Origin of the sequence: Extensimonas perlucida, from assembly GCF_007655255.1 — a bacterium.
In the GTDB taxonomy this organism is placed as follows: domain Bacteria; phylum Pseudomonadota; class Gammaproteobacteria; order Burkholderiales; family Burkholderiaceae_C; genus Extensimonas; species Extensimonas perlucida.
On sequence record NZ_VMYE01000006.1, the window covers coordinates 112,347 to 167,343 of the forward strand.

The following is a 54,997-nucleotide window of genomic DNA, read 5'->3' on the forward strand; positions in this document are numbered from 1 at the left end:
CCCCAGCCTGCCCTTCGGCACGCGCGTATGCGTGTTGAGCCGCGACACCGGGCGCAGCGTGGTCGTACGCATCAACGACCGCAGCGCCTACTCGTCCCGCCGCGTGATCGATCTGAGCAAAGGCGCCGCAAGCGCCCTGGGAATCGTCGGCCTGGGCCTCAAACCCGTGGAACTCTCCGTGCTCGCGCCGGGCCACACGGAATGCGCGCCTTGAGCAAGATAGGCGAAAAGATCCGCCTCACATCCCCCATTTCACGCCTGCACCAGCAACTGGTGCGCCGCGTGCCCATCCTGCGCGAGCAATTGGCTCAGTTGCGGCAATGCCGCCTGCAAAGCGGGCTTGAGCGTGTAGGGTGGGTTGATGATGAACATGCCGCTCGCGGGCAGGCCGGGGCGGCGCGATGCGCCCAGCAGGGGCGCGCCGAGTTTGGCCGACTTCACCGTGAGCGTCGCGTGCAGCCAGGGTTTGCCGGCCTTGGTCGCGAGGGTCTTGAGGCGGCGCGGCAGCTCGTGCGCCTCGGGGCGGCCGATGATGGGGTGCCAAATGGCGTAGGTGCCCGTGGCAAAACGCCTGAGCGCGTCCGCCACCAAGTCCTGCACGCGCCCATAATCGCTCTTTAATTCGTAGCTAGGATCGCACAGCAAAAAGGCGCGGCGCGACGGTGGCGGCAAGAATTTTTTATAGCCCTCGAAACCATCCTCGTGCAGAACGGCCACCTGGCGCCCTGCCTCGAGTTGCGCCACGTTGCGCGTGAGCGCGCGCAGGTCGCTCGGGTGCAGCTCGAACAGCTTGAGCTTGTCCTGCGCGCGCAGCAGGTGCTGGATGATGAAAGGCGAGCCTGGATAGACCTTGACGCCAGTGCCCGCGTTGAAGGCACGCACCAACTCCAGATACGCCTGCAAGGCCGGTGCCAGCGCCGCAGCGTCCGCCTGCGCCAGGCGCAAAACGCCATCGGCCGCCTCGCCGCTCGTGCGCGCATAGTCGCCATCGAGCCGGTACAGGCCCGCGCCTGCATGGGTGTCCAGCACCGTGAGCGCAGCGTCCTTTTGTACGAGGTGCTGCAACATGGCAATCAACACGGTGTGCTTGAGCACGTCCGCATGGTTGCCCGCATGGAAGGCGTGGCGGTAACTGAACATGGCGCAATGGTAACGAGTGCGTGGCCGCCTGCACAAAAAATCCCCAAAAACGGCGCCAATTTCATATAATCGCCGGTTTCGCAGCGCAAGGCAGGTCCCGCGGCGAAAATAAAAATGCGACTTACGCAAATCGGGGTGAGGCAAGGCGTGCGCCGCATGGCAAAGCACCGCGCTGCATCCCTGTTTGCGTAAGTCCAGCAAAGAGTGCAGCAGGGCAACCCCAAGCACCCTTTACCCCCCCACCTAAGAGGCTTTCACCAGAAAAGCACCGACCGTGGAAAAGGACCGCCCAAACCACTTCTTTTCAAAGAGAAAACCATGACCACCACGTACAGCGCCAAACCCGCTGAGGTGACGCATGAGTGGTTTGTGATTGACGCCACCGACAAGGTGCTAGGCAGGGTAGCCAGCGAAGTTGCCCATCGCCTGCGCGGCAAGCACAAAGCCATTTATACGCCCCACATCGACACCGGGGATTACATCGTCGTCATCAACGCTGCCCAGCTCAAAGTCACGGGCAACAAGCAGCTCGACAAAATGTACTACCGCCACACCGGCTACCCCGGCGGCATCAAAGCCACCAACTTCCGCGATCTGCAGGCCAAGCACCCCGGCCGCGCGCTCGAGAAGGCCGTCAAGGGCATGCTGCCCAAGGGCCCGCTCGGCTACGCCATGATCAAAAAGCTCAAGGTGTACGGCGGCGCAGAGCATCCGCACACCGCCCAGCAGCCCAAAGTGCTGGAAATCTAAGGAGCCATTGCAATGATTGGTGAATGGAACAATGGCACCGGCCGCCGCAAGTCCAGCGTGGCCCGCGTCTTCATGAAAAAAGGCTCCGGCAAGATCACGATCAACGGCAAGGACATCCAGTCCTACTTCGGCCGTGAAACCTCGATCATGATCGCCAAGCAGCCGCTCGCACTGACCAACCATCTCGAAACCTTCGACATTCAGGTCAACGTGCAAGGCGGCGGCGAATCCGGCCAGGCCGGCGCCACACGCCACGGCATCACCCGCGCGCTGATCGACTACGACGCCACGCTCAAGCCCGCTTTGAGCCAAGCCGGCTTCGTCACACGCGACGCCCGTGAGGTCGAACGTAAAAAGGTCGGCCTGCACTCTGCACGCCGCGCCAAGCAGTTCTCCAAGCGCTGAGCTGGTCTGCTTTACCCACAAAAAAACCGCCTTCTGGCGGTTTTTTTGTCTTCCTGAGTCAACCAGTATTATTTTTTCGTCATCTGCAAAATCCGGCTGACAAGCAATGTTTGCATGTCCCTGCGCGTATCACAGACGATATGGATGTAAAGCACCTCATCGCCGACTTCGTAAATGATGCGGTTCATGCCAGAGATCACTTGACGGTACTGACCGAGGCCCAGATCGACAAATTCCTCTGGAACGGAGCCTGCCAACGGAAATGTTTGGAGGCCGCGCACAGAGGTCTTTATTTTCCCGTAGGCGTCACTCCAGGTGCCTTTCCCGAAGCGCTTGATGAGATAGCGGCGCAGCTCCTTCAGGTCTTCTTCCGCACCCGACAGAAAAACCGCCTTCACGCGCTGTCTTCCTGGTCTAGCTCAGCAAATACCTCCTCCACATCGCGAAAGCGTCCTTGTGCGATGTCGCTTTTGCCCAGCGCAAGCAACTTCAGCAGTGCGAAGGCTTCCTGCTGCTGCTCGTAGGAGTGCACGTCCATCACCACCAGCTTGGCTTCGCCATTCTGGGTGATCAGCACGGACTCGCGCGATTCGGAAACATCTTTCACGATCTGCGCGGCGTGGCTCTTGAGATAGCTGATGGGCTTGACCTGGGTGGATAGCTTCATGACGGACTGGAGGCCTGGTTCAACCCAAATTGTCCATTAGTCGGTGCTGCGCACCTACGCGGGCGCTGGCGGACGGCTGACGGTCATTTTGGCCGCTGCTTCGGCGTCCATGGCACCTGCTATGGACATCTCACCGGCGGCCAAACTGCCGCGCCAGCCGCCTCGCCATCATCCCACGTCCTAATGAACAATCTGGGTTCAAAGGGACAAAATATAGTCTAAATTCGGTCCACCTTGTGGAATGCCTCAGTGCATCGCCATCGGCTGCCCTTCAAACAGATGCTCGAACTGCGCGAGCCAGGGCTCGGCCAACAGGCGGATCTGGGCGTCGTTGCGCAGGATGCGGCGCATGATCTCGGACTTGAGCTTGCGCTGCTCTGGCAGCAGCGCCTCGTGCCGGGCCTGGTAGCGCAACTGCTCGATCAGCACGGCGCAAGTACCCTCGTAGCGCGCCACGCCCTCCCAGTCTTGCAGCTGCGCAGCTTGCAGCATTTTTTGGCTGCTGTCTTCGAGGGCTTTGTAGTAGTCGATCAAGCGACTTGAACCAAAGTTTTGGCTCGGGCTGGCGTTTGACATGGCTCAGTTCCTCGATGCCGACGGCGGCATCAATGAAAGCAAAGGCTCGAGCCGCTCGCTCCAAGGCTCCATGAGACTGCGCACCTGGGCATCGTTGCGCAGAATGCGCAGCAAAATGCCGGACTTCTCGCGGCGCTGCGGTGCGGGCAAGGACTCCTCGCTGGCACGGCGCTGCAAATGGGCGATCTGCTGCGCGCACACGTCCTCCCAGCGCGCCACACCCTCCCGATCTTGGGCCTGGGCAGCTTGCAACATGCGCTGGCTGCTTTGCTCTATGTTTTTGTAATGGTCTATCAACATGACAATGCAATGCAATTCTCAGGCGGATTCAGGCGACAGCGGCGTAGGCGGAAAGGCGCGCGGCATAGGAATTGCGCGGCGCCTGCGCTGTGGCGATCTTCGCCTGGGCTGGTAAAGCAGGCTCTGCCTGCGCTGCCTGCGTGCTGACACCGTCCGCCCCGCCCTGAGCCGGTGCCTGCGGTCCGATCTGCTTCCATGCTTCGGCCACGGGCGCGATCAGGCGCTGCACCTCCTCGATTGCAGCGGCGTCGTTGTGCAGGTTGGCGTGCGTGAGACGTTGTGTGCAATAGTCGTAGAGCGCGCGCAGATTGCGTGCGACCTCACCGCCGCGCTCCATGTCCAGCCCCGCCTTCAGTCCCTCCTCAAGCAAGCGCACGGCGCGCGTGATCTGTTTGCCTTTTGCCTCAGCTTCGTTGCTCTGCATGGCCTGGCGCGCTGCATTCAGAGCCTGCTGCAGGCTGTCGAACAAGAGCACGATCAACTGGTGCGGGCTGGCACCCATGACGCTCGTTTCCACGCCGGTATTCTGATAGGCCGAAGCCGCGCGAGAGAAAGCTGGGTTCATCATGATGGCATCTCGAAAAAGCAAATTCTGGATGCTTTTTGTATCGGCATAAATGCCTAAAACTCAAGCCCAAAAGCCTTCGGTAGCGGTAGCGGGCCTCAATTGTTGTTGTTGCTCGTCTTGTTCCACTGTGTGATCTGCTGCGCCACGTAGTTGTTGAGCGCCGTCATCTTGGCCATGGTGGCGTCGAGCGCCGTGTATTGCTTGCGAAGGTTCGCTTCCCAGGTATTGATGCGCGCGGTGATGCGGTCCTCCTGGTCGGTGATCGATTGTTTTTGGGTTTGCAAGGACTGCGACTTGGTCGCAAAAGCGCCTTGTGCGCCCAGCACGCCCCTGGTGAAGTCGCTCAGCTTGAGCGCGAGCCCCCTGGTGTCGGCATTGCCCGTATCGGCCGTGAAGAAATTTTTGATTTTGTCCGCGTCGGCCGCGAAGGCCGCCGAGAGCTTGGCAGTGTCTATCTGCAAGTCGGTGCTCGTGATTTTGCCGCTGGTGCTTTTGGGCATGCTGATGCCTATGTCTGCCAGGCTGCCAAAAGCACCGCCAGCGCCCGCCACCGAACCGACGATGTTGCGCAACTGTCTTTGCAGCATCAGCACCGTGGAGTCGCCCTGCAGCAGCGAGCCGCCTTGGCCCGTGGGCGCGCTGCCGTCGAACGACGTGAGGTTGGTGACCATCTGGTTGAGCGCGTTGTAGGCCGAGACGAAGTCCTGCACGGCTTTTTGCATGGACGTGGTGTCGTTGCCCACATTGATCTGCACGGGCGCGCCCGCTGCGGTTTGCTGGCTCAGCGTGAAGCTCATTCCAGGTACAGCGTCGGTCAGCGTGTTGCTGGCCGACTGCACGGCGATGCCATTGATGCTGGCCTGGGCGTCTTGGGCGTACTGCATGCTCGGCGAGCTTTGGTCGAGCGCGAGCGTATCCAGCCCTACCTGGTCGGCAGCGGGCGCGGCAGTGCTCGCGGTACTCATTTGAAAGCCCTGCGCCGCGCCCGTGTTTTTGGAACGCAGCAACAGTTGCGCACCGTTGGTGCCGCTGACCACCGTGGCGCTCACGCCCGCGTTGGCCTGGTTGATCTGCGCGGCCACGCCCGCAAGGCTGCTGCCCGCCGCGACGTTGATCGTCACGGGCGCGCCGCTGCCTGCGGTGAAAGCTTTGCCGCCGTTGCCGTCATCGGCCCAGGTGCCCAACTGCAGCGTGAGCGTACCTTCGCCAAGCGTTTTGCCTGTGGGCACGGCGGTGCTCGTGGCGACCTGCGCCTGCGCGAGCTGGCTCACCGCGACCGAGAGCGTGGTCACGGCCGCCGCACTGCTGGCCGTGGCGCTGACGGCGCTGGCGTTGGATGAAGTAACCGTGCGCGCGTTCCAGGTAGAAGACTGTGCGAGCTTTGCCGCAGCATCGCCGAGCGAGGCAAACAGCGACTGGATCTGCCCGAACGCCGAAATTTTGGTGTCCAGCAGCGTGGCCTTGGTCTGCAAGGTGGTGAGCGGCTTTTCTTCAATGGTGCGCAGCTGCGAAATGATGCTGTTCACGTCCAGGCCGCTGCCCAGACCGATAGAGGAAATCGCCATGGTGAAACTCCTTCGCGAAGACTGCAAAACGACAGCGAGGCATCATGCCAGCAAAACTGCCCCCTGAAAGCGCAAAAAGCGACCACCGGACCCGCCGGTTGCCACTTCTTGCTACCTTCTCGCATTGTTGCTCTGCCCCCCGCCTTGGCCTTCACGGCCAAGGCGGGGAAGCGCCCGTTCAACGCAGCAGAGACAGCACGCCTTGCGGCAGCTGGTTGGCCTGCGCCACCATGGCCGTGCCTGCCTGCTGCAGCACCTGGGCACGCGAGAGGTTCGCCGTTTCTGCGGCGAAGTCGGCATCCTGGATGCGGCTGCGCGCTGCGGTCAGGTTTTCCGACGTCGAGGCGATGTTCGCCGTGACGGCGCCAAAGCGGTTCTGGATCGCACCCTGGTCGGCACGGGCACTGTTCACGGTGGACAGGGCGTTGTCGATCGCCGTCAGCGCGGCCGTGGCGCCGTCCGCCGTGCCCAGGTCTATGGTGTCCAGCGCCTGGCCGCTGCGGCCTGCGCCGTAGGTACCCACGTTGAGGCCCAGGCTGTCCTTGAGCACGGCACCCGTCGTGGTACCACGCTCTATGGTGAAGGCGCTGACCGAAGAGAGCGTGACGCTGCCGAGGAAGGTGCCCGCGTTGTTCTCAGCAGCAGTGGCAGTGGCACCGGCCTGTGCAACCACCAAAGCGCTGTTCAAGCCCGTGGATGCAGCCGTCAAGGTGCCTGCAGAGTTTTGCGTCACCGTGATATTGCGCCCATCGGCAGCCACCAGCTGCACGCCCTTGGTGTTGTCATTGGTGTTGACGGCCACGACGCCGGTCTGGGCAGAGATTTTGTTGATCGCATCGACCACTGCCTGGCGATCGTCTGCAGCCGAAGTGCCGGCTGTAGCGATCGTCCCCGTGGTCACGCCGTTGATGGTCAAGGTTCCAGTGGTCGCGGCAGCGGTCATCGCCGCACCCGCCACCTCGGTGGCATTAGCCGTAGCCGTCACGCCGGTCTTGGAGGAAATCGTGTTGATCGCCGCTGCCTTGGCGATGGCGCTGCTGCTCTTGGCGTTGAACGAAGCCGTGTCGCTGCTGGCAAGCGAATCACCCACCAAGGTGCCGTTGATGGAAAAGTCACCGGCTTTGATCGCTGTGGTGGTCGATACACCCAAAGCCGACGTCAGCGGCACGCCCGAGGCATACGCAGTCTGCGCGCTGAAAGTGCCTGCGCGCAGGCCCGAGTTCTTGATGTCGCCGGCAGTGCTGCTGGCAATGGTGATGTCTTTATCGGACACCAGGGTGTAGGAGCCGGTGTAGGTGGCGGCTGCAGCCAGACCGGTAGAAGCAGCCGTAACGGTGCTGAATGCCACAGTCACGTTGCGCCCATCGGCAGCCACGAGCTTGACGCCGCCGCTGTCCAGCCCCGTATCGATGGCGGTCACGCCCGTTTCCTGGGCTTTGGCGTTGATGGCCGCCACTACCGAGGCGCGCGAGGCTGCGGCGTCCGTGGTCGTGCTGACATTGATGCTGACGCCATTGATGGTGACGGCGCCGCTGGTGGCTGCGGCAGTCATGGCGCTGCCGCCCACTTCAGTGGCGTTGACCTGCGCGGTAACGCCAGTTTGTGCCGACTTGGCGTTGATGGCCGCGGCTTTGGCAATGGCGCTGTAGTCCTTGCCAGTCGAAGAGGCCGTGTCTGCACTCGCCACCGAGGCGCCTATGGCCACGCCGTTGATGAACAGATCGCCTTCTTTCAGGGCAGTGCTGGAGGCATTTTGCGCCGAGGTGATGGCTGCGGTGGCAGCGCTGCCCAGCGACTTTGTGTCCATCTTGCCCACCGACACGGTGATGGTGTCGCCCACATTTGCGCCCACCTGAAAGCTGACGTTTTTGAACGATCCGTCGAGCAGCTTCTTGCCGTTGAAGGTGGTGGTGGTGGCCACGCGGTTGATTTCGGAAAGCAGCTGTTTGGCCTCGGCGTTGAGGGAGGCGCGGTCCACCCCCTGGTTGGTGCCGTTGGCCGATTGCACCGCAAGCTCGCGCAGGCGCTGCAGGCTGTCGGTGACCGAGCCCAGCGCGCCTTCAGCCGTCTGCGACAGCGAGATGCCGTCGTTGGCGTTGCGCGCGGCCACAGCCAGGCCGCGCACTTGCGCCGTCATGCGATCAGAAATGGCCATTCCCGCGGCGTCGTCCTTGGCGCCGTTGATGCGCAGGCCCGAGGACAGGCGCTGCATGGACGTAGCCAGCGAGTTTTGGGAAGTGGCCAGATTGCGCTGCGCGTTGAGCGACTGCAAGTTGGTGTTGATGATCGATGCCATGGTGGTAGCTCCTCAAGAAAAACCGAATGTGCGGCATTGCTGCCTTGGTGGCACCCCAGGGCACCACACCCTGCGCTGCCGCTTCGCACAAGGCACGCTGGCCTTGATGGATGGGTTTTCGGTCAGGCGCGGCGAAAACTTGAGGGGTGATGTAACTCTTTGTGCAAATTTTTTACGCGTGCGCCGGAACGGCGCGGGCCCGTTCCATAAAAAGCGCCTTGCAGGGCCGACTTTTTGGTCCGTGCAGGGGCTGAAGCGGCCGCGATGGAGCGAGGCTTTGGGGCGAGGAATGTGCCGCTGTGTTGTTTCTTGTGTTCTATATCAAATTAGTAGTGGTAGTAGAGGGGCTTGGTTTGCGTGGACAAGTGCTTTTTTTGCTGATTTGACGCGCACTTGGGTGCAGGCAAACGCTGTGCGCACGGGACGCGCCGGCTTGTGCGCCCAAGCGAATAATTTGGCCGGCCCGGCCCGGCCTGTGGACAAGTGGTGGTTTGTGCGCTTTTTGTGCACAGCTTTGCGCACAGCGCCGGGCTGGAGAAATCGGGGTCAGAGAAATCGGGGTCAGATTCCAATAGCTGTCGGCGCAACGGCAAAACGGCGCAAAAAAGCCCGGCCCCATGGAGTTGGGCCGGGCAAGGCGGAGGAAAGCGGGGGAAAAGTGGAGGTTCAGCGTGCGGGCCCTGGGCCGCTGCGCATGCCGGCGCGGCCGGGGTGTTTGTCGTGCGGGTCCATCATGCCTTGGCGCGGCATGAATTGCGCGTCGAAAGTTTTTTGCTGCTGCGGGCTGAGCTTGGCGTAAAAGGCCTTGATGGCTTCGGCGCGCTGGTCCATCTCGGCGATGTGTTGGGTGCGCAGGGCGCGCATGCGGTCCAGGCGCTCGGGGGTGCTGAGCTTGGCGAACTCGTCGGGGTTCATGTCGAGGCGCGCATGCTGCGGTTTGTGCTGCATGGCGTTCATGAAGTCTTGCCACGCGGGTTCCTGCTCGGGTGTGAGTTTGAGCGCTTCTTTGAGCGCGGCGGCGCGCTGGGCAAAGTGCTGCTCGCGGCGCTCTTGCCGGTCGTGCATTCTTTGTGCGCGCGGCGTGTCGGCGCCGGGGCCTGCAGCGGGTGCGGCGGGCTGGGCGAATACGGGCAGCGCGAGCGTGCCGAGCAGCGCAGCGCCCGCCAGACAGCGACGCAAGCGCTGCGGGCCTTGGAATCCTTGAAAGTGGGTCATGGTGTCGTCCTTTCTTGCAAAAGCATTGCTGTGACGCGATGCAGTGTGCGCCGGCTCTGTGTCGCTTGCGTGATCCGCGGTTGAGCCTGTGTAAAGTGGCGCCCTCGGCTGGCGCATGGGGTTCAGGGCCGAATTGGCCGTTAGCCCTTTATTGGTGTGCATAAGCAGCTATTTATTTGATACTCATTTTGTCGTTACAAAGGTTGTCCATGTTCAAGAACATGATCGTTTACCGCATCGCGCAGCCCTGGAACCTGCCGCTCGATGCGGTGGATGCGGCGCTGGCGCGCATGCCGTTTGCGCCCTGCGGCGCCACGCAGGAGCTTGCACTCGGCTGGGTGCCGCCGCGCGGCGAGGCGCACGGGGCGCTGGCCGAATCGGTGGGCGGGCAATGGATTTTGCGGCTCGTGCGCGAGGCCAAGCTGCTGCCCGCCCCCGTGCTGGCGCGCAAGGCGCAGGAAAAGGCTGCGCAGATCGAGGCCACGACGGGCCGCAAGCCCGGCAAGAAAGAACTGCGCGAACTCAAGGAGGAAGCCAAGCTGGACCTGCTGCCCATGGCGTTCACGCGGCAGGCGGCGGTGTGGGTGTGGCTAGACCCCGAGGCCGGCTGGTTGGTGCTCGACACCGCGAGCCAGGCACGCGCCGACGAGGTCACGAGCTTGCTCGTGGAGCTGCTGCCGGGCCTGTCGCTGCGCCTGCTGCAGACGCAAACCGCGCCCGCGACGGCGATGGCGCATTGGCTCGCCACCCAGGAGCCGCCCGTGGGCTTCTCGCTGGAGCGCGAGTGCGAGCTCAAAAGCCCCGACGAGTCGCAGGCCGTGGTGCGCTACGCGCGCCACCCGCTCGACATCGCAGAGGTGCAGGCGCACATCGCCGCGGGCAAGCGCCCCACGCGCCTTGCGCTCGCGTGGGAGGGGCGCGTGTCTTTCGTGCTTACCGAGGGGCTGCAGCTCAAAAAGGTGACTTTGCTCGACACTGCGCTGGCCGAGCAGACGAATGATGAGGGTGGGTTCGATGCCGACGTGGCGCTGGCGACGGGCGAGCTGGGCCGGCTGCTGCCGGATTTGGTGGCGGCGCTGGACGGCGAGGCGGACTTGGCGATTCCGGCGGGGGCGGAGCGTGGTGCGGCACAGGGTGCGGCCGAAGCGGTGGGTGGCGCCGCGGCATTCGGGGGAGTCGGTGCCGATGCAGCTGGGCAAGAGGCAGCAGAAGATGTCGTGGCAGAGGAGCCGCCGTTTTGAGGCTGATGCAGAGAAAATCCTTTCCTCTTTTCCCCGGAGCCTGCCCATGAACCCCCCTTTGATCCAAGACGAACTCGAACTTTTGCAGCAGCTCGTCGATCTGCCAAGCCACCCGCGCATCATCGAGCTGGGCTGCGGCGCGGCGCAGCTGGCGCGCAGGCTGCTGCAGCGCTGGCCGCAGTGCACGGTGGTGGGGCTGGAGGTCGATGCGCGCCAGCACGCGAAGAACCTGCAAAACCCCGCCGAGCGCCTGCAGTTCGTACAGGCCGGGGCGCAGGCGATTCCGTTTGCGGCGCAAAACTTCGACCTCGCGCTGATGCTCAAGTCTTTGCACCACGTGCCGCTCGATGCGATGGACCAGGCGCTGGCCGAGGTGCACCGCGTGCTGCGCGCGCAGGGGCTGCTCTATGTGTCGGAGCCCGTGTACGCAGGCGCGCTCAACGAGATCGTGCGGCTGTTCAACGACGAGGGCGAGGTGCGCGCGGCGGCCTTGGCGGCGGTGCAGCGCGCCGTGGCCTCGGGCGCGTGGGAGCAGCTCAGCGAGACGTTTTTCGACATGCCCGTGCACTACGACGACTTCGAGGACTTCGAGCGCCGCATGATCAACGTGACGTTTGCCGAGCGCCACCTCGATGCGGCTACGCGAGAGGCGGTGCGGGCGCGCTTTCTGCCGCACCTGACGGCGCAGGGCGCCGACTTCGTGCGGCCTATGCGTGTGAACCTGCTGCGCAAGGTGGGGTGAGGCCACCCGCGGCCATATCCGCGGCCATGCAGCCGTGCAGCAGCGCTACGCTCCAGCAGCGCAGCGGCGCGCAGGGACCCACGACTTACGCAAATCGGGGTTAGGCCAGGCGTTCGCCCCATGGCAAAACACCTCGCTGCATCCTTGTTTGCGTAATTCCAGGGACCGAAATCAGCGCGCCTGGAAGCTCGGCCTTTGGCGCGCGTAAAAGGCTTCGACGCCGGCGCGGAAGTCCTCGGTGCCCATGCAGCGCACGAAGGATTGCTTTTCGGCGTCGAGCTGTTCGGCAAAACTGTGTTCGCAGGATTGGCGCATGAGCCGCCGCAAGGCGCCGTAGGCCAGCGTGGGGCCTGATGCGAGGCGCTGCGCGAGCTCCTGCGTGGCGGCTTCGAGCTGGTCGGCGGGCAACACGCGGTTGATGAGGCCCATTTGCAGCGCTTCGGCGGTGCCAAAGGGCTCGCCGAGCATGGTGATCTCGAGCGCGCGGCGCAGGCCCACGATGCGCGGCAGGCTCCAGGACATGCCCATGTCGCAGCAGGTGCCCAGGTGGATGTAGGCCGGGGCAAAGCGCGTGCCCTCGGCCACGAGGATGAAGTCGGCGAGCAGCATCAGGCTCAGCCCCGCGCCCGCGGCCACGCCGTGCACCTGCGCGATCAGCGGCGCGTCCATGGTCGCGAGCAGCGGCAGCGCCTCGTTGAGCAGCGTGAGGATGTCCGACGCGCCCTGCACGGGATTGGCGCGCAGCGTGGCCAGGTCGCCGCCGGCCACGAAGCCCTTGCCCGCGCCGCGCAGCACCACGGCGCGCACGCTCGCGTCGGCGCTGATGTCTTTAACGGCGCGGTAAAACGCTTCGGCCAGCGTGTAATCAAAAGCGTTGAGCGCGGCGGGGCGGTTCAGGCACAGCGTGACGATGGCGCCTTGGCGTTCGACGAGCAGCGGGGCTTCGGTGGTTGGGGTCATGAAAATTCCTTGGCGGTGGGGATGGTTGGTTTTGGAATTGGCAATCAGGGTTTTCGCGCTTGCGCAGGGGCGCTTGTCCGGGGAGCATGGGTTTTCTACGGGTTTTTCACAACAGGGTTTGTCCTATGTCCGCTTTGACACCGCTGCAGCGCCACGATGCGCATCCTTTCATGGGCATGGACGTGCCCGGGCTGCTCGAGCAGCGTGCGCACGCGCGGCGCGACCATCCGTTCATCGTCTGGGAGCCGTTCGAGGGCCTGCCGGAAGTCATCAGCTACGGCATGTTTTACGAGCGCGTGCGGCGCATCGCGGGTGGCCTGCAGCAGCGCGGCGTGCGCGCGGGCGACTGCGTGCTGATCCACCTCGAAAACTGCCCCGAAACCATTCTGGCCTGGTACGCCTGCGCGTGGCTGGGCGCGATTGCCGTGACCACGAACGCGCGCGCCTCGGACGACGAGCTGCAGTATTACGCCGAGCACTGCGGCGCCGTGGGCGGCATCACGCAGCCCAAGTTTGCCGCGCGTGTGGCGGCCTCGTGCAAGGGCCTGCGCTGGCTGGCCGTGACGGCCACCGACAGCGGCCACGCGCCGCAGCAGGGCGCGCCCGACGCGGCGAGCAGCTTTGCCGCGCTGGACGCCGCGCCCGCGCCGCGCCGCCCGGCCGACCCGCTGGCGCCGTGCAGCGTGCAATACACCTCGGGCACGACCTCGCGCCCCAAGGCCGTGCTGTGGACGCATGCCAACGCGCTGTGGGGCGCACGCATCAACGCCGCGCACGAGGACTTGCGCGCCGAGGACGTGCACCTGGTGCACCTGCCGCTGTTTCACACCAACGCGCAGGCGTATTCGGTGCTCGCGTGCCTGTGGGTGGGCGCCACGGCGGTGGTGCTGCCGCGCTTTTCAGCGAGCCGTTTCTGGCCCGTGTCGATCGCGCGGCGCGTGACCTGGACTTCGATGATTCCGTTTTGCATCCAGGCCCTGCTCGCGCACGAGGTGCCGGCTGAGCACTATTACCGCCTGTGGGGCGCGGGCGCCTGCGCTTTGCCCACGGACGCGCACTTTCGCGTGCAGACCATAGGCTGGTGGGGCATGACCGAGACCATCACGCACGGCATCGTGAGCGACCGCCACCTGCCGAGCCCGAGCATGAGCATAGGCCGCCCCGCGGCCGAATACCGCATCGCCATCGTCGAGGACGACAGCGTGCCCGTGCGCGAGGCGCGGCATGTGGGGCCGGGCGGGTCGGGGCAATTGCTGATCCAGGGTGTGCGCGGCCTGTCGCTGTTTCAGGAATACCTGGGCAACGCCAAGGCCACGGCCGAGAGCTTCGACCCCGACGGCTGGTTTCGCACGGGTGATCGGGTGGACTTGCTCGAAGAAGGCTCGATCCGCTTCGGCGACCGCACCAAGGACATGCTCAAGGTGGGCGGCGAGAACGTCGCGGCCTCGGAGATCGAGCGCGTGATCCAGACCGTGCCCGGCGTGGCCGAAGGCGCCGTGGTGGGGCGCGCGCACCCCATGCTCGACGAAGTGCCTGTGGCTTTCGTGATCGCCGCGCCGAATGCGCCGGCAGACCTGGCCGAGCGCATCCTGGCCGCGTGCCGTCAGCAGCTCGCGGACTTCAAGTGCCCGCACGAGGTGCGCATCGTGCCCGAGCTGCCGCGCGCCACGCTCGAAAAAGTCGCCAAGGCGCAGCTGCGCCAGATGCTGGCGCAGGAGGGCGCTTGAGGGCGTCATGGAGAGGGCCGGCGGCCCATGGCAATCGCAGCAATCGCCAGGGCCGCCATAGCGGCGCCTGTATGCGCAGTCGCAGACGCGACGGAATCGCCGCGCCCCTGCGGGGCTCGCCGTGACGGGTTTTGCTGCAGCGGCCTTGCCGCGGCCGCTGGCGTATGGCTTTCTGGCGTTGTCGATGGTGTTGGTAGGCAGTTACGTGGCGCTGTCCAAGCCGCTTGCGGCGGCGCTGCCGGTGGCTTTGCTCGCCTGGCTGCGCTTTGGCATCGCCGCGCTGGCCATGGCGCACTGGCTGCGGCGTCCGCCCGACGAGCCGCCGCTGACGCGGCAGACGCGTTGGCTGTTGTTTCTGGAGTCGTTTCTGGGCAATTTCCTGTTCACGCTGTGCATGGTGTCGGGCGTGCAGCGCAGCTCGGCGGTGTCCGCCGGGGTCATCATGGCGGCGATTCCGGCGGCGGTGGCGGTGTTTTCGTGGCTGTTTTTGCGCGAACGAGTGGCGCTGCGTGTGTGGGCGGGGGTGGCCTGCGCGGTGCTGGGCATTGCTTTGCTTTCGCTATCTAAAAATGAGCTTCAAGCGCTTGATACGTCTGCATTAGATGCCAAAAACACCCAAAATTCTGCGTGGCTGGGCCATCTGCTGTTGATAGGGGCCGTGCTGTGCGAGGCCAGCTATGCGGTGATCGGTAAAAAGCTCACGGGCGCTTTGAGCCCGCGCCGCATCACGGCGCTCATCAATCTGTGGGGCTGGCTGCTGAGCACGCCCATGGGTTTGTGGCTGGCCTGGCGTTTCGACTTTGGCGCGGTGGGCGTTGGCACCTGGGCCTTGCTGCTGTTCTATGCGCTGGCCGCGAGCGTGTGGACGGTGTGGCTGTGGATGACGGGGCTGCGCAGCGTGCCGGCGGCGCAGGCGGGCGTGTTCACCGTGCTGCTGCCCATCAGCGCTGCGCTGGTCGGCGTGCTGGTGTTGGGCGAGCGGCTAACCGGGGTGCAGTGGCTGGCTTTGGCCGTGGCGCTGGCTGGCGTGCTGCTCGCGACCGTGCCTGGGCGAGCCAAAGCAGACACCAGAGCGCAGCGGTGACTTTGGGGCGCAAGCATGGCTGCCTTTGCAGCCGATTCTTGTGCGTTGCTCACTGGTCGGCAGGCACGACGGTGTAGCCCTCTTCGCTGATGGCTGCGGCCAGGGCTTCGCGCGGGGCGCTGCTTTGTACCTCGACCTTGCCTTGCGCGCGGTCTATTTGCACGCTGGCTTGCGGATCGACCTGCTGCAGCGCCTGTGTCACGGCGCGCTCGCAATGCGCGCAGGTCATGCCCTGGACTTGAAACGTGTATTGCATGGCGGACTTCCTCTTGCTGAAAAAATAAGATGATGCCTCTTTGCAAACTCTATGGGGCATCGTATGGACACTCCTGATACCGCTTCGGGCGATATTTGCGAGCTGGACCTGGGTATAGGCGGCATGACCTGCGCGAGCTGCGTGAGCCGCGTGGAGCGTGCGCTGCGCAAGGTGCCGGGCGTGCAGCAGGCCGCGGTGAACCTGGCGACCGAATCGGCGCGCGTGCGCTACGCCGCGGCGCCGGGGCAGGATGCGCAGGCCGTCGAAGGCTTGCTGCGCCGCGCCGTGCGCAATGCCGGCTACGAGCCGCGCAGCGCCGAGGCGCAGCTGCAGGCCGAAGAGGCCTCGCCCTGGGCGGGCTTCGGGCCGGTGGCGCTGGGGCTGCTGCTGTCGGCGCCGCTCGTGCTGCCCATGTTCGCGGAACTGGCGGGTCGGCACTGGATGCTGCCGGCCTGGCTGCAGTTCGTGCTCGCGACGCCGGTGCAGTTCGTGCTCGGGGCGCGGTTTTACAAGGCGGGCTGGCATGCGCTCAAGGCGCGCGCGGGCAACATGGACTTGCTTGTGGCGCTGGGCACGAGCGCGAGCTGGGGCCTGTCGCTGTGGCTGTGGCTGACGGCGCCGCCCGAGCAGATGCCGCACCTGTATTTCGAGGCGTCGGCGGTGGTGATCACGTTGGTGCTGCTGGGCAAGTGGCTGGAAGCGCGCGCCAAGCGCCAGACCACGGCGGCGATCCGCGCGCTGCATGCGCTGCGCCCCGATGTGGCGCACCTGCTCGGGCCGCACGGCGAGGCGGATGTGCCCGTGGCCGAGGTGCTGGTGGGCGACCGCCTCGTGGTGCGCCCGGGCGAGCGCATCCCCGTCGATGGCCGGGTGCTCGAAGGGCAGACGCAGGTCGATGAGTCCATGCTCACGGGCGAGCCGCTGCCGGTGGCGCGCGGGCCAGGCGACGCGCTCACGGGCGGCGCGATCAACGGCGACGGGCGTATCGTGATGCAGGTGACGGCCGTGGGCGCGCAGACGGTGCTCGCGCAGATCATCCGCCTGGTCGAAGACGCGCAGGCGGCCAAGGCGCCGATCCAGCGCCTGGTCGATCGCGTGGCCGCGGTGTTCGTGCCCGTGGTGCTCGCCATTGCGCTGCTCACGCTGCTCGCCTGGCTTGCCACGGGTGCAGGGCTGGAGGCGAGCCTGATCCACGCCGTGGCGGTGCTGGTGATCGCCTGCCCGTGCGCGCTCGGGCTCGCTACGCCCGCAGCCATCATGGTGGGCACGGGCGTGGCGGCGAAAAATGGCATTCTCATCAAGGACGCACAGGCGCTGGAGCTGGCGCACAAGGTCGATACCGTGGCCTTCGACAAAACCGGCACGCTGACCGTGGGCCAGCCGCGCCTCACGGCGTTCGAGCCGCTTGCCGAGCGCGACGCGGCGGCATTGCTGCACGCCGCCGCAGGTCTGCAAAGCGCCAGCACGCACCCGCTCGCGCGTGCCGTGCTGCAGGCAGCGCAGGAGCGCGGTGTGCAGCCCGGCGCCGCAACGGCGGTGCAGGCCGTGCCGGGGCGCGGCATGGAGGGTGAGATCGATGGCCGCAGCTACCTGCTGGGCAGCCTGCGCTGGTTGCAGGAGCTGGGCGCCGACTTGGGGGCGCTGGCCGCGCGCGCGCAAGCATTGCAGCAGCAAGGGGCCACGGTGTCGGCGCTGGCCGAACGCAGCGCGCAGGGCATCGTCATCTGCGCGCTGCTGGCCTTTGGCGACGCGCCCAAGCCCGGCGCGTGCGCGGCGCTCGCAGCGCTCAAGGCGCGCGGCCTGCGCACGGTGATGCTCTCGGGCGACAACCGCGGCGCGGCCGAGGCCATGGCGCGCCAGCTCGGCCTCGACCCCGACGCGGGCGAAGTCATCGCCGAAGTGCTGCCCGGCGACAAGGCAGCGCACGTGCGCGCGCTGCAGACGGGCGGGCATGTGGTGGCGATGGTGGGCGACGGCGTGAACGACGCCCCGGCGCTGGCCGCGGCCGACGTGGGCCTGGCCATGGGCAACGGCACCGACGTGGCCATGCACGCGGCGGGCATCACGCTGATGCGCGGCGACCCGCTGCTCGTGGTGGCGGCGCTCGACATCTCGCGCCGCACGGTGCGCAAGATCCGCGAAAACCTGTTCTGGGCCTTTGCCTACAACGTGGCCGGCATTCCGCTCGCGGCGCTGGGCTACCTGAGCCCGGTAGTTGCCGGCGCGGCCATGGCGTTGAGCTCGGTGAGCGTGATGACGAACGCCCTGTTGCTCAAACGCTGGCGCATGCCTGGGAGCCTGAAAGGCTCCTCAGCACCGCTTCATGATCATTCTGGCTTGCCCGATGGCAGTCCCGCCAGCGAAGAGTTAGGCATCGCTTCGCCTGCTGAGGCTATGCAGCTTGAAGCAAGAACTCGACCTTGACGGCTTCGTACGGGAAGACGATTCCTCCCCCTTCCGCCCGGTCAAGCACGCCCGCGCGCAGGAGAGCCGTCACGTCGCTGTGCACAGCCTTGACGTCTCGATCGACGCGACGCGCTGCTTCCCGGATGGAAACAGGCCCAGCTCCGCAAAGTGCCTTCAACAGTTCCCAGCGCTTGGCGGTGAGAACTTTCCAGAGAAGTTCGGGAGAGGCAAAACTGATCCGAGCCGACCTCTGCGGCTTGCCAGTGCGCCAGGCACTCGCGAAGTCGGCCATCGACTCTTTGGGGGCGCGAACATCAAGAGTGACTGTTTTCATGGTTCCACCTCGCTATGTCTCGCTCGAAGGCAGCGAGAAGTGCCTCGGGCGTGGTGAAGGAGTGGTCGGACTCCTTCTCGCCGTAGTGACGATGATCTCCTTTGCCAACCTCGTTGTCGTAACGAACCACGCAAACGCCGTCAACGACGTAGGCGAGGCGGTACTTGAACTCGTGTGATGACCCGACGACTGGAGCGGGCACCTTCCACAGAACCAGTTCAGCGAACGCATTCTCTGCGTAGACAATGCGCGTTCGCGCGACGAGGGTCGCTTTCATGTTGGCGATGATGTCAACACAAGTGAGTGTTGTCAACTATGCCAACAAATGCGATGGGTGAGATTCCTAACATCCTCTCGCCAGCCGCCTCGCCATCATCCCGCGTCCTAATGAACAATTTTGGTTGAACGCTGGCGCATGCCCGAGTAGGGCACTCTGCGTTGTAGAAAAGGCGGGATTGTCTGGCACACTGCAACATCTTGTTGCACGTGCTGGGTGCGCAAGCAGCTTTTTCGGACACTGAGGTAGGCAAGCCATGAATTTCTTGTTTTGGACGATGCGCCAGTTCACGATCCGTCTGCGCATGCTCGGCGCCATTGCTGTGGTGCTGTTGCTGCTGGCCCTGGTGGGTGGCGCGGGGATGTACGGCATGCTGCGCATCTATTCCTTGAGCGAAAACTTTTTGGCGCAGTCTTACGCCGACGTGGAGCGGCTGGCGCAGCTGCGTTACGCCGTGGGCGCGATGCGTGGGCAGGAAAAAGACATGGCTGGCATGCCCGAGAGCGCGCAGCCCGCGCAAAGTGCATGGCGCGCCGCACTGGAGCAGGCGCAAAAGCAGGCGGCTTTGCTGGCAGATGCTACGGATGGCCCGAAAAAGGCGCTCGCGCAGCGCATCCAGCAACAGCTGGAGAGCTACCGTGCGCAGGCTGGTGGCATGCAGGCGAGTGGCGCGCAGGGCGGCGTCGAGCCCGGGGGGGCGAGTGCCTCCCCCGTATCGCAGGCGCTGGATGCATCGCTACAGGAAATGGCGCAATTGCTGCGCACCAAGGCCGATGCCGCGGTGCAGCAGCAGCATGAGGTCGCCGACCAGACGCGCTTGCTGTTCATCGTGGCGCTGGTGATCGCGGTGCTGGTGGTGGTGCCGCTCACGCTGCTCAACATGGAGTCGATCTGCCGCCCGCTCGCGCAGGCGCGGCGTGTGGCGCAGGCGATTGCCGGCGGGGACTTGGCGCAGACCATCACGGCGCAGGAGCGCGATGAAGCCGCCGACCTGCTGCGCGCCCTGGCCGAAATGCAGCGCGGTCTGGGCACGCTCGTGGCGCAGGTGCGTGACACCAGCGGCGCGATTGCCCTGGCGAGCCAGGAGATCGCGAGCGGAAATGAAGACCTGTCGGCACGCACCGAACAGACGGCCAACCACACGCAGGAGGTGGCGGGCTCGATCGCGCAGCTCACCGGCGTGGTGGAGCATACGGCCTCGGCGTCGCAGCAGGCGCGCCAGATCGTGGGTGCGGCGGCGGACACGGCCACGCAGGGCGGGGCTGTGGTGCAGCAGGCCGTGGCGGGCATGCACGAGATCGCCGCCTCGAGCCGCAAGATCGGCGACATCATCGGCCTGATCGATTCCATTGCTTTCCAGACCAATATCCTCGCGCTCAATGCGGCCGTGGAAGCGGCGCGCGCCGGGGAGCAGGGCCGGGGCTTTGCCGTGGTGGCGAGCGAGGTGCGCAACCTGGCGCAGCGCTCGGCGGCAGCGGCGCGCGACATCAAGGGGCTGATAGACAGCAGCGTGGCGGCAGTGCAAGGCGGCGTGCGCCACGTGGAGGATGCGGGCCGCGCCATGCAGGACATCGTGGCCGGCGTGCAGCGCGTGCGCGACATCATCGGTGAGATTTCCGCGGGCGCCACCGAGCAGTCCGCGGGCATTGCCAAGGTGAGCCAGGCGGCAGGCGAGATCGACCACATGACGCAGCAGAACGCCGCGCTCGTGGAGCAGTCCGCCGCGGCTGCGCAGTCGCTGCACGCGCAGGCCGAACGCCTGTCGCAGGTGGTGCAGCAGTTCCGCCTGGCCGCCGGCAGCGATGTGCCGGCGCTGCGTTGAGTGCTACCACATCGATAGCTTGCAGTGCTTGCCTATTCTGCGCTGCAAGCCATTTTTGCTTGTAATTTGCGGATCGATGTGGCTCAAGCCAGCGTCGGGTAGTCGGTGTAGCCCTTTGCGCCGCCGCCATAGAAGGTGCTTTGGTCGGGCGTGTTCAAAGGGGCGTTGCGGCGCAGGCGTGCCACGAGGTCGGGGTTGGCGATGAAGGGGCGGCCAAAGGCCACGAGGTCGGCCGCGCCCGATGCCACTGCGGCCTCGGCCGCGGCTTTGTCATAGCCGTTGTTGAGCATCCACGCGCCTTTGCCGCCGGCCTGCCGATAGGCGGTCTTGAAGGCCGCGTAGTCGAAGGGGCGCTCGGGGCGTTCGCGCGGGCCGCCCGTGGCGCCCTCGATCACATGCACGTAGGCCAGTCCCAGCGGCGCCAAATGCTTGGCCACGTACTCGTACAGCGGCTGCGGATGCGGCTCGTCGATGTCGTTGGCGGGCGTGACGGGCGAGAGGCGGATGCCCGTGCGCCCGCCGCCGATTTCATCGACGATGGCGCGCGTCACCTCGAGCAGCAAGCGCGCGCGGTTCGGGATGCTGCCGCCGTAGTCGTCCTTGCGGTGGTTGCTGCTGCTCTTGAGGAACTGCTCGAGCAGGTAGCCGTTGGCGGCGTGGATTTCGACCGCGTCAAAGCCGCTCGCGATGGCGTTGCGTGCGGCGTGGCGGTAGTCCTGCACGATGCCGGGCAGCTCGCTGACGTCGAGCGCGCGTGGTTCGGAGGTGTCCGCGAACACGGGCTGGCCATCTTTCAGCAGCACGGTCTTGGTGTGCGCGCGGATCGCCGAGGGTGCGACGGGGGCCTGAAAGTCGGGCTGCAGCTCGACGTGCGAGACGCGGCCCACGTGCCACAGCTGCACCGCGATCTTGCCGCCGGCATCGTGCACGGCCTGCGTCACGCGCCGCCAGCCGTCGAGCTGCTCGGTGCTGTAGAGGCCAGGCACGTCGGCATAGCCCTGTGCCTGCGGCGTGATCGCGGTGGCTTCGCTGATGATCAGGCCGGCGCTTGCGCGCTGGCGGTAATACTCGGCCATGAGCGGCGTGGGCACGGCGCCGGGCGCACGGTTGCGCGTGAGCGGCGCCATGACAATGCGGTTGGCCAGGTGCAGCTCACCGGCTTGCACGGGGTCGAACAAGGTGGGCATGGTGCGGTTTCTCCTTTGGGGATGACAAGTCGTGGAATGAAGCAGGGCCCGATGCTAATGCGGATGGATTGCGTCGTGTTTGCGGTCGGGCATTGCATTTTTTGCACGTGACAATCCACTGCCATGGGTACGGCTGCAGGCGTGCGCGATTTTGCGCATGATGGCGCCCATGCAGACTGAGAACCTTTCTTTTCGCACCGCGCTGTGGCTGGCCGTGGCCTTGTCGCTGGGCGCGGCGGTGTCGCTGGGCATCACGCGCTTTGCCTATGCGCTGATGCTGCCGCCCATGCGCGCCGACCTCGGCTGGTCTTACACGCTCGCAGGGGCCATGAACACTGCGAATGCGCTGGGTTACCTGCTGGGCGCGCTGGCCACGCCGCTTTTGCTGCGGCGCCTCGCGCCGGGCACGCTGCTGCTCGCGGGCAGCGTGCTGGCCACGCTGTTCATGGCGCTCAGCGGTTTTTTCGTCACGCCCGCGCCTTTGCTCGCGCAGCGCCTGCTCGCAGGGGTGGCGAGTGCGCTGGTGTTCGTGACGGGCGGGCTGCTGGCGGCGCGGCTGGGCAGCTTGCATGCGCGGCGCAGCGGTTTGCTGCTGGGGCTTTACTACGGCGGTGCGGGCTGGGGCATCAGCGCGTCGGCCTTGCTCGTGCCCGCAGTGCTGGCGCGCGCGCCAGGGCCGCATGCGTGGGCCTGGGCCTGGTGGGCGCTCGCGGGTGTGTGCGCGCTCGCCACGGCGCTGCTGCGCTGGCCTGCGCGCGTGCTGCGCGGCCTGGACGCAGCACCCGCGGCGGCCACTGGGGCCAGCGCGCCGCAGCCGCAGCAGATGCCTGCAGGCGCGCACGAACCGGCGTCCGCCGCGTCCGCCAGCCCGCAAGAACCGGTGTCCGCTGCGGCCGCCAGCCCGCAAGAACCGGCGTCCGCTACGGCCGCCGGGGGCGCGTCGGACGCGGCGCCGCTGCGCTGGCGGGCATTGGCGCCGGCGCTCGCGGGCTACACCTTGTTCGGCGTGGGCTACATAGGCTACATGACCTTCGTCGTCGCGCTGCTGCGCGAGCAGGGGGCGAGCGGGGCGGCGGTGACTGTGTTCTACGCTTTGCTCGGGCTCGCGGTGCTGCTGTCTTCGCGCATCTGGGCGGGCCTGCTCGACCGTGCCAAGGGCGGCGGGGCGCTTGCGCTGCTCAACGCGCTGCTGGGTGTGGCCACGGTGCTGCCGGCGCTCACGGCGTGGTGGCCCGTGGTGCTGGCTTCGGGCCTGCTGTTTGGCGGGGTGTTTTTGTCGGTCGTGGCTTCGACCACGGCGCTGGTGCGGCACAACCTGCCGCCAACGCGCTGGGCGCTGGGCATCAGCGCCTTCACGATCGTGTTTGCGGCGGGGCAGATCGTCGGGCCCACGGTGGTCGGCTGGATTGCCGACGGGCCCGGCGGCTTGGCGCGCGGCCTGGTGTTTTCGGCCTGCGCGCTGTGGCTTGGCGCGCTGCTCGCGGCACGCCAAAAGCCACTGGGGCAAGTGCCTGCCTGAAGCAGCTTACTTCAGCAGCCCCTCGGCCTTGAGCGCGGCCTGCACGGCGGGGCGTGCGCCTACGCGGGCCTGGTAGGCCTGCAGGTTGGCGAAGCCGGAAATGTCGAACTTGACGAAGCCCGTCCAGCTCAACACGGTGAACAGGTAGCAGTCGGCCACGCTGAACTGCGCGCCGAGCAGGTAGTCCTTGCCCGCGAGTTCGCCGTTGACCCAGGCGAGGCGCTTTTGCAGCTGCTCGCGCACTTGCGCGCGGTATTCGTCGGGCACACCGGGTTTGAACAGCGGGCCGAAGCTCTTGTGCAGCTCGCTCGAGATGAAGGACAGCCACTCTTGCAGACGGTAGCGCGGCATGGTGCCGTTGGCCGGCGCGAGGTTTTTGCCGGGCACCTGGTCGGCGATGTATTGCACGATGACGCCGACTTCGCGCAGGCGCTCGCCGTTGTCGAGCTCAAGCACGGGCACGTAGCCCAGCGGGTTGATGGTGTAGAAGTCGGTGCCGTCCTGCAGTTTGTGGCTTTGCAGGCTGGTGAGCATGGGCGTGAACGGCAGGCCGGCCTCTTGCAGTGCGATGTGCGGGCATAGCGAGCAGGCGCCGGGGCTGTAGTAAAGCTTCATGAAGGGACTCCTTGATTGTGTGATTGAGGGGCTGCGATGTTATGCGGTTGGGCGAAACTCTGCTGGCGCGAGGTGTATGCACGGGGCAGCGTAGGCGCGCTGCGCAGTTTAATGAGAAATTGGGCTTTAGCGCTTATGTAGCAAGCGCTAGCAGCTACTATTTCAATAGTATTTCAGGCGCCGGCCTCACATGCTGAAAATTTTGCCGGGGTTCATGATGTTCTTCGGGTCGAGCGCGCGCTTGATGCTGCGCATGACCTCCACCGCGCCGGCGCCGGCCTCGTCGAGCAAAAAGCCCATTTTGTGCAGGCCCACGCCGTGTTCGCCCGAGCAGGTACCGCCCATGCGCAGCGTGCGCGCGACGAGCTTGTGGTTCAGGTCTTCGGCGATCACGCGCTCCTGCGGGACCTTGGGGTCGATCAGAAAGCCGACGTGGAAGTTGCCGTCGCCCACGTGGCCGACCAAAAAGTAGGGGATGCCGCTGGCTTCGACCTCGGCAATGGTTTCGAGGATGCAGTCCGCGAGCCGGCTGATGGGCACGCAGGTGTCGGTGTTGATGGGGCGCGCGCCGGGGCGCGACTGCAAGGCCGCAAACAGGGCGTTGTGGCGCGCCGACCACAGGCGCGTGCGCTCCTCGGGCGTGACGGCCCATTCGAAGTCCTGTCCGCCGAATTCGTGCGCGATGCCCTGCACGGTCTGCGCCTGCTCTTGGACGCTCGCGGGCGTGCCGTGGAATTCCATCAGCAGCAAGGGTTCTTCACGCAAAGTGAGCTTGCTGTAGCGGTTCAGGCAGGCGACGGATTGGGCGTCTATCAGTTCCACGCGCGCGATCGGCACGCCCAGCTGAATGGTCTGGATCACCGTGCGCACGGCGGCCTCCACGCTGGGGAAGGAGCAGATCGCGGCGGAAATGGCCTCGGGCAATGGGTACAGGCGCAGCGTGACTTCGGTGATCACGCCCAGCGTGCCTTCGCTGCCCACGTACAGGCGCGTGAGGTCGTAGCCGGCGCTGCTCTTTTTGGCGCGCGTGCCGGTGCGTATGACTTCGCCACTCGGCGTGACGACCTGCAGCGCGAGCACGTTTTCGCGCATGGTGCCGTAGCGCACGGCGTTGGTGCCGCTTGCGCGCGTGGAGCACATGCCGCCTATGCTCGCATCGGCGCCGGGGTCTATGGGAAAGAACAGGCCCGTGTGCTTGACGGCTTCGTTGAGCGTCTTGCGCGAGATGCCCGGCTGCACCGTCACGGTGAGATCGTCGGCATCGATCGAAAGCACCTGGTTCATGCGGCTCACGTCCAGGCTGATGCCGCCTTGCACGGCAAGCAGGTGGCCTTCGAGCGAGGAGCCCGCGCCGTAAGGGATCACAGGCACTTCGTGTTCGCTCGCGAGGCGCACGGTGTCGGCCACGTCCTGCGTGCTTTGCGCAAAGAGCACGGCGGCGGGCGGGGGGACGTCGAAGGCGGATTCATCGCGCCCGTGCTGCTCGCGCACGGCCAGCGCGGTGGAGAGCTGCTCGGGGCCAAAGCGCGCGGCCAGCGCTTCGAGAAAGGCCGCAGGCACGGGGCGCTGGTGCACTTCGGGCAAGAGGTGGGCGATGGAGTTCGGGGCGTTCATGGCGTGTCTCCTTTTCGGGGTTGATGACGGCAAGCGCACAGATTACATCAGTGGCGCGGGGCGTGTTGGATGGGTTTTTGGCGGCGCATACAGCATGCGTTTCACGTGAAACCAAGGCCAATCCCCACGCTACGACCATGCAAAGGTGGGAAAATCGCGGCCCGGTTGCGAAAGCGGCATTTGCACCCATTTACCGCCGCTGTCTCGCTTCCTTCTCAAGAATTGACGGGCCGCTTTTCATTTTGCTTTGGCCTCGGAGTGTTTGCATGTTGTACCCCCAGGAATTTGATGTGATCGTCGTCGGCGGTGGCCACGCGGGCACCGAGGCCGCGCTGGCCGCGGCGCGCATGGGCTGCCAGACGCTGCTGCTCACGCACAACATCGAGACGCTCGGGCAGATGAGCTGCAACCCCAGCATAGGCGGCATAGGCAAGGGCCATCTCGTGAAAGAGGTCGATGCGCTCGGCGGCGCGATGGCCCTGGCCACTGACGAGGCGGGCATACAGTTTCGCATCCTCAATGCGAGCAAGGGGCCGGCCGTGCGTGCCACGCGCGCGCAGGCCGACCGCGTGCTCTACAAGGCAGCGATACGCCGCCGTCTCGAAAACCAGCCGAACCTTTGGCTGTTCCAGCAGGCCGTCGATGACCTGATGCTCGAAGGCGATCGCGTGGTCGGCGCGGTGACGCAGGTGGGCATACGCTTTCGCGGGCGCACCGTGGTGCTCACGGCGGGCACCTTTCTCGACGGGCGCATCCACGTGGGGCTGGACAACTACCCCGCGGGCCGCGCGGGCGATCCGCCTGCGCTGCGGCTGTCGGCGCGGCTCAAGGAGCTGCAGCTGCCGCAAGGGCGCCTCAAAACCGGCACGCCGCCGCGCATCGACGGGCGCACGATAGACTTTTCGCAGTGCGAGGAGCAGCCCGGCGACGGCATGCCAGGCGGCGTTGGCGAGGACAAGCCCGTGCCGGTGTTCAGCTTCATGGGCCGGCCCGAGATGCACCCGCGCCAGTTGCCGTGCTGGATCACGCGCACCACGGCGCGCACGCACGAGATCATCCGCAGCGGCTTCGATCGCAGCCCCATGTTCATGGGCAAGATCGAGGGCGTGGGCCCGCGCTACTGTCCGAGCGTGGAGGACAAGATCAACCGCTTTGCAGACAAGGAAAGCCACCAGATCTTCCTCGAGCCCGAGGGCCTGAGCACGCACGAGTTTTACCCCAACGGCATCAGCACCAGCCTGCCGTTCGACATCCAGCTCGCGATGGTGCGCAGCATGCCGGGGCTGGAAAACGCGCACATTTTGCGCCCCGGCTACGCGATCGAGTACGACTACTTCGACCCGCGCGCACTGCAGAGCAACTTCGAGACGCGCCAGATCCGCGGGCTGTTCTTCGCGGGGCAGATCAACGGCACCACGGGCTACGAAGAAGCGGCCGCGCAAGGGCTGTTTGCGGGCATCAATGCGGCCCTGCAGGTCCAGGGCGCGGCGCCTTGGCTGCCGGGGCGCGATGAGGCCTACCTGGGCGTGCTCGTCGATGACCTGATCACCAAGGGCGTGACCGAGCCCTACCGCATGTTCACGAGCCGCGCGGAGTTTCGCCTGCAGCTGCGTGAAGACAACGCCGACATGCGCCTGACCGAAGCAGGCCGGCGCATGGGCCTGGTCGATGACGCGCGCTGGGACGCGTTTTGCCGCAAGCGCGACGCCGTGGCACGTGAAACGGAACGCCTGAAATCCACCTGGGTCAACCCGCGCGTGCTGCCGGCCGAAGAATCGGAGCGCGTGCTCGGCAAGGCGATAGAGCGCGAATACAACCTGTTCGAGCTGCTGCGCCGCCCGAACGTGGGCTACGAGGCCCTGATGTCGCTCGATGGCGGCAAGTACGCGAGCAGCGAGGTTTCACGTGAAACGCTGGGCGAGCTGAGCGCGCCCGTGATCGAGCAGGTCGAAATCGCCGCGAAGTACGCAGGCTACATCGACCGGCAAAAAACCGAAGTCGAGCGTGCCGCGTACTTCGAGAAGCTGCGCCTGCCCGCCGACATCGACTACATGCAGGTCAGCGCGCTGAGCTTCGAGGCGCGTCAGGCGCTGATGCGCCACCGGCCCGAGACCCTGGGCATGGCTTCGCGTATCACGGGCATCACACCCGCGGCGATTTCGCTGCTGCTCGTGCATCTCAAAAAAGGCGGGTTCAAAGGCTTTGCTGCCGAGGCGCGCGCGACTGGGGACGAAGCAGAAACCGCATCGAACGGGCAGGCCGCATGAGCGCGCCGGCGCGCGCGGACCTGCGCGAAGCGCTGCTGGCGGGCGCGGCAACTTTGCAGCTTGATCTCGGCGCGGCGCAAGTCGATCAGCTGCTGGCCTACCTCGATCTGCTGCAAAAGTGGAACAAGGTTTATAACCTCACCGCGGTGCGCGATCCGGCAGAGATGCTCACGCACCACCTGCTCGACAGCTTGGCCGTGATCCGGCCGCTGCGCCAGCACACGCAAGGCCGCGCCGCGCGCTTGCTCGACGTGGGCTCGGGCGGCGGTCTGCCGGGCGTGGTCGTGGCGATCTGTTGCCCCGAAATCGACGTGACTTGCGTGGATACCGTGGCGAAAAAAGCCGCGTTCGTCCAGCAGGTGGCGGTGAGCCTGCGGCTTGCGAACCTGCACGGCCTGCACGCGCGCGTGGAATCCCTGCAGGCAGAGCAGGGCGGCGGCTACGACGTGGTGTGCGCGCGCGCCTTTGCGAGCCTGGCCGACTTCGTGCAGTGGTCGCGCGCGGCGCTGGGGCCAGGCAGTGTGTGGCTGGCCATGAAGGGCAAGCACCCGGCAGACGAAATCGCCACGCTGCCACCCTGGGCTGAGGTGTTTCACGTGGAACCGCTGCAGGTGCCGGGGTTGCATGCCGAGCGCTGCATCGTCTGGCTGCGCGAGCGTGCGCAGGTCGCGGGCATAAACCCGGCTTGTTAGACTTCAGCCCCCGCAAGCATTTCCAGCCGCAGACCGACGCCATGGCCCACATTTTTTGCATCGCAAACCAGAAAGGCGGGGTGGGCAAGACCACCACCACCGTGAACCTGGCCGCCGGCCTGGCCCAGATCGGCCAACGCGTGCTCCTGGTCGATCTGGACCCGCAGGGCAACGCCACCATGGGCTCGGGCGTGGACAAGCGCGGCCTCAAGCTGTCGGTCTATGAGGTGCTGCTCGAATCCGCCGGCGTGCGCGAGGCGGTGCAGCGCGCCCCTGCGGCGGGCTACGACGTGCTCGGCGCGAACCGCGAACTTGCGGGCGCCGAGGTGGAACTCGTCGCGCTTGCGCAGCGCGAACGCCGCCTCAAGGCCGCGCTCGCGCAGGTGGCGCAAGATTACGACTTCGTGCTCATCGACTGCCCCCCGTCGCTGGGCCTGCTCACGCTCAACGGCCTGTGCGCCGCGCACGGTGTGATCGTGCCCATGCAATGCGAATACTTCGCGCTCGAAGGGCTCAGCGACTTGGTCAACACCATCAAACAGGTGCACGCCAAGCTCAATCCCGACCTGCAGATCATCGGCATTCTGCGCGTGATGTTCGACCCGCGCATCACCTTGCAGCAGCAGGTCAGCGAGCAGCTCAAAGGGCATTTTGGCGACAAGGTGTTCGACACCGTGATCCCGCGCAACGTGCGCCTGGCCGAGGCACCGAGCTACGGCCAGCCCGGCGTGGTGTTCGACCCCGCGGCCAAGGGCAGCCAGGCATTCGTCGCATTTGCGAGCGAGATGGTCGCGCGCGTGCAGCGCCTGTGACCCGCCGGGCTATCAGAAATCACAACGAAATTGGCCTCCAGCCCTTATCCATCAAGCGCTGGCGGCTATTGAAGATGAAGCAATCTCCGCATATCCTGCTGCTGCCGGGCTGGCAAGGCTCGGGGGACGATCACTGGCAAAGCCACTGGGAGCGGAGCTACGGCTACCAGCGCGTGCAGCAGCACGACTGGCAGCGCCCCTTGCGCGGCGACTGGACGGCGCGGCTCGAAGAATGCGTGCTGGATGCGCCCGCGCCGGTGGTGTTGGTGGCGCACAGTCTGGGCTGCATCCTCACGGCCTGGTGGGCCGCGCATTCGCGCCACACGGTGCGCGTGCAGGCGGCGCTGCTCGTCGCCCCGGGCGACGTGGAGCAGCCCGAACTTGCCGCGCAGCTGCCCGGCTGGGCGCCGATGGCGCGCAAGCCTTTGCCTTTCACCAGCTGGCTCGTGGCCAGCCGCGACGACCCCTATTGCAGCTTTGCGCGCGCGCAGGCGCTCGCAGCCGACTGGGGCGCGCGCCTGATCGACCACGGCGCCTGCGGCCACATCAACGCTGAATCCGGGCTGGGAGCCTGGCCCGCGGGCAAGGCCTTGCTCGATTCTTTACTGGCGGTCTGAAGAACTATTTCCACCATGGTCACGAAAAAACCCAAAGGACTGGGCCGCGGCCTCGAGGCGCTGCTCGGCCCCGCGCTCGGCGAAGCGCCCCAAGAAGCCGCCGGCCAGCCCGCGAGCCTGCCGCTGGCCGCGCTGCTGCCCGGCGCCTACCAGCCGCGCACGCGCATGGACGAAGGCGCGCTCTACGAGCTGGCCGAGAGCATCCGCGCGCAGGGCGTGATGCAGCCGGTGCTCGTGCGCCCGCTGGCCGATGCACGCGCGCAAGAGCGCCTTGCCGCGCAGCGCAGCGCCGCCGGCGCGATGGCGGCTACCAATGTTGGTATGGCTGACGGCGCAGGGCAGGGCGCAGCCGCGCCGCAGGCCGAGGTGACGGGCTCTTACAGCGGCCCCTGGTACGAAATCATCGCGGGCGAGCGGCGCGTGCGCGCTGCGCGCATCGCGGGCCTGGATGCAGTGCCCGTGCTCGTGCGCGACGTGCCCGACGAAGCCGCGGCGGTGATGGCGTTGATCGAAAACATCCAGCGCGAAGACCTGAACCCGCTCGAAGAGGCGCAGGGCCTCGCGCGCCTGGTGAGCGAATTCGGCCTCACGCACGAGCAGGCCGCGCAGGCCGTGGGGCGCTCGCGCAGCGCCGCGAGCAACCTGCTGCGCCTGCTCAACCTCGCCGAGCCCGTGCAAACCCTGCTCATGGCCGGCGACATCGACATGGGCCACGCGCGCGCGCTGCTCGCGCTCGACCGCGCCACGCAAATCACCGCGGGCCACCAGATCGCCGCAAAAAAGCTCTCGGTGCGCGAGGCCGAGGCGCTCGTGAAAAAGCTGGCCACTGCCGCCGACGCCACCCCGGCCGCAACGCGCGCGCCGCAAAAATCGGGCGACTGGTTGCACGTGGAACAAGAGCTGTCCGACCTGCTCATGGCCACGGTGACGATACGCCTCAAAAAACGCGCCGCGGGCGAACTCGCGATTTCCTTCGGCTCGCTCGACGCGCTCGACGGCTTGCTAGAGCGCCTGCGCGGCGGGCAGGGCTGAGAGGCGGAGCAACGCGAGCCCCAGGCGTTCCGCCCCGCGCCTCAACCTTCCGCTGCTAGCTGCCGCCGCGCATCCGCGTTTCGCCACCGCAACCCCCACCATGCTGTCGCGCCTGCTCCCCTGGCCCCTGCCGGCACTCCTCAGCTGGCTTGGCGCATGGATTCTGTTCACGCAGCTGCAGCGCTGGATGGCGCCCACGCCCGCGCTGCTTGCAGCGTGTGCGTTCGGCGTGCTGGCCAGCGTGCTCGGCAACAACTGGTGGCGGCGCGCGCTCATCGCTGTGGGCTTTCCGCTCGCGCTCGCACTCAGTGGAGCATTGGCATTCGCCCCCTGGGCCTGGCTGCTGCCGTTGGGTGCCTTGCTGCTCGTCTATCCGCTGCACGCCTGGCGCGACGCACCCCTGTTTCCCACGTCGGAAGGGGCGCTGCTGCACCTGCCCGCGCACGCGCCGCTCGAACCCGGTGCTGCGGTGCTCGACGCCGGCTGCGGCCTGGGCCACGGCCTGTGGGCGCTCGCGCAAGCCTACCCTTTGGCGCGCATTCATGGTATCGAGCGCAGCCGATTGCTGCACGCGCTGTGCGCGCGCCGCTGCCCCTGGGCGAGCGTGCAGCGCGGCGACATGTGGCAAGCCCATTGGGGCGCGTACCAGCTCGTTTATCTGTTTCAGCGCCCCGAATCCATGGCCCGCGCCGCCGCCAAAGCGCAGGCCGAGATGGCACCCGGCAGCTGGCTCGTGAGCCTGGATTTCGCCATTCCCGCGGTTTCGCCCAGCGCGCGTTTGCGCACGGCAGGTGGGCGCATGCTGTGGATTTACCGCTTGCCGTTGCGGTCTGCACAAGCGGGTGCAGACAGCATGCCAGCACCCGAAAACTCCTGAAACGGGAGCGCGTTACGCTTTCTGCATAAGGCCTCAATGGCGAAATGTCTCAGAAAGTCTTGACGACGCGGCATCCCTCGCGCCCGCCAATTTCAGACCCGTGGCAACTTAGGCATGCTCGGCCACGCTGAAGGTGGTGATCAGCGGATGGCCTTTCACGTCCATTGGGAACTCGGATAAGTAGAGCGCCGTAGCCTCGCGCAAGTTGGCAATGGCTTCTTCCACCGTCTCACCTTGCGTGGTCGTGCCAGTCTCTGGGTTCAAGGCGACGTAGCCACCTTCTTCGGCGGGGGTCAGGATTGCTGTGAGTTCCATGGGTTTTTCTCCTGGCGCAAAAGTGCATTCTCACTTACTGGCATCGGTCGTCGCTCGCCGCTGCGGTATCCGAACCATCACACAGATACCCCAAGCGACTGCCACAAGGCCAGCAGCCCGCAAGCAGAGCCCGCCCTCACCGATACTGCCGCAAATACTTCCATTCGAACGCGCGCTTGGCCCAGTGCATGAGGCGCAGCGGGGGCAGCACGATGTTGCGCTCGGGCGTGCGCCAGATCAGCGTGCCGTGGCTCAGCGAGTCGATGATGCACGCGAGCTCGACCTTGAAGGTGGCGGTCTGCGGTGCGCCGCGCAGGCCCGCGAGCAGGTTTTGCGCGGCGGCCGCGGCCTGCAGGTCGGCCATGTGCGCCTGCTTGGGCATCCAGTCGGGGCCCGGAAAGCTGCCCGAGTCGCCCACCACGTAGCAATGCTCCCAGCCAGGTATGCGGCACTGCGCGTCGGCCTGGATCAGCCCGCCGGGCGAGCGCGGCAGCGTGGTCTGGTCGAACCAGGCGTTGCCCGTCATGCCGGGCATGAACAGGATCAAATCGGCTGCGATCGCGCCACCCTCGGTCAGCACCTGCTGCGGCTCGAAGCCGCGCAGCTTGTGGCCCAGGTGCGTGCGTATGCCGCGCGCAGCCATCAGCGCGAGCAGGCGCGGTACGGCCTTGCCACCCAGGCGGGCGCCCGGCTCGGTCGAGGGGTTGAAGAACACGAGCTCGAACTGCGCGCGCCGGCCCTCGCGCCGCAGCAGCGTGTCGAGGCCGAACAGGTACTCGAACATCGGCCCGCCGCGCATCGCGCTGGGCTCGTTCGGGTTGCCGGCAAAGCCGATGGCGATGGTGCCGCCGCGCATCGCACGCAGGCGCTCGCGTATTTGCTCGGCCGCGGCGATGCCTTCGCAAGGGACGATCGCGTGCTCTATGCCGGGCAGCTTTTTGATGAAGCGCCCGCCCGTCGCGATCACGAGCGCATCGTTGGCCACGTCGCCCGCGCTCGTGTGTACCACGCGCCCGCCGTCCTGCAGCCCCGTCACCTCGGCGGCCATGTGCTGCACGCCCATGCGCGCAAAAAAGCCCTGCAGCGGCACCACCAACTGCTCGCGCCGGCGCAGCCCGCTCGGAATCCAGATGCTGCCCGGCAGGTAATGCAGCTCGGCGCGTGGCGCCACCAGCGTAATGCGGGCCTGTGGCGCGAGCCGGCGCAGCGCCCGCACCGTGGAGAGCGCGCCAAAGCCCGCGCCAAGAATGCAGATCGAAGGAGGCTGGGTCATGGTATCGAGGCGGTAGAAAAATTGGAGCTAGGAGCCTGTCGGGCTTTGGGCGTCGAAAGCGAGAATGTGCCTCAGCGAGACCAGTTTTTGCCGGATTCGCCGCCCCATAGCGGGACTATGGGGCAAGAAGCCGGTGAAAAGTGGGCCGCTGCGGCGCATTCGCAGCCGACGATTCCAAAGTCCGACAGGCTCCTAGAGCATAAAACGAAGCGCCGCGGCCAGCCCCAAGGCCAGCGTACAGGCCGGCCCCGAAAACAGCACGCGCCACGGCCAGGCGCGCGGCACGAAGCCCACGCCGCGCACCAGGCCCGCACTCATGGCCCACAGCAGCAGCATGGCCAGGCCATGGTCGGCGCGGCCCGCGGCGTCGGTGAACAGCAGCGGGTAGGCGCTACCCCCGAGCATGATGGCCAGCCCCACGAGCAGGCAGGGCCAGTGCAGGCGCGTGCCGGCAGGCTCGGGCTGGAGCGGGCGCTCTTGCGCATCCTCCTTCGCACCCGTATGTGCATTGGTCTGTGCGGCCGTCGGTGCGCCGTCGGCTTTCAGAGAATTTTCAGTCATTTAGGCACCTAACGCAGCTGGGGCAAGCGCTTCAAGCTTCTGAATCAGGAGCATGCGAGGCGTTGCGCGCCTCTTCGTTTTCGCCCCACATGGCGTTCAAAATGGCCAGCAGCACGGCAAAGCCGACGCCCAGCATCCAGGCAAAGTACCACATGTTTTTTTCCTTCCTTGGGTGGAGATGGCGGGGCTCAATAGGCGCCGTGTTCGTTTTCGCGAATGTACGCGGCGGTGACCTTGCCGCGCATTACGCTGTAGGCCCAGCCGGTGTAGAGCACGATCAGCGGCATGAAGATCACGGTGGCCCAGAACATGATGCCCAGCGTGAGATGGCTCGAGACGCTGTCCCACACCGTCAGGCTCGCGGCCGGCATGCTGCTCGAGGGCATCACGAAGGGGAACATGCTCGCGCCCGCGGTGCCGATCACGCCCAGCAGCGCGAGCGCCGAGGTGACGAACGCGCACAGCGTGCGCCGCGCACGCAGCAGCATGGTGGTGAGCAGCGCGCCGCCCACGCCTAGCGCGGGCAGCAGCCACAAGAGCGGCTGGCGCGCGTAGTTGGCCATCCAGGCGCCGGCCTCGCGCACCACGGTCTTGGTCAGCGGGTCGGGCATGGCGCCGGGGTCTATGGGCGAGGTGATCTTGTAGCCCGGGATGGATTGCAGCCAGAACCCTGCCGCAAGGAAGGCCAGCACCATGACGATAGCCGCGCCCGTGGCGCCGCGGATGGCGCGCGCCTGGATGGCACCCTCGGTGCGGTGCGCGAGGTAGGCGCCGCCGTGCATGGTGATCATGGCGCTCGAGACCACGCCCGCGAGCAGCGCGAACGGGTTGAGAAGCTGCCAGAAGCTGCCGCTGTAGCTCGGCACCATTTGCGCGTCGAACTGGAACGGCACGCCTTGCAGCAGGTTGCCAAAGGCCACGCCGAAGATCAGCGGCGGCACGGCGCCGCCGACGAACAGGCCCCAGTCCCAGGTCTTGCGCCAGGTTGGGTTGTCGATCTTGCTGCGGTAGTCGAAGCCCACGGGGCGAAAAAACAGCGCCCACAGCACGGCGAGCATGGCCCAGTAAAAGCCGCTGAAGGCCGTGGCATACACGAGCGGCCAGGCGGCAAAGATCGCGCCGCCCGCGGTGATGAACCACACCTGGTTGCCGTCCCAGTGCGGGCCTATGGTGTTGATGACCACGCGCCGCTCCAGGTCGCTTTTGCCGACGAAGGGCAGCAGCGTGCCCACGCCCATGTCGTGGCCGTCCATGACGGCAAAGCCCAGCAGCAGCACGCCCACGAGCAGCCACCAAATGATCTTGAGGGTTGGATAGTCGATCATGCGTTTTCTCCTTGGTTCGTCAGGCCCATCTGCGGCTCAGGCATGGACGGGCTCGTTGGCGTAGCGGCCCGTGCCCAGGCTGCCAGGCCCCAGGCGCGCGTACTTGACCATCAGGAACATCTCGACCACGAGCAGCACGGTGTAAAAACCCACGAAGCCGGCGAGCGAGCCCCACAGGCTTTGCACGCTGAGCGTGGACACGCTCAAGTGCGTGGGCAGCACGCCGTAAATCGTCCACGGCTGGCGCCCGTACTCGGCCACGAACCAGCCGAGTTCACACGCGATCCAGGGCGCGGGCAGCATGAACAGGGCCCATTTGAGCAGCCAGCGCTTGCGCATGCACTCACCTTTGAGCGTGCTCCAGAAGGCCGCGGCAAACAGCGCGAGCATCAAAAAGCCCAGCCCGACCATGATGCGGAAGGTCCAGAACATGGGCGTGACGCGCGGAATGGTGTCGTTCACCGCGCGTTCGATGATCTCGGGCGTGGCCTGGTTCACGTCGCTGACGTATTTGCGCAGCAGCAGGCCAAAGCCCAGGTCAGCCTTGTGCGCCTCGAACACCTTGAGCGCCACGGTGTCGTGCGCATTTTTGCGCAGCGCTTCGAGCGCGTTCACGGCGACGATGCCTTGCGTGATGCGCGCGCGGTTGCGCTCCTTGATCTCGGCGATGCCGGGAATCTGCTTGCTCACCGAGCGCGTGCCGATCAGGCCCATGAGCCAGGGGATTTCGATTTCCCAGTCGTTCTTCGCCTCGGCCTCGTTGATGCCAGCGATCACCTTCAGGCCCGCCGGTGCGGGCTCGGTGTGCCACATGGCTTCGAGCGCGGCCATCTTGGTCTGCTGCGCCTCGCCCACGGTGTAGCCCGACTCGTCGCCGAGCACGATCACGCTGAGCACCGAGGCCAGGCCAAAAGCCGCCGCCACGCGAAAGCTGCGCTTGGCAAACTCCACGTCGCGCCCACGCAGCAAATACCAGGCCGAGATCGAGAGCACGAACATCGCGCCCGTGACGTAGCCGGCCGACACCGTGTGCACGAACTTGGCCTGCGCGTCAGGGTTGAACACCACGTCCCAGAAGCTCGTCATCTCCATGCGCATGGTCTGGAAGCTGAACTCGGCCCCCACCGGGTTCTGCATCCAGCCGTTCGCTATCAAAATCCAGAGCGCCGAAAGGTTGGTGCCCACGGCCATGAGCACCGTCACGAGCAAATGCTGCGTGCGCGAGAGGCGATCCCAGCCGAAGAAGAACAGGCCGATGAAGGTCGATTCGAGGAAGAACGCCATCAGCCCCTCGATCGCCAGCGGCGCGCCGAAGATGTCGCCCACGTAGTGCGAGTAATACGCCCAGTTGGTGCCGAACTGGAACTCCAGCGTGATGCCTGTGGTCACGCCCAGCGCAAAGTTGATGCCAAACAGCTTGCCCCAGTAGCGCGTCATGTCCTTCCACACCACCTTGCCGGTCATTACATAGACGCTCTCCATGATGACCAGCAGCCACACCATGCCCAGCGTGAGCGGCACGAAAAGAAAGTGATACATCGCGGTGGCAGCAAACTGCAGCCGCGATAAATCCACGAGTTGTTCGGAAACCATAGAGTCACTCCTTGGAAGGCTTTGAAAGCATCGTGCCCGCTGCGCTGGGGGCGGCATCGGTGGCCGCATCGGTGGCCGCATCGGTGGTCAGCCCCGACGGCACTTGCTGCGCGGCCACGGCAGCGGCATCTACCGCCACACGCTGCTCGCGCACGAAAAACCACCACAGCGCGATGAGCACCAGCAGCTTGAGCAGCACCGCCACGGTCAACTGGCGCAGCAGCCGGCGGTCGGCAGCGCGGGAAAATGGTATTGCGCGGGTCATGTAATTCGTATGGCAATTGCCATGCCAGCGGCAAGGCAGGGCTTGTCTCTCGAGAATTCAATGACTTACATCAAGCCATGCCACCCATGCCCTGTCAATCACAGAACTTTGGCCGCACATTGGCAGACATTGACCGCCATTTGACAGAGAACTGGCAGAAAATTGGCAGACCATGGGCTCCTGCGGCTGCGTCTTGACAGCCGCCGCGGTACCGCCCGCCTGTTTGCGCCCATTGTGCACACGGCTTACGCACATCGGGGTGAGGCAAGGCGTTCGCCCCATGGCAAAGCACCTCGCTGCACCCTTGTTTGCGTAAGTCCAGATCCAGAAAGCCCGCCATGGAACCCACGCCCGCGCCCGCGCCCGAACTCGTGGCCTTTCTCGAAGAACTGCCCGAGCCGCATATCGTGCTCGATGCGCACTACCGCATCCGCGCGGCCAATGCCGCATACCGGCGCAAATTCGGCGCGGCCGCGGGCGTGCTGGGGCGCCCGTGCTACGAGGTTTCGCACCACTTTGCCGAGCCCTGCGACCTGGCCGGCGAATCCTGCCCGCTCGCGCAGGCGCGCACGAGCGGAGGGCGCGCGCGTGTGCTGCACCTGCACCATACGCCAGGCGGGGAGGAATACGTGCAGATCGAGCTCGCCCCCGTCTCGGGCAGCGCCGCGCAGCCGCAGCTCTTCGTCGAAAAAATGGCCACGTTGCCGATGGCGCAGGTGCAGCCTGCCGAGCAGGGGCTGGTAGGCCGCGCGCCCGCGTTTCAGCAAATGCTCGCGCTGCTCGCGCGCGTGGCGGGCGCACCGGCGGCGGTGCTGCTGCTGGGCGAGACGGGCACGGGCAAGGAACTCGTCGCGCGCGCGCTGCACCAGGCCAGCCCGCGTGCGCAGCGCGCCTGGGTGCCGGTCGATTGCTCCAGCCTGCCCGAGACGCTGTTCGAGTCCGAACTCTTTGGCCACGAACGCGGCGCCTTCACCGGCGCCACGCACGCGCGCCCCGGCCTGGTCGATGCGGCCACTGGCGGCACGCTGTTCCTCGACGAGGTGGGCGACATCCCGCTCGCTATGCAGGTCAAGCTGCTGCGCCTGCTCGAATCGGGCACCTACCGCCGCGTGGGCAGCACCGAGCTGCGCCAGGCCGACATCCGCGTCGTCTCGGCCACGCACCGCGACCTGCCACGCATGGTGGCCGAGGGACGCTTTCGCGAAGACTTGTTTTATCGCCTGAGCAGCTTCCCCATCCGCCTGCCGCCGCTGCGCGAGCGGCGCGAGGACATCCCCATGCTCGCGCAGGCGCTGCTTGAGCGCGTCGCCGCAGAGCGCAAGCTGCGGCTCAGCGCCGGCGCACTGGCGCTATTGCAGGCGCAGCCCTTTCCCGGCAACGTGCGCGAGCTGCGCAACCTGCTCGAGCGCGCCGTCCTGCTGTGCGACGCCGCCGTGCTCGAGGCCGCGCACGTGCAGCAGGCGCTGGCCTGCGGGCTGGTTCCGGCAGCCGCCGGCGCACCCATGCCAGCATCCATGCCCGCATTCGCGCCAGCATCCGTGCCCGCAGCGCTGGCCCCAGCGCTGCCGCCGGCATCTCTGCCCGTGCCCCGCAGCGCGCAGGATTGGGCGCTGCTGCTCGCCGAACACACGGGCCCACGCGCCGAACTCGCTGCGCGCCTGGGCATCAGCGAGCGCACGCTCTACCGGCGCCTGCGCGCGCTGCGCGGGCCAGCATGAACGGCGGGCTGCCGGGCTTCGCCCCCAGCGCGCTTTTTTGGGAAATTGGGGTCAGATTCCAATTATTTTCTCCCTGAGTCCAAAGAGCTCCCCAATAATTGGAATCTGACCCCAATTTCCACCGTCACCCATTTCCCCGCTCTCCCCGCCGCCGAAACTCCGCCGGCGATTGGCCCGTCCAGGTGCGGAAGGCGCGGATGAAGCTCTTTTCATTCGCAAAGCCCGCGGCGGCGGCGACTTGTTTGATGGAGCGGCGGCTGCGGTGCAGCAGCTCGAGCGCACGGGCGCGGCGCACCTCGTCTTTGAGCCCTTGCAGCGTCGCGCCTTCTTCCTTGAGCTGGCGGTGCAGCGTGCGCGGCGAGAGGTGCAGCAGCGCGGCGAGCGATTCGGCGCTGTGCATGGGCAGCGGTGGCAGCGACTGGCTCGTGGGCACCGCGCCGAGCGGGCTCGCTTGCTCCGAAGTTTGTAGCGATGTTGGCAGGGGGCCGGGCGCGCCGAGCAGTTGGCGCACGCGCTGCACGAGCAGGCGGTCGCGCCGGTATTGCCGCACGGTGAGCGGCAGTGCGTGCTGCAGCATCTGGCACAGCGCAGCCTCGTCGCGGCGCAGCGGCAGCGCGAGGTAGCGCGCATCGAAGTGCAAGGCCGTGCGCTCGGCGCCGAAAGCCACCGGGCCCGGAAAGAGCACCGCGTAGGCGTCGGCGTGCGGCGGCGCGGCAAAGGTAAATTGTGCGCCCAGCAGCGGAATGCGCGAATCGATATACCAGCAGGCGAGCCCGTGGACGTTGCGCAGCACCGAGACGAGGCAGAACTCGCGCAGCGCGGGCGTGATGCCGCGGCCCGTTTCGGTGATGCCGAGCGTGGCCACGGGGCCGTCTGCCTGCAGCGCAAGCGCGATGTCGTCGGTCAGCAGGCCGTGGTGGCGGCACCAGCGGCGCAGCGCCACGCCCAGGCTCGCGGCGCCGTTGCTCGCGCGCGCGAGCATGCCGTAGCTGCCCCAGGGCAGGCGCCGGCCGAACCAGCCCAGCGCCTCGTCGTCGAGCTCGCGCATCGCGGCTTCGGAGATGCGCTCCATCTGCCAGGCGGTGATGCGCGCGTCGTCGCGCTGCAGCAGCTCGGGGGCGATCTGTGCCTGCGCCAGGGCTTGGGCCGGGCTCAGGCCGCGCTGCGCGTAGGCCAGCGCGATCGCGCGCACGAAGGCGATGGGCGTGGCGGCGACGGGGGTTTTGGCTGGGAGCCTGTAGGACGTTGGAATCGTCGGCGGCGAATCCGGCAAAAACTGGCCTCGCCGGGGCGCATTCTCGCTATCGACGCCCAAAGTCCGACAGGCTCCTGGGCTGCGGGCGCGCGGGGGTTGGGCTGGAGCTGAGGCGGGATCGGGCGGGGGCATGGCAGTGCACGGTTGGCACGATTTGCAACCATTGTGGCACACGGGGTGCGCGCAGGCGCACTATCCTTTAGAACCTGTTCATGGTCTTTTCATGGGGTACGTTGCCCCGCAAAGGCAGTGGATGCAAGGCGCGCACCGCAAGCCGCACCGATGTGCGGCGAGGATGGGCAACGCCGCAGACGCTGCCTTTGCGGGGCAACCCGAAGGGCATGGCAGCAAACGGCCACGCTCGTTGTTGCCCGCCTTGCCCAGGCCGCCAGCATGGGCGGCGCCGGGCGCCTAGATCGTGACCGTTTGCTGCCATGCGTACCCCATGAAAAGACCATGAACAGGTTCTTGCTGCCCCGGGCCGGTTGGTCGTTTGTTTGTTCCTTGATGCCGTGCTCCAGGGTTTTTTTTAGGAGACATCCATGCCAGCAAGTTCTGCCACCCTTACTCCCCTGACGGCCAGCATCGCGCGCGGCGCGACCGATGTGCCCTTGATCGAGCAAACCATAGGCGCGCTGTTCGACGCCGTGGCCGCGCGCCAGCCCGACCATGAAGCGCTGGTCAGCGTGCACCAGCGCCGCCGCTACACCTACCGCGAGCTGCAGACCGAGGCGCGGCGCCTGGCGAGCGCCTTGCTCGAGCTGGGCCTGCAGCCCGGCGACCGCGTGGGCATCTGGTCGCACAACAACGTCGAATGGGTGTTGACGCAGCTCGCCACCGCGATGGTGGGCATGGTCCTCGTGAACATCAACCCGGCCTACCGCACTGCCGAGGTCGAATACGCGCTCAACAAGGTGGGCTGCAAGGCGCTCGTGACCATGGCGCGCTTCAAGACGAGCGACTACCTGGGCATGCTGCGCGAGCTCGCGCCCGAGTGGGCGCACGGCGAGCCCGGCCGCCTCGAAGCGCAGCAGCTGCCGCACCTGCACACCGTGGTGTGGATAGATGCGCCGCACCAAAAAGCCGTGCACGAGCCCGGCATGCTACGCTTTTCAGAGCTTCTTGCGCGCGGTGATGCTGCCGATGTGCGCGTTTCGGCCATTGGTGCGCAGCTGCGCGCGACGGAGCCCATCAACATCCAGTTCACGAGCGGCACCACGGGCTTTCCGAAGGGTGCGACGCTGACGCACCGCAACATTTTGAACAACGGCTTTTTCGTGGGCGAGTGCATGCGCCTCACGCCCGCCGACCGGCTGTGCGTGCCCGCGCCGCTGTACCACTGCTTTGGCATGGTGCTGGGCAACCTGGCCGCGTTCACGCACGGCGCGACGGTGATCTACCCGAACGACGCCTTCGAGCCGCTCACGGTGCTGCAGACCGTGCAGGACGAAAAATGCACCGTGCTGCACGGCGTGCCCACCATGTTCATCGCCGAGCTCGACCACCCGCGCTTTGCCGAGTTCGACCTCTCCACGCTGCGCACCGGCATCATGGCCGGCTCGCCCTGCCCCACCGCGGTGATGGAGCGCGTGGTGCGCGACATGCACATGGAGCAGGTCACCATCGCCTACGGCATGACCGAAACCAGCCCCGTGAGCTGCCAGAGCAGCGTCGATACGCCGCTGGACAAGCGCGTCTCTACCGTGGGCCAGGTGCAGCCGCACCTGGAGGTGAAGATCATCGACCCCAACACGGGCGCCATCGTGCCGCCGGGCCAGTCGGGCGAGCTGTGCACGCGCGGCTATTCGGTCATGCACGGCTACTGGGAAGACGCCGAGAAAACCCGCGAAGCCATAGACGCCGAGGGCTGGATGCACACGGGCGACCTGGCCACCATGGACGCCGAGGGCTACGTGAACATCGTCGGGCGCATCAAGGACATGGTGATCCGCGGCGGCGAGAACGTTTATCCGCGCGAGATCGAGGAATTCCTCTACCGCATGCCGCAGGTGCAGGACGTGCAGGTGGTGGGCGTGCCCGACCCCAAATACGGCGAAGAGCTGTGCGCCTGGATCGTGCTCAAGCCCGGCCAGACGCTCAGCGAGGACGAGGTGCGCGCGTTTTGCAAGGGGCAGATCGCGCATTACAAGGTGCCGCGTTACATTCGCTTCGTGCCCGAGTTTCCGATGACGGTGACGGGCAAGATCCAGAAGTTCAAAATCCGCGAGGCCATGCAGCAGGAGCTCGGACTGCAAGAGGCCCGCACCGCCTGATGAGAAAGCAGCCATGAGCATCCTAGCCACCCAACTCAACCCGCGCTCGGCAGAATTCCAGGCCAACGCCGCGGCCATGCGCCAGCTGGTGCAGGACTTGCAGGCGCAAGTCGCCAAGGTCGCCGAGGGCGGCGGCGCGGCCGCGCGTGCCAAGCACGTGGCGCGCGGCAAGCTGCTGCCGCGCGAGCGCGTGCAGATGCTGCTCGATCCGGGCACGCCGTTTCTGGAGCTCTCGCCGCTCGCGGCGCTCAATGTTTACAACAACGAGGCGCCCGGCGCCGGCCTGATCGCGGGCATTGGGCGCGTGAGCGGCATCGACTGCATGATCGTGTGCAACGACGCCACCGTCAAAGGCGGCACCTACTACCCGCTCACGGTGAAAAAGCACCTGCGCGCGCAAGAGATCGCGCAGCAAAACCGCCTGCCCTGCATCTACCTGGTCGATTCGGGCGGCGCCAACCTGCCCAACCAGGACGAGGTCTTCCCCGACCGCGACCACTTTGGCCGCATCTTCTACAACCAGGCAAACATGAGCGCGCAGGGTATCGCGCAGATCGCCGTGGTCATGGGCTCGTGCACCGCGGGCGGCGCCTATATGCCTGCGATGAGCGACGAATCCATCATCGTGAAGAACCAGGGCACCATCTTCCTTGGCGGCCCGCCGCTCGTGAAGGCAGCCACGGGCGAGGTGGTGAGCGCCGAAGACTTAGGAGGCGGCGACGTGCACACGCGCCTGTCGGGCGTGGCCGACCACCTCGCGCAAAACGACTTGCATGCGCTGCAGCTGGCGCGCAACGCGGTGCGCAATCTGAATCAAAAAAAGGCCCCATGGCCCGCCGACATTGCGCCACAAGCTCCTAAATTCGATGCACAAGAGCTCTACGGCGTGATCCCCACCGACACGCGCAAGCCCTTTGACGTGCGCGAGATCATCGCGCGCATCGTCGATGGCAGCGTGTTCGACGAGTTCAAGGCGCGTTACGGCAGCACGCTGGTGTGCGGCTTTGCGCACATCGAGGGCATGGCCGTGGGCATCATCGCGAACAACGGCATTTTGTTTTCCGAATCCGCCGTGAAGGGCGCGCACTTCATCGAGCTGTGCTGCCAGCGCAAGATACCGCTGGTGTTCTTGCAGAACATCACGGGCTTCATGGTCGGGCGCAAGTACGAAAACGAAGGCATCGCGCGCCACGGCGCCAAGCTCGTCACGGCCGTGGCCACGGCGGCGGTTCCGAAGTTCACCATCATCATCGGCGGCTCGTTCGGCGCGGGCAACTACGGCATGTGTGGCCGCGCGTACAGCCCGCGTTTTTTGTGGATGTGGCCGAACGCGCGCATCAGCGTGATGGGCGGCGAGCAGGCCGCGAGCGTGCTCGCCACCGTCAAGCGCGACGGCATCGAAGCCAAGGGCGGCAGCTGGAGCAAGGATGATGAAGAAACCTTCAAGGCCCCGATCCGCCAGCAGTACGAGGTACAGGGCCACCCCTACTACGCCACCGCGCGCCTGTGGGACGACGGCATCATCGACCCCGCCGACACGCGCCGCGTGCTCGCCCTGGGCCTTGCCGCGACGCGCAACGCGCCGATCGGTGACACGAAGTTCGGCGTGTTCCGCATGTGATGTGTATGATTTAATCATTTCATACACATAGGAGTAATGGCCATGCGTACCAACATCGACATCGACGACGAGCTCATGGCGCGTGCCATGGAGGCGGGCGGTTTCAAGACCAAGCGCGAGGCCGTGGAAGAGGGGCTGCGCCTGCTCGCGCGGCGCAAGGTGTATGCCGACCTGCTTGCGGCGCGCGGCACCCTGCACTGGGACGATTCCGACGAAGGCTGGGCGCAATACCGTAAAGAACTTGAGGCTGCGGCGGCGTTGGCAACTTCCGAGGGCGCACAAAAAAGCCACAGCGTGCAAGAGCCGCCCGGCCCCTGGAACCCAAACCCTGCCGGCGGCAAAGCAGGCGGGACGAAAGACGAGCAGCAAGGCGGTGGCACGTGATATTGGTCGATTCCAGCGTCTGGATCGATTTTCTGCACGGCACGAGCAACGCGCAAACCGAGCGGCTCAGCCGCTGGCTGGATGCGGCGCAGGCCGACATTGGCGTGGCCGACTTGGTGGTGTTCGAGGTCTTGCGCGGCTTTCGGCACGCGCAGGACTACGCCCGCGCGCGGCGCCTGCTGCTGGCCTTGGACGTGGTCGAAATCGGTGGCCTTGCCAACGCCCTGGCCGCAGCTGAGCACTACCGCGAATTGCGCGCCGTAGGCCACACCATCCGCAGCCCCATCGACGTGCTGCTCGCAAGCTACTGCATCACGCATGGCCACCTGCTGCTGCACCGCGACGGCGACTTCGACGTGCTCGAAACCTTGCGCGGGCTGCGCGTGTGGCGGCACTGAATCTTTGAGAACCATTTTGGAACCGACACCATGTTTGAAAAAATCCTGATCGCGAACCGCGGGGAGATCGCCTGCCGCGTTGCCGCCACGGCGCGCCGCATGGGCGTGAAAACCGTCGCCGTGTATTCCGACGCCGACGCGCGGGCGCGGCATGTGGCCTTGTGCGATGAAGCGGTGCACATCGGCGCCAGCGCGCCCAAGGACAGCTACCTGCGCTGGGAGCGCATCATCGAGGCGGCCAAAGCCACGGGCGCGCAGGCCATCCACCCGGGCTACGGCTTTTTGAGCGAGAACGAGGCCTTCGCGCAGGCCTGCGCCGATGCGGGGCTGGTGTTTATCGGCCCTTCGCCCGCGGCGATCAAGGCCATGGGGCTCAAGGCCGGCTCCAAGCAGCTCATGGAAAAGGCCGGCGTGCCGCTCGTGCCCGGCTACCACGGCGCCGACCAGGACCCGGCGCTGCTGCGCGCCGAGGCCGAGCGCATCGGCTACCCCGTGCTCATCAAGGCCAGCGCGGGCGGCGGCGGCAAGGGCATGCGCGTGGTGCAAAAGGCCGAGGACTTTGCCGCGGCGCTCGCCTCGTGCCAGCGCGAGGCGCTCAGCAGCTTTGGCGACGACGCGGTGCTGATCGAAAAATACGTGCAGCGCCCGCGCCACATCGAAATCCAGGTGTTCGGCGACACGCTGGGCAACTACGTCTATCTGTTCGAGCGCGACTGCTCGGTGCAGCGCCGCCACCAGAAGGTGCTCGAAGAAGCGCCCGCGCCGGGCATGACGCCCGAGCTGCGCGCGCGCATGGGCCTGGCCGCCGTGGCCGCGGCGCGCGCCGTGCAGTACGTGGGCGCGGGCACGGTAGAGTTCATCGTCGAGCAGCCGGGTGGCTACGCGCACCCCGAGCAGATGCAGTTTTACTTCATGGAAATGAACACGCGCCTGCAGGTCGAGCACCCGGTGACCGAGGCCATCACGGGGCAGGACCTGGTCGAGTGGCAGCTGCGCGTGGCCGCGGGCGAGCCGCTGCCCTGCCGCCAGGAAGACCTGCGCATCCACGGCCACGCGATCGAGGCGCGCATCTGCGCCGAGAACCCCGACAACGACTTTCTGCCCGCCACGGGCACGCTGCAGGTGCTGCGCCTGCCCGCGTGCACGCAGTTCGAGCCGGCGCCCGCGCGCGGCCCCGCAGCCGGCGTGCGCGTGGACGCGGGCGTGCGCGAGGGCGACGCGATCAGCCCGTTTTACGACTCCATGGTCGCCAAGCTCATCGTGCACGGCGCAACGCGCGAAGAGGCGCTGGCGCGGCTCGATGCGGCGCTCGCGCAGACGCACATCGTGGGCCTGACGACCAACGTGCAGTTTTTGCGCCGCGTGGCGCGCAGCGCGGCGTTTGCCAAGGCGCAGCTCGACACCGCGCTGATCGAGCGCGAGCGCGCCGCGCTGTTCGGGCAGGAGCCGCTGGGCCTGGCGCTGGCTGTGGCCGCGGCCGTGGCAAACACTTTGCACAGCGAGCGCGCGCAGGAGGACGCCGACCCCTTCAGCCGCCGCGACGGCTGGTGCACGCACGGCCTGTACGAGCGCCGCTTTGCGTTCGACTTCAACGGCCAGGCCGCGCGCGCGCAGCTGCGCTACCTGCATGACGGTGCGCTGCACCTGCGCGTGCAGAGTGCGCCCGCGGGCGACGCTGCGGACGCAGCGGCGGCGGGCACAGCCGGCAACGGCGCCGCCGAGTGGCCTGAAAGCGCAGCCGGCATGCTCGAATTCGCGCCCTTCGACGGCGCGCCTGACACGCTGGAGCTGCAGTTTGCGGGCGAGCGCCTGCGCGTGAACCTGTACGTGCGCGGCGAAGTCGCGCACATCTTCAGCGCACGCGGCGCGACGCAGATCACCGCGCTCGATGTGCTCGCCCACGCCGGCGAGGACGCGAGCGAAGGCGGGCGCCTGAGCGCACCCATGCCGGGCAAGGTGGTGTCGTTTGCGGTGCAGCCCGGCGAGCGCGTGCGCAAGGGCCAGCCGCTCGCAGTGCTGGAGGCCATGAAGATGGAGCACACCATCGCCGCGCCCACGGACGGCGTGGTGCAGGAGCTGCTTTACGCGCCCGGCGACCAGGTGGCCGAGGGCGACGAGCTGCTCAAGCTCGGCGCCTGAGTGCGCCTGAAAGTTTGCAAAATGTGCCATTGAAATAGGAGCTGCTGGCGCTTGATAGCTCAGCGCTATCAGGCTATTCGATCCAGTAGATTTCGGTATCAAAACAAGAGCACTCCATTCATCCTGAGGAGACACCCATGAGCACCCCCGAGTTCCAACCGCAGATCCCCCATTTCGCCGAGCGCGTGCGCAGCAACTTCGCGCGCCAGGGCGCGATGCGCACGCTGGGCGCGCGCCTCACGCACATCGCGCCGGGCGCGGTGGACATGGAGTTCGACTGGGCCGAGGGGCTCACGCAGCAGCACGGCTTCATCCATGCCGGCATGGTGTCGGCGGCGCTCGATTCGGCCTGCGGCTACGCGGGCTACACCTTGATGCCCGAAGAAGCCGCCGTGCTCACCGTCGAATTCAAGATCAACCTGCTCGCACCCGCGCGCGGCGAGCGCTTTCGCATGCAGGGGCGCGTGCTCAAGCCCGGCCGCACCATCACCGTCTGCGAAGGCCGCGCGTATGCCAGCGCGAACGGGCACGAGAAGCTCTTCGCCACCATGAGCTGCACGCTGATGGCGCTGATCGGGCGCGAAGGCGTGCGCGACTGACTTCCCTTTTTGCCTTTGACTTTTGCAAGGACTTTTGCCATGAGCAGCACCCATCTCCCCGGCCTCGACTTCCAACTCGGCGCAGACATCGACGCGCTGCGCCACGCCGTGCGCAGCTTTGCGCAGGCCGAGATCGCGCCGCGCGCCGCGCAAATCGACCGCAGCGACCAGTTCCCCATGGACTTGTGGCCCAAGCTGGGCGCGCTGGGCGTGCTCGGCATCACCGTGGCCGAGGAATACGGCGGCACGCAGATGGGCTACCTCGCGCACATGGTGGCGGTGGAAGAAATCTCGCGCGCGAGCGCCTCGGTGGGCCTGAGCTACGGCGCGCACAGCAACCTGTGCGTGAACCAGATCCACCGCAACGGCAGCGCGGAGCAAAAGCAGAAATACCTGCCCAAGCTGGTCTCGGGCGAGCACGTGGGCGCGCTCGCCATGAGCGAGCCCGGCGCGGGCTCGGACGTCATGGGCATGAAGCTGCGCGCCGAGGACAAGGGCGGCTACTACCTGCTCAATGGCAGCAAGATGTGGATCACCAACGGCCCCGACGCCGACACGCTGGTGGTCTATGCCAAGACCGCGCCCGAGCTCGGGCCGCGCGGCGTCACGGCGTTTCTGATCGAAAAGGGCATGAAAGGCTTTTCCATCGCGCAAAAGCTCGACAAGCTCGGCATGCGCGGCAGCTCCACGGGCGAGCTCGTGTTCGAAAACGTCGAAGTGCCCGCGGCCAACGTGCTCGGCGGCGTGAACAACGGCGCCAAGGTGCTCATGAGTGGCCTGGACTACGAGCGCGCCGTGCTCACGGGCGGGCCGCTGGGGATCATGCAGGCGGTGATGGACAACGTGATCCCCTACATCCACGAGCGCAAGCAGTTCGGCCAGAGCATCGGCGAATTCCAGCTCATCCAGGGCAAGGTGGCCGACATGTACACCGTGCTGCAGGCCGCGCGCTCGTTTGCCTACACCGTGGCCAAGAACCTCGACCTGCTGGGCACAGACCACGTGCGCCAGGTGCGCAAGGACTGCGCGAGCGTGATCCTCTGGTGCGCCGAAAAAGCCACCTGGATGGCCGGCGAGGGCGTGCAGATCTTCGGCGGCAACGGCTACATCAACGACTACCCGCTCGGGCGCCTGTGGCGCGACGCCAAGCTCTACGAGATCGGCGCGGGCACGAGCGAAATCCGCCGCATGCTGATCGGGCGCGAGCTGTTTGCCGAAACCTGCTAAGTTTGCGGGCTTTGCCACCACCACGACGGAACCTCTCATGACCACTGCTTCGATCGAAGAGCTTTTCGCCAACAACCGCACCTGGGCCGCGCGCATGGAGCACGAGCGGCCGGGTTTTTTCACGCGCCTGCTCGCGCAGCAGCAGCCCAGGTTCATGTGGATAGGCTGCTCCGACAGCCGCGTGCCCGCGAACCAGATCGCGGGGCTGGAGCCGGGTGAGGTGTTCGTGCACCGCAACGTCGCCAACGTGGTGGTGCATACCGACCTCAATTGCCTTTCGACCGTGCAATATGCGGTCGATCAGTTGCGCGTGGAGCACCTCATGGTCGTGGGGCACTACGGCTGCGGCGGCGTGCGCGCGGCGCTCGACGGCACGCGCGTGGGCCTGGCCGACAACTGGCTGCGCCACGTGCAGGACGTGCGCGACCGCCACCGCGATGTGCTCGAAATGCTGCCCGCCGCGTGGCGCTACGACGCGCTGTGCGAGCTCAACGCGATCACGCAGGTGCTGCACCTCGCGCAGACCACGGTACTGCTCGACGCCTGGGCGCGTGGGCAGAAGGTCACGCTGCACGGCTGGTGCTACGGCCTCAAGGACGGCCTGATCCACAACCTGCACATGACCGTCGATGGCCCGCAAGGGCTGGACGTGGCCTACCGCGCCGCCGTTGCGCGCGTGGCTGCCAAGCGCCGCGAATGAGCATGAACGCGCGCTGAAGCAGCAGCCGTCCCGGCACAGGTTGCGCAGGCAAGCCTTGCGGTGCAAGCCGCTATGCTTGCAGGCCGCTACTATCCATCACGCACGCCATGTTCCCCCAGCGCCTCGACGCACCCCAGGCCTATGGCATCGCCAAGGCCATGATGGACGGCTTCAACCGCCACTACCGCCTCTTTCGCGCCGAATCGGCGCGCGCCAAGCACCGCTTCGAGACGGCCGACTGGCACGCGCAGCAGCGCGCGCAGCGCGAGCGCATCGAGTTTTACGACCTGCGTGTGCGCGAATGCGTGCACCGGCTCGAAAAAGAGTTCCACGCGAGCCGCCAGCCCATGGACGTGTGGCACCAAGTCAAGCTGCACTACATCGGCCTGCTCGTGAACCACCACCAGCCCGAGCTCGCCGAGACCTTTTTCAATTCGGTCACCTGCAAAATCCTGCACCGCACGCATTTTCACAACGACTTCATCTTCGTGCGCCCGGCCGTCAGCACCGAATACATCGAAAACGACGAGCCCGAGGCGCTGCCGACCTACCGCGCCTACTACCCCGCGCCGGGCCAGCTGCACGACACCCTGCTGCGCATCATCGAGGACTTCGGCCTGCAACGCCCTTTCGCCGATCTGCGCCGCGACACGGGCTACGTGCTCGCCGCCATGCAGCAGCGCCTGGCCAATGTCACGCTGCGCGCCAACTTCCAGCTGCAGGTGCTCTCGGGCCTGTTTTACCGCAACAAGGGCGCCTACGTGGTCGGCAAGATCATCAACGGCTACCTCGAAATCCCGTTCGCGCTGCCGCTGCTGCACGACGAGCGCGATGCCGCGGGGCGGCTCGTGCTCGACACGGTGCTGTTCGGCGAGGAGGACTTGCAAATGCTGTTCAGCTTTGCGCGTGCCTACTTCATGGTCGATATGGAAGTGCCCAGCGCCTACGTGCAGTTTCTGCGCAGCCTCATGCCGCGCAAGCCGCGCGCCGAGATTTACAACGCGCTGGGCCTGGCCAAGCAGGGCAAGACGCTGTTTTACCGCGACTTTCTCTACCACCTCAAGCATTCGAGCGACAAGTTCCGCATCGCGCCGGGCATCAAGGGCATGGTCATGCTGGTGTTCGACCTGCCGAGCTTTCCCTACGTGTTCAAAGTCATCAAGGACTACTACCCGCCACAGAAAGACACCACGCGCGAGCAGATCAAGGCCAAGTACCAGCTCGTCAAGCAGCACGACCGCGTGGGCCGCATGGCCGACACGCTCGAATACAGCGAGGTCGCGTTCCCGCGCGAACGCTTTACCGACGAGCTCATCGCCGAGATCGAGCGCTTCGCGCCGAGCCAACTCGAGATCAGCGACCGCGACGGCGACGGCCGCCAGGAGGTCATCATCAAGCACCTGTATATCGAGCGGCGCATGATCCCGCTCAACATCTACCTGCAGGAAGCCTTCGACAAGGGTTTGCACGACGCGCGCGTGCGCCAGCAGATGGAGCACGCCGTGATCGACTACGGCAACGCGATCAAAGACCTAGTGGCCGCCAACATTTTCCCCGGCGACATGCTGTGGAAGAATTTTGGTGTCACACGCAACGGCAAAGTCGTGTTCTACGATTACGACGAGATCGAATACCTCACCGACTGCAACTTCCGCCGCGTGCCCACACCGCGCAACGAAGAGGAGGAAATGAGTGGCGAAGTCTGGTACAGCGTCGGTCCGCACGACGTGTTCCCCGAAACCTTCGGGCCTTTCCTGCTCGGCAACGACGCCGTGCGCGAGGTCTTTCTGCGCCACCATGCCGATTTGCTCGACGTGGCGTTCTGGCAGTCGCACAAGGAGCGCATCCAGGCCGGCCATGTCTATGATGTTTTCCCCTACGACCCCGAGCGGCGCTTTTGCCACCAGCACCCGGCCTGAGCTGCCAATCCGCAGCACGCGCCTACAGCGCCGCGCGGTGTAAACACTTTTTCATCCACAGGAGCTTTCCATGACTGCATCCCTTCAAGACCCCGTCGTCATCGTCGGCGCCGCGCGCACGCCCATGGGCGCGCTGCAGGGCGACTTTGCCAGCCTCGCCGCGCACGACCTGGGCGGCGCCGCGATACGCGCCGCCGTCGAGCGCGCGGGCGTTGCGCCCAGCGCCGTCGGCGAAGTGCTGTTCGGCAACTGCCTCATGGCCGGCCAGGGCCAGGCGCCCGCGCGCCAGGCCGCGTTCAAGGGCGGCCTGCCCAGGGAGGCGGGCGCGGTCACGCTGTCCAAAATGTGCGGCTCGGGCATGAAGGCCGCGATGTTCGCGCACGACATGCTGCTCGCGGGCACGCACGAGGTCATGGTCGCCGGCGGCATGGAGAGCATGACCGGCGCGCCCTATCTGCTACAAAAAGCGCGCAGCGGCTACCGCATCGGCCACGACCGCATCTTCGACCACATGATGCTCGACGGCCTCGAAGACGCCTACGAGCCCGGCCGCGCCATGGGCACCTTCGGTGAAGACTGCGCCGCCAAATACCAGTTCACGCGCGCCGCGCAAGACGCCTACGCCACCGAGAGCGTGCAGCGCGCCAAGGCCGCGACCGCATCGGGCGCCTTTGCCGCCGAGATCGTGCCCGTCAGCGTGAAAGACCGCAGCGGCGAGCGCGTGGTCAGCACCGACGAGGGTCCGGGCAAGATCAAGCTCGAAAAAATCCCCACGCTCAAGCCCGCGTTCAAAAAAGACGGCACCATCACCGCGGCCTCGAGCTCCAGCATCAACGACGGCGCTGCCGCGCTCGTGCTGATGCGCCAATCGACGGCGCAAAAGCTCGGCTGCAAGCCGCTCGCACGCATCGTGAGCCACGCCACGCACGCGCAGGCGCCCGAGTGGTTCACCACCGCGCCCGTCGATGCCTCGCGCAAGGCACTCGCCAAGGCCGGCTGGAGCGTGCAGGACGTGGACTTGTGGGAGGTCAACGAGGCGTTTGCCGTCGTGCCCATGGCGCTCATGAACGAGCTCGGCGTGGCGCACGACATCCTCAACGTCAACGGCGGCGCCTGCGCGCTCGGCCACCCGATCGGCGCGAGCGGCGCGCGCATCATGGTCACGCTGCTTTATGCGCTGCAGGCGCGCGGCAAGAAGCGCGGCCTCGCCACGCTGTGCATAGGCGGCGGCGAAGCCACGGCCGTAGCGCTCGAGCTGGTCTGAATTTGCTCACTAAAAAAGAGCATCCTGCGCTTTATACATAAGCGCAGGAAGCCTTTTTTGCCTCAAAACCGTGAGCGCTTCAGGGGCCGCTATTTCAGCAGCCCTGCCTTTTTGATCACGGAAGGGGCGCGGTGCGTGTGCGCCGTCAGCAAAGCCACTGCATCTTCCGCCTTGCGCGCGAGCACGGCCTCGAAAATCGCCCGGTGCTCCTCATGCACGTCGGCCGGTGGCGGGCCTTTGACTGCAGACATGCGGCGGTAGCGCTCGGACTGCTGGTACAGCTGGCGGCGCGTCCTGAGCAGGCGTGCCGACTTGCACGCCCCGACCAGCGCCTCGTGGAACTGGCGGTTGCAGGCTTCCCAGTCGTCGAAGGCGCCGCGCGGGTCGGTGCGCAGGCGCTGCTCGGCGAGCGTCAGTTTGTGAAAGGCGCTGACGATGTCGGCTTCCCAGTCGTCCGTGCCCTGCGCCATGCTCTCGCGCAGGGCCTCGCATTCGAGCAGGATGCGCATGCGCGTCAGGTCTTCCAGGTCGGCCAGCGACATGGGCGCGACGCGAAAGCCGCGCTGCCCTTGTGCCACCACCAACGAGTCGCAATGAGCAGCGCGAGCGCCTCGCGCAGGGTGCCGGAGCTCACGTCGTAGCAGGACTTCAGATGCTCGACGCGCAACTTCTCACCCGCAGCAAGCCGCCCTTCGATGATGTCGCGCCGCAACTGGCGGTAGGTGGCCTCGATCAGCGTGCGCGGCTGGTCTTCCAGCGCCAGTTCTTCGATGGCATCGACGTCAGCGAGGTTCATGGTGGTGTTGGTGTGGACGGGACATGTGCAGACGGGATATGTGCGGGCCATTGCGCACCCACGGGAGCGCACATAGTAACCCGGCAGCAGCGAAGGGCATTTTATGCGACAAAATCTCGAGAAAAATAAGGGTTTCTACTATCTTTGATCTATCGTGCGCTGAGTAAAAATATCGACATTGACATTGAATCTCTGGCCGCACTCCCGCTGTCGCGTAGCGCTTCACCGTTCGACGTGCGACGACCTCTGGTTTGCTCCTTGTTTGCACCCTTGTTCATCACCTCGACGCAACATTTCCCATGACGACCACCTCCCCCTCCCCCGAAATCGGCAAGAGCATCGTTGCAGCCGGGCTGCGCACCAACTACCACGACCTGGGCCAGGGATTCCCGGTGATGCTGATCCACGGCTCCGGCCCCGGCGTCAGCGCCTGGGCCAACTGGCGCCTCGTGATGCCCGTGCTGGCCAAAGAGCGCCGCGTGATCGCGCCCGACATGGCCGGCTTTGGCTTCACCGATCGCCCCGAGGGCGCCGTGTATTCGATGGACAACTGGGTGAAGCAGGCCGTGGGGCTGATGGACGCGCTGGGCCTGCCGCAGGTGGACCTCGTGGGCAACTCCTTCGGCGGTGCCCTGTCGCTGGCCTTGGCCATACGCCATCCGCAGCGCGTGCGCCGGCTCGTGCTCATGGGCGCGGCGGGCGTGTCCTTCGAAATCACGCCCGCGCTCGATGCGATCTGGGGCTACACCCCATCGTTCGAAAACATGCGCAAAGTGATGGACTGGTTCGCCTACGACCGCAACCTGGTCAGCGACGAGCTCGCGCAGCTGCGCTATCAAGCGAGCATCCAGCCCGGCTTTCAGGAGTCATATGCGTCCATGTTCCCTGCGCCACGCCAGCGCTGGGTCGAAGCCCTGGCCAGCAAAGAGGAGGACATCCGCGCGCTGCCGCACGAGGCGCTGCTGATCCACGGGCGTGAAGACCAGGTGATCCCGGTGAGCAACTCCATCCGCCTGTCGCAATGGATTTCGCGCTCGCAATTGCACGTGTTCGGCCGCTGCGGGCACTGGACGCAGATCGAGCACGCCAGCCGCTTTGCGCAGCTGGTGGGCAACTTCCTCGCCGAGGCCGATGCCGCCTGAGCCCGGCGCATGCAAGGACTGCAGCCATGAGCGCAAAGCCTGCCCCTTCCGCCCGCGACGCTGCGGGTCAGCACTGGGTGCGTATCGAACAACCCGCGTACGAAACCGTGCACGAGATCGGCTACCCCTGCGCCGAGACCGAAACCCTGCTGCAGGGCATGGCGCGCACGGGCCGCAAAGGCATTCCCGTGGGCTGCCTGGGTGGGGGCTGCGGTATCTGCAAGATCAAGGTGAGCATGGGCAGCGTGCGCCGCGTCGGCCCCATGAGCCGGGCGCATGTCAGCGTCGAAGAAGAAGCCCAAGGTATTTGTCTTGCCTGCCGCGTGGCACCGCTCGCGAACGTCGAGGTCGAGGTGCTGGGCAGGTTGAAAAAGGCCCTGGGCAAGGCCCCGGGGTTTTCGTGGAGTGCTGGCGTGGCAAAGCTCGGCGCGTCAGATTGTGCAACTGTAAATGTCAAGGAGACATGAAATGGGCATCATGCGAATCGGCCGCGTCAGCCTGCGGGTGATGGACATGGCCGCGGCCGTCAAGCACTATGAAAAAGTGCTGGGCCTCAAGAAAACCATGGAAGACAAGCAAGGCAATGTCTATCTCAAGTGCTGGGACGAGTGGGACAAATACTCGCTGATCCTCACGCCTTCCGACCAGGCGGGCATGAACCACATTG

General features: G+C 66.2%; 56 protein-coding genes (2 of these 56 only partly in view). 30 read left to right on the plus strand and 26 right to left on the minus strand.

Going from position 1 to position 54,997, the window contains the following annotated elements:
• A protein-coding gene (locus tag FK527_RS07485) for a septal ring lytic transglycosylase RlpA family protein (RefSeq protein WP_144731876.1) crosses the window boundary here: on the plus strand, positions 1-214 show its 3' portion. The gene continues 485 nt to the left of window position 1, outside the view; 214 of the gene's 699 nt are visible here — the last part of the coding sequence; its start codon lies beyond the left edge, outside the window; its stop codon occupies positions 212-214.
• 38 nt (positions 215-252) lie between these two features.
• Here the strand turns inward: FK527_RS07485 and FK527_RS07490 are convergent, their stop codons facing one another.
• Complete coding sequence (locus FK527_RS07490; protein WP_144731879.1) at positions 253-1,140, minus strand: 23S rRNA (adenine(2030)-N(6))-methyltransferase RlmJ; 888 nt, start codon at positions 1,138-1,140, stop codon at positions 253-255.
• Positions 1,141-1,458: 318 nt separating this feature from the next.
• On the opposite strand from FK527_RS07490, the gene rplM reads away from it, so the two are divergent.
• Both rplM and rpsI read left to right on the plus strand, forming a co-directional pair.
• Positions 1,459-1,890 (plus strand): 50S ribosomal protein L13, encoded by a 432-nt coding sequence (gene rplM / locus FK527_RS07495; RefSeq protein ID WP_144731882.1) that lies wholly within the window; start codon positions 1,459-1,461, stop codon positions 1,888-1,890.
• 12 nt (positions 1,891-1,902) lie between these two features.
• Positions 1,903-2,295 (plus strand): 30S ribosomal protein S9, encoded by a 393-nt coding sequence (gene rpsI / locus FK527_RS07500; protein ID WP_144731885.1) that lies wholly within the window; start codon positions 1,903-1,905, stop codon positions 2,293-2,295.
• Between the two features lie 68 nt (positions 2,296-2,363).
• On the opposite strand, the gene FK527_RS07505 is transcribed toward rpsI, so the two are convergent.
• The 8 genes from FK527_RS07505 to FK527_RS07540 all read right to left on the minus strand — a co-directional run bounded on the left by FK527_RS07505 (position 2,364) and on the right by FK527_RS07540 (position 9,482).
• A complete protein-coding gene (locus FK527_RS07505) occupies positions 2,364-2,693 on the minus strand; it encodes a type II toxin-antitoxin system RelE/ParE family toxin (protein WP_144731888.1) in 330 nt (109 codons plus the stop codon).
• Positions 2,690-2,962: a type II toxin-antitoxin system Phd/YefM family antitoxin gene (locus tag FK527_RS07510; RefSeq protein WP_144731891.1), complete on the minus strand. Its 273-nt coding sequence runs from the start codon at positions 2,960-2,962 to the stop codon at positions 2,690-2,692. Before FK527_RS07510 ends, FK527_RS07505 begins: the two co-directional genes overlap by 4 nt.
• Positions 2,963-3,208: 246 nt before the next feature.
• Positions 3,209-3,538, minus strand: coding sequence for a flagellar protein FliT (locus FK527_RS07515; RefSeq protein ID WP_144731894.1), 330 nt, complete (start codon positions 3,536-3,538; stop codon positions 3,209-3,211).
• Between the two features lie 3 nt (positions 3,539-3,541).
• On the minus strand, positions 3,542-3,838 hold the full coding sequence (locus tag FK527_RS07520) for a flagellar protein FliT (RefSeq protein WP_144731896.1): 297 nt from the start codon (positions 3,836-3,838) through the stop codon (positions 3,542-3,544).
• A 28-nt stretch (positions 3,839-3,866) separates the two neighbouring features.
• Positions 3,867-4,406, minus strand: coding sequence for a flagellar export chaperone FliS (gene fliS, locus FK527_RS07525; protein ID WP_144731899.1), 540 nt, complete (start codon positions 4,404-4,406; stop codon positions 3,867-3,869).
• A gap of 95 nt (positions 4,407-4,501) precedes the next feature.
• Positions 4,502-5,971 carry a flagellar filament capping protein FliD gene (gene fliD, locus FK527_RS07530; protein ID WP_144731902.1) on the minus strand — a complete coding sequence of 490 codons (1,470 nt, stop codon included), beginning with the start codon at positions 5,969-5,971 and terminating at the stop codon, positions 4,502-4,504.
• A 178-nt stretch (positions 5,972-6,149) separates the two neighbouring features.
• Positions 6,150-8,267 (minus strand): flagellin N-terminal helical domain-containing protein, encoded by a 2,118-nt coding sequence (locus tag FK527_RS17690; protein ID WP_144731905.1) that lies wholly within the window; start codon positions 8,265-8,267, stop codon positions 6,150-6,152.
• Between the two features lie 666 nt (positions 8,268-8,933).
• Positions 8,934-9,482, minus strand: a complete 549-nt coding sequence (locus tag FK527_RS07540; RefSeq protein WP_144731908.1) for a Spy/CpxP family protein refolding chaperone — start codon at positions 9,480-9,482, stop codon at positions 8,934-8,936.
• A gap of 209 nt (positions 9,483-9,691) precedes the next feature.
• Between FK527_RS07540 and FK527_RS07545 the strand changes: the two genes are divergently transcribed.
• Positions 9,692-10,723, plus strand: a complete 1,032-nt coding sequence (locus FK527_RS07545) for a recombination-associated protein RdgC (protein ID WP_144731911.1) — start codon at positions 9,692-9,694, stop codon at positions 10,721-10,723.
• 46 nt (positions 10,724-10,769) lie between these two features.
• Positions 10,770-11,465 (plus strand): class I SAM-dependent methyltransferase, encoded by a 696-nt coding sequence (locus FK527_RS07550; RefSeq protein ID WP_144731914.1) that lies wholly within the window; start codon positions 10,770-10,772, stop codon positions 11,463-11,465.
• A 171-nt stretch (positions 11,466-11,636) separates the two neighbouring features.
• Here FK527_RS07550 and FK527_RS07555 read toward each other — a convergent pair whose 3' ends face one another.
• Complete coding sequence (locus tag FK527_RS07555) at positions 11,637-12,425, minus strand: enoyl-CoA hydratase/isomerase family protein (RefSeq protein WP_144731917.1); 789 nt, start codon at positions 12,423-12,425, stop codon at positions 11,637-11,639.
• Between the two features lie 125 nt (positions 12,426-12,550).
• On the opposite strand from FK527_RS07555, the gene FK527_RS07560 reads away from it, so the two are divergent.
• Entirely contained in the window at positions 12,551-14,152 is a 1,602-nt protein-coding gene (locus FK527_RS07560) for an AMP-binding protein (protein ID WP_144731920.1), read from the plus strand.
• Positions 14,153-14,336: 184 nt separating this feature from the next.
• The gene (locus tag FK527_RS07565) at positions 14,337-15,236 is read left to right on the plus strand and encodes a DMT family transporter (RefSeq protein ID WP_246072719.1); all 900 of its coding nucleotides are present in this window, start codon (positions 14,337-14,339) and stop codon (positions 15,234-15,236) included.
• Between the two features lie 49 nt (positions 15,237-15,285).
• Here the strand turns inward: FK527_RS07565 and FK527_RS07570 are convergent, their stop codons facing one another.
• Entirely contained in the window at positions 15,286-15,492 is a 207-nt protein-coding gene (locus FK527_RS07570; protein ID WP_144731923.1) for a heavy-metal-associated domain-containing protein, read from the minus strand.
• Between the two features lie 63 nt (positions 15,493-15,555).
• Here FK527_RS07570 and FK527_RS07575 point away from each other — a divergent pair, with 63 nt between their 5' ends.
• Positions 15,556-17,916, plus strand: coding sequence for a heavy metal translocating P-type ATPase (locus FK527_RS07575; protein ID WP_144731925.1), 2,361 nt, complete (start codon positions 15,556-15,558; stop codon positions 17,914-17,916).
• On the opposite strand, the gene FK527_RS07580 is transcribed toward FK527_RS07575, so the two are convergent.
• The gene (locus FK527_RS07580; RefSeq protein WP_144731928.1) at positions 17,885-18,232 is read right to left on the minus strand and encodes an HVO_A0114 family putative DNA-binding protein; all 348 of its coding nucleotides are present in this window, start codon (positions 18,230-18,232) and stop codon (positions 17,885-17,887) included. The genes FK527_RS07575 and FK527_RS07580 overlap by 32 nt on opposite strands.
• Positions 18,213-18,509, minus strand: a complete 297-nt coding sequence (locus FK527_RS07585; protein ID WP_144731931.1) for a toxin-antitoxin system TumE family protein — start codon at positions 18,507-18,509, stop codon at positions 18,213-18,215. The genes FK527_RS07580 and FK527_RS07585 overlap by 20 nt, the downstream gene beginning before the upstream one ends.
• 256 nt (positions 18,510-18,765) lie before the next feature.
• On the opposite strand from FK527_RS07585, the gene FK527_RS07590 reads away from it, so the two are divergent.
• Positions 18,766-20,331 carry a methyl-accepting chemotaxis protein gene (locus FK527_RS07590; protein ID WP_144731934.1) on the plus strand — a complete coding sequence of 522 codons (1,566 nt, stop codon included), beginning with the start codon at positions 18,766-18,768 and terminating at the stop codon, positions 20,329-20,331.
• An 83-nt stretch (positions 20,332-20,414) separates the two neighbouring features.
• Here the strand turns inward: FK527_RS07590 and FK527_RS07595 are convergent, their stop codons facing one another.
• A complete protein-coding gene (locus tag FK527_RS07595; RefSeq protein ID WP_144731937.1) occupies positions 20,415-21,518 on the minus strand; it encodes an alkene reductase in 1,104 nt (367 codons plus the stop codon).
• 169 nt (positions 21,519-21,687) lie between these two features.
• Between FK527_RS07595 and FK527_RS07600 the strand changes: the two genes are divergently transcribed.
• On the plus strand, positions 21,688-23,037 hold the full coding sequence (locus tag FK527_RS07600; RefSeq protein WP_246072709.1) for a YbfB/YjiJ family MFS transporter: 1,350 nt from the start codon (positions 21,688-21,690) through the stop codon (positions 23,035-23,037).
• 6 nt (positions 23,038-23,043) lie between these two features.
• Here FK527_RS07600 and gstA read toward each other — a convergent pair whose 3' ends face one another.
• Positions 23,044-23,652, minus strand: a complete 609-nt coding sequence (gstA, locus tag FK527_RS07605) for a glutathione transferase GstA (protein WP_144731940.1) — start codon at positions 23,650-23,652, stop codon at positions 23,044-23,046.
• 186 nt (positions 23,653-23,838) lie between these two features.
• Positions 23,839-25,266 carry an FAD-binding oxidoreductase gene (locus FK527_RS07610; protein ID WP_144731943.1) on the minus strand — a complete coding sequence of 476 codons (1,428 nt, stop codon included), beginning with the start codon at positions 25,264-25,266 and terminating at the stop codon, positions 23,839-23,841.
• Between the two features lie 266 nt (positions 25,267-25,532).
• Here FK527_RS07610 and mnmG point away from each other — a divergent pair, with 266 nt between their 5' ends.
• The 6 genes from mnmG (at position 25,533) to FK527_RS07640 (ending at position 31,563) form a co-directional block, all read left to right on the plus strand.
• The gene (gene mnmG, locus FK527_RS07615) at positions 25,533-27,533 is read left to right on the plus strand and encodes a tRNA uridine-5-carboxymethylaminomethyl(34) synthesis enzyme MnmG (protein WP_144731946.1); all 2,001 of its coding nucleotides are present in this window, start codon (positions 25,533-25,535) and stop codon (positions 27,531-27,533) included.
• A complete protein-coding gene (rsmG, locus tag FK527_RS07620; protein ID WP_144731949.1) occupies positions 27,530-28,225 on the plus strand; it encodes a 16S rRNA (guanine(527)-N(7))-methyltransferase RsmG in 696 nt (231 codons plus the stop codon). The genes mnmG and rsmG overlap by 4 nt, the downstream gene beginning before the upstream one ends.
• Positions 28,226-28,266: 41 nt before the next feature.
• Complete coding sequence (locus FK527_RS07625; RefSeq protein WP_144731952.1) at positions 28,267-29,037, plus strand: ParA family protein; 771 nt, start codon at positions 28,267-28,269, stop codon at positions 29,035-29,037.
• A 74-nt stretch (positions 29,038-29,111) separates the two neighbouring features.
• Positions 29,112-29,654, plus strand: a complete 543-nt coding sequence (locus FK527_RS07630; RefSeq protein ID WP_144731954.1) for an RBBP9/YdeN family alpha/beta hydrolase — start codon at positions 29,112-29,114, stop codon at positions 29,652-29,654.
• A 15-nt stretch (positions 29,655-29,669) separates the two neighbouring features.
• The gene (locus tag FK527_RS07635; RefSeq protein WP_144731957.1) at positions 29,670-30,686 is read left to right on the plus strand and encodes a ParB/RepB/Spo0J family partition protein; all 1,017 of its coding nucleotides are present in this window, start codon (positions 29,670-29,672) and stop codon (positions 30,684-30,686) included.
• A 100-nt stretch (positions 30,687-30,786) separates the two neighbouring features.
• On the plus strand, positions 30,787-31,563 hold the full coding sequence (locus tag FK527_RS07640; protein WP_144731960.1) for a class I SAM-dependent methyltransferase: 777 nt from the start codon (positions 30,787-30,789) through the stop codon (positions 31,561-31,563).
• Positions 31,564-31,671: 108 nt separating this feature from the next.
• Here FK527_RS07640 and FK527_RS07645 read toward each other — a convergent pair whose 3' ends face one another.
• From FK527_RS07645 to cydP, 7 genes are all read right to left on the minus strand, one after another.
• Positions 31,672-31,878 (minus strand): type II toxin-antitoxin system HicB family antitoxin, encoded by a 207-nt coding sequence (locus tag FK527_RS07645; RefSeq protein WP_144731963.1) that lies wholly within the window; start codon positions 31,876-31,878, stop codon positions 31,672-31,674.
• Positions 31,879-32,014: 136 nt separating this feature from the next.
• Complete coding sequence (locus tag FK527_RS07650) at positions 32,015-33,151, minus strand: NAD(P)/FAD-dependent oxidoreductase (protein WP_144731966.1); 1,137 nt, start codon at positions 33,149-33,151, stop codon at positions 32,015-32,017.
• A 192-nt stretch (positions 33,152-33,343) separates the two neighbouring features.
• A complete protein-coding gene (locus tag FK527_RS07655; protein ID WP_144731969.1) occupies positions 33,344-33,712 on the minus strand; it encodes a cyd operon YbgE family protein in 369 nt (122 codons plus the stop codon).
• 31 nt (positions 33,713-33,743) lie between these two features.
• Positions 33,744-33,866: a cytochrome bd-I oxidase subunit CydX gene (cydX, locus tag FK527_RS07660; protein ID WP_114484064.1), complete on the minus strand. Its 123-nt coding sequence runs from the start codon at positions 33,864-33,866 to the stop codon at positions 33,744-33,746.
• Between the two features lie 34 nt (positions 33,867-33,900).
• On the minus strand, positions 33,901-35,037 hold the full coding sequence (cydB, locus tag FK527_RS07665) for a cytochrome d ubiquinol oxidase subunit II (RefSeq protein WP_144731972.1): 1,137 nt from the start codon (positions 35,035-35,037) through the stop codon (positions 33,901-33,903).
• 36 nt (positions 35,038-35,073) lie between these two features.
• Positions 35,074-36,630 carry a cytochrome ubiquinol oxidase subunit I gene (locus FK527_RS07670; protein WP_114484066.1) on the minus strand — a complete coding sequence of 519 codons (1,557 nt, stop codon included), beginning with the start codon at positions 36,628-36,630 and terminating at the stop codon, positions 35,074-35,076.
• Positions 36,631-36,634: 4 nt separating this feature from the next.
• Positions 36,635-36,895 (minus strand): cytochrome oxidase putative small subunit CydP, encoded by a 261-nt coding sequence (cydP, locus tag FK527_RS07675; RefSeq protein WP_144731975.1) that lies wholly within the window; start codon positions 36,893-36,895, stop codon positions 36,635-36,637.
• Between the two features lie 338 nt (positions 36,896-37,233).
• On the opposite strand from cydP, the gene FK527_RS07680 reads away from it, so the two are divergent.
• Positions 37,234-38,613 carry a sigma-54 interaction domain-containing protein gene (locus FK527_RS07680; RefSeq protein ID WP_144731978.1) on the plus strand — a complete coding sequence of 460 codons (1,380 nt, stop codon included), beginning with the start codon at positions 37,234-37,236 and terminating at the stop codon, positions 38,611-38,613.
• Between the two features lie 124 nt (positions 38,614-38,737).
• Here the strand turns inward: FK527_RS07680 and FK527_RS07685 are convergent, their stop codons facing one another.
• Complete coding sequence (locus FK527_RS07685; RefSeq protein ID WP_425460423.1) at positions 38,738-39,865, minus strand: AraC family transcriptional regulator; 1,128 nt, start codon at positions 39,863-39,865, stop codon at positions 38,738-38,740.
• Positions 39,866-40,410: 545 nt separating this feature from the next.
• Here FK527_RS07685 and FK527_RS07690 point away from each other — a divergent pair.
• The 10 genes from FK527_RS07690 (at position 40,411) to FK527_RS07735 (ending at position 52,392) form a co-directional block, all read left to right on the plus strand.
• The gene (locus tag FK527_RS07690; RefSeq protein ID WP_144731985.1) at positions 40,411-42,141 is read left to right on the plus strand and encodes an AMP-binding protein; all 1,731 of its coding nucleotides are present in this window, start codon (positions 40,411-40,413) and stop codon (positions 42,139-42,141) included.
• A 13-nt stretch (positions 42,142-42,154) separates the two neighbouring features.
• Positions 42,155-43,762 (plus strand): carboxyl transferase domain-containing protein, encoded by a 1,608-nt coding sequence (locus tag FK527_RS07695; protein ID WP_144731988.1) that lies wholly within the window; start codon positions 42,155-42,157, stop codon positions 43,760-43,762.
• Positions 43,763-43,804: 42 nt separating this feature from the next.
• On the plus strand, positions 43,805-44,146 hold the full coding sequence (locus FK527_RS07700) for a type II toxin-antitoxin system VapB family antitoxin (protein WP_144731992.1): 342 nt from the start codon (positions 43,805-43,807) through the stop codon (positions 44,144-44,146).
• A complete protein-coding gene (vapC, locus tag FK527_RS07705; protein WP_144731995.1) occupies positions 44,143-44,544 on the plus strand; it encodes a type II toxin-antitoxin system VapC family toxin in 402 nt (133 codons plus the stop codon). Before FK527_RS07700 ends, vapC begins: the two co-directional genes overlap by 4 nt.
• Positions 44,545-44,574: 30 nt before the next feature.
• Positions 44,575-46,683 (plus strand): acetyl-CoA carboxylase biotin carboxylase subunit, encoded by a 2,109-nt coding sequence (locus FK527_RS07710; RefSeq protein WP_144731998.1) that lies wholly within the window; start codon positions 44,575-44,577, stop codon positions 46,681-46,683.
• Between the two features lie 137 nt (positions 46,684-46,820).
• Entirely contained in the window at positions 46,821-47,282 is a 462-nt protein-coding gene (locus FK527_RS07715) for a PaaI family thioesterase (protein ID WP_144732001.1), read from the plus strand.
• 39 nt (positions 47,283-47,321) lie between these two features.
• Entirely contained in the window at positions 47,322-48,509 is a 1,188-nt protein-coding gene (locus FK527_RS07720; RefSeq protein ID WP_144732004.1) for an isovaleryl-CoA dehydrogenase, read from the plus strand.
• Positions 48,510-48,546: 37 nt separating this feature from the next.
• Complete coding sequence (can, locus tag FK527_RS07725) at positions 48,547-49,209, plus strand: carbonate dehydratase (protein ID WP_144732007.1); 663 nt, start codon at positions 48,547-48,549, stop codon at positions 49,207-49,209.
• A 107-nt stretch (positions 49,210-49,316) separates the two neighbouring features.
• Complete coding sequence (gene aceK / locus FK527_RS07730) at positions 49,317-51,128, plus strand: bifunctional isocitrate dehydrogenase kinase/phosphatase (RefSeq protein ID WP_144732010.1); 1,812 nt, start codon at positions 49,317-49,319, stop codon at positions 51,126-51,128.
• 70 nt (positions 51,129-51,198) lie between these two features.
• Entirely contained in the window at positions 51,199-52,392 is a 1,194-nt protein-coding gene (locus tag FK527_RS07735) for an acetyl-CoA C-acyltransferase (protein WP_144732013.1), read from the plus strand.
• Positions 52,393-52,481: 89 nt separating this feature from the next.
• On the opposite strand, the gene FK527_RS17525 is transcribed toward FK527_RS07735, so the two are convergent.
• Both FK527_RS17525 and FK527_RS17530 read right to left on the minus strand, forming a co-directional pair.
• Complete coding sequence (locus FK527_RS17525; RefSeq protein ID WP_246072710.1) at positions 52,482-52,934, minus strand: GntR family transcriptional regulator; 453 nt, start codon at positions 52,932-52,934, stop codon at positions 52,482-52,484.
• On the minus strand, positions 52,907-53,188 hold the full coding sequence (locus FK527_RS17530; protein WP_246072711.1) for a GntR family transcriptional regulator: 282 nt from the start codon (positions 53,186-53,188) through the stop codon (positions 52,907-52,909). Before FK527_RS17530 ends, FK527_RS17525 begins: the two co-directional genes overlap by 28 nt.
• 299 nt (positions 53,189-53,487) lie before the next feature.
• Between FK527_RS17530 and FK527_RS07745 the strand changes: the two genes are divergently transcribed.
• The 3 genes in view from FK527_RS07745 to FK527_RS07755 are tightly spaced (at most 26 nt apart) and all read left to right on the plus strand, a layout consistent with a single transcriptional unit that may run on beyond the window.
• Entirely contained in the window at positions 53,488-54,330 is an 843-nt protein-coding gene (locus FK527_RS07745; RefSeq protein ID WP_144732016.1) for an alpha/beta fold hydrolase, read from the plus strand.
• A 26-nt stretch (positions 54,331-54,356) separates the two neighbouring features.
• On the plus strand, positions 54,357-54,797 hold the full coding sequence (locus FK527_RS07750) for a 2Fe-2S iron-sulfur cluster-binding protein (protein ID WP_144732019.1): 441 nt from the start codon (positions 54,357-54,359) through the stop codon (positions 54,795-54,797).
• 1 nt (position 54,798) lies between these two features.
• A protein-coding gene (locus tag FK527_RS07755) for a catechol 2,3-dioxygenase (protein WP_144732022.1) crosses the window boundary here: on the plus strand, positions 54,799-54,997 show its 5' end (the start). The gene runs 746 nt beyond the window's last position; 199 of the gene's 945 nt are visible here — the first part of the coding sequence; it begins with the start codon at positions 54,799-54,801; its stop codon lies off the right edge, out of view.

Bases quoted from the DNA above. Each gene is read 5' to 3' on its own strand.
- FK527_RS07490 (WP_144731879.1), bottom strand. From the start codon at position 1,140: ATGTTCAGTTACCGCCACGCCTTCCATGCGGGCAACCATGCGGACGTG.
- rplM (WP_144731882.1), top strand. From the start codon at position 1,459: ATGACCACCACGTACAGCGCCAAACCCGCTGAGGTGACGCATGAGTGG.
- rpsI (WP_144731885.1), top strand. From the start codon at position 1,903: ATGATTGGTGAATGGAACAATGGCACCGGCCGCCGCAAGTCCAGCGTG.
- FK527_RS07510 (WP_144731891.1), bottom strand. From the start codon at position 2,962: ATGAAGCTATCCACCCAGGTCAAGCCCATCAGCTATCTCAAGAGCCAC.
- FK527_RS07515 (WP_144731894.1), bottom strand. From the start codon at position 3,538: ATGTCAAACGCCAGCCCGAGCCAAAACTTTGGTTCAAGTCGCTTGATC.
- FK527_RS07520 (WP_144731896.1), bottom strand. From the start codon at position 3,838: ATGTTGATAGACCATTACAAAAACATAGAGCAAAGCAGCCAGCGCATG.
- fliS (WP_144731899.1), bottom strand. From the start codon at position 4,406: ATGATGAACCCAGCTTTCTCTCGCGCGGCTTCGGCCTATCAGAATACC.
- fliD (WP_144731902.1), bottom strand. From the start codon at position 5,971: ATGGCGATTTCCTCTATCGGTCTGGGCAGCGGCCTGGACGTGAACAGC.
- FK527_RS17690 (WP_144731905.1), bottom strand. From the start codon at position 8,267: ATGGCATCGATCATCAACACCAACTTGCAGTCGCTCAACGCGCAGCGC.
- FK527_RS07540 (WP_144731908.1), bottom strand. From the start codon at position 9,482: ATGACCCACTTTCAAGGATTCCAAGGCCCGCAGCGCTTGCGTCGCTGT.
- FK527_RS07545 (WP_144731911.1), top strand. From the start codon at position 9,692: ATGTTCAAGAACATGATCGTTTACCGCATCGCGCAGCCCTGGAACCTG.
- FK527_RS07550 (WP_144731914.1), top strand. From the start codon at position 10,770: ATGAACCCCCCTTTGATCCAAGACGAACTCGAACTTTTGCAGCAGCTC.
- FK527_RS07555 (WP_144731917.1), bottom strand. From the start codon at position 12,425: ATGACCCCAACCACCGAAGCCCCGCTGCTCGTCGAACGCCAAGGCGCC.
- FK527_RS07560 (WP_144731920.1), top strand. From the start codon at position 12,551: ATGTCCGCTTTGACACCGCTGCAGCGCCACGATGCGCATCCTTTCATG.
- FK527_RS07565 (WP_246072719.1), top strand. From the start codon at position 14,337: ATGGTGTTGGTAGGCAGTTACGTGGCGCTGTCCAAGCCGCTTGCGGCG.
- FK527_RS07570 (WP_144731923.1), bottom strand. From the start codon at position 15,492: ATGCAATACACGTTTCAAGTCCAGGGCATGACCTGCGCGCATTGCGAG.
- FK527_RS07575 (WP_144731925.1), top strand. From the start codon at position 15,556: ATGGACACTCCTGATACCGCTTCGGGCGATATTTGCGAGCTGGACCTG.
- FK527_RS07580 (WP_144731928.1), bottom strand. From the start codon at position 18,232: ATGAAAACAGTCACTCTTGATGTTCGCGCCCCCAAAGAGTCGATGGCC.
- FK527_RS07585 (WP_144731931.1), bottom strand. From the start codon at position 18,509: ATGAAAGCGACCCTCGTCGCGCGAACGCGCATTGTCTACGCAGAGAAT.
- FK527_RS07590 (WP_144731934.1), top strand. From the start codon at position 18,766: ATGAATTTCTTGTTTTGGACGATGCGCCAGTTCACGATCCGTCTGCGC.
- FK527_RS07595 (WP_144731937.1), bottom strand. From the start codon at position 21,518: ATGCCCACCTTGTTCGACCCCGTGCAAGCCGGTGAGCTGCACCTGGCC.
- FK527_RS07600 (WP_246072709.1), top strand. From the start codon at position 21,688: ATGCAGACTGAGAACCTTTCTTTTCGCACCGCGCTGTGGCTGGCCGTG.
- gstA (WP_144731940.1), bottom strand. From the start codon at position 23,652: ATGAAGCTTTACTACAGCCCCGGCGCCTGCTCGCTATGCCCGCACATC.
- FK527_RS07610 (WP_144731943.1), bottom strand. From the start codon at position 25,266: ATGAACGCCCCGAACTCCATCGCCCACCTCTTGCCCGAAGTGCACCAG.
- mnmG (WP_144731946.1), top strand. From the start codon at position 25,533: ATGTTGTACCCCCAGGAATTTGATGTGATCGTCGTCGGCGGTGGCCAC.
- rsmG (WP_144731949.1), top strand. From the start codon at position 27,530: ATGAGCGCGCCGGCGCGCGCGGACCTGCGCGAAGCGCTGCTGGCGGGC.
- FK527_RS07625 (WP_144731952.1), top strand. From the start codon at position 28,267: ATGGCCCACATTTTTTGCATCGCAAACCAGAAAGGCGGGGTGGGCAAG.
- FK527_RS07630 (WP_144731954.1), top strand. From the start codon at position 29,112: ATGAAGCAATCTCCGCATATCCTGCTGCTGCCGGGCTGGCAAGGCTCG.
- FK527_RS07635 (WP_144731957.1), top strand. From the start codon at position 29,670: ATGGTCACGAAAAAACCCAAAGGACTGGGCCGCGGCCTCGAGGCGCTG.
- FK527_RS07640 (WP_144731960.1), top strand. From the start codon at position 30,787: ATGCTGTCGCGCCTGCTCCCCTGGCCCCTGCCGGCACTCCTCAGCTGG.
- FK527_RS07645 (WP_144731963.1), bottom strand. From the start codon at position 31,878: ATGGAACTCACAGCAATCCTGACCCCCGCCGAAGAAGGTGGCTACGTC.
- FK527_RS07650 (WP_144731966.1), bottom strand. From the start codon at position 33,151: ATGACCCAGCCTCCTTCGATCTGCATTCTTGGCGCGGGCTTTGGCGCG.
- FK527_RS07655 (WP_144731969.1), bottom strand. From the start codon at position 33,712: ATGACTGAAAATTCTCTGAAAGCCGACGGCGCACCGACGGCCGCACAG.
- cydX (WP_114484064.1), bottom strand. From the start codon at position 33,866: ATGTGGTACTTTGCCTGGATGCTGGGCGTCGGCTTTGCCGTGCTGCTG.
- cydB (WP_144731972.1), bottom strand. From the start codon at position 35,037: ATGATCGACTATCCAACCCTCAAGATCATTTGGTGGCTGCTCGTGGGC.
- FK527_RS07670 (WP_114484066.1), bottom strand. From the start codon at position 36,630: ATGGTTTCCGAACAACTCGTGGATTTATCGCGGCTGCAGTTTGCTGCC.
- cydP (WP_144731975.1), bottom strand. From the start codon at position 36,895: ATGACCCGCGCAATACCATTTTCCCGCGCTGCCGACCGCCGGCTGCTG.
- FK527_RS07680 (WP_144731978.1), top strand. From the start codon at position 37,234: ATGGAACCCACGCCCGCGCCCGCGCCCGAACTCGTGGCCTTTCTCGAA.
- FK527_RS07690 (WP_144731985.1), top strand. From the start codon at position 40,411: ATGCCAGCAAGTTCTGCCACCCTTACTCCCCTGACGGCCAGCATCGCG.
- FK527_RS07695 (WP_144731988.1), top strand. From the start codon at position 42,155: ATGAGCATCCTAGCCACCCAACTCAACCCGCGCTCGGCAGAATTCCAG.
- FK527_RS07700 (WP_144731992.1), top strand. From the start codon at position 43,805: ATGCGTACCAACATCGACATCGACGACGAGCTCATGGCGCGTGCCATG.
- FK527_RS07710 (WP_144731998.1), top strand. From the start codon at position 44,575: ATGTTTGAAAAAATCCTGATCGCGAACCGCGGGGAGATCGCCTGCCGC.
- FK527_RS07715 (WP_144732001.1), top strand. From the start codon at position 46,821: ATGAGCACCCCCGAGTTCCAACCGCAGATCCCCCATTTCGCCGAGCGC.
- FK527_RS07720 (WP_144732004.1), top strand. From the start codon at position 47,322: ATGAGCAGCACCCATCTCCCCGGCCTCGACTTCCAACTCGGCGCAGAC.
- can (WP_144732007.1), top strand. From the start codon at position 48,547: ATGACCACTGCTTCGATCGAAGAGCTTTTCGCCAACAACCGCACCTGG.
- aceK (WP_144732010.1), top strand. From the start codon at position 49,317: ATGTTCCCCCAGCGCCTCGACGCACCCCAGGCCTATGGCATCGCCAAG.
- FK527_RS07735 (WP_144732013.1), top strand. From the start codon at position 51,199: ATGACTGCATCCCTTCAAGACCCCGTCGTCATCGTCGGCGCCGCGCGC.
- FK527_RS17525 (WP_246072710.1), bottom strand. From the start codon at position 52,934: ATGTCGCTGGCCGACCTGGAAGACCTGACGCGCATGCGCATCCTGCTC.
- FK527_RS17530 (WP_246072711.1), bottom strand. From the start codon at position 53,188: ATGAACCTCGCTGACGTCGATGCCATCGAAGAACTGGCGCTGGAAGAC.
- FK527_RS07745 (WP_144732016.1), top strand. From the start codon at position 53,488: ATGACGACCACCTCCCCCTCCCCCGAAATCGGCAAGAGCATCGTTGCA.
- FK527_RS07750 (WP_144732019.1), top strand. From the start codon at position 54,357: ATGAGCGCAAAGCCTGCCCCTTCCGCCCGCGACGCTGCGGGTCAGCAC.